Source organism: Acidovorax sp. MR-S7 (assembly GCF_000400995.2).
In the GTDB taxonomy this organism is placed as follows: Bacteria; Pseudomonadota; Gammaproteobacteria; order Burkholderiales; family Burkholderiaceae_C; genus MR-S7.
In genome coordinates, this window is record NZ_DF238911.1 from 54601 (window position 1) to 110682 (window position 56082).

The following is a 56082-nucleotide window of genomic DNA, read 5'->3' on the forward strand; positions in this document are numbered from 1 at the left end:
AAGCGCTGGCAGCTATCAATGAAGGAGTCTTTGCGCCGCGGCGCCTTGCGGCAGCTTGAAGCCCGCGACCACCTCGGCCAGGTCGTGGGCCTGCTGCTGCAGCGATTGCGCGGCGGCGGTGGCTTGCTCCACCAGCGCGGCGTTCTGCTGGGTGCCCTGGTCCATCTGGGCGACGGCGCCGCCGATCTCGGTGATGCCGTTGCTCTGCTCGCGGCTCGCGTTGCTGATCTCGGCCACGATGGCCGTGACGCGGCGGATGCTCTCCACCACCTCCTGCATGGTGGTGCCCGCGTCCTGCACCAGGCGGCTGCCCGCGCCGACCTGCTGCACCGAGTCGTCGATCAGCGCCTTGATCTCCTTGGCCGCCGTGGCGCTGCGCTGCGCCAGGGTGCGCACCTCGCCGGCCACCACGGCGAAGCCCCGGCCCTGTTCGCCCGCGCGCGCGGCTTCCACGGCCGCGTTCAGGGCCAGGATGTTGGTCTGGAACGCAATGCCGTCGATCACCTGGATGATGTCCACGATCTTGCGCGAGGCCGCGTCGATGCCGCCCATGGTCTGCACCACCTGCTGCACGACGCCCCCGCCGTGGCCGGCCACCTGCGAGGCGCTGGCGGCGAGCTGGTTGGCCTGCGCGGCGTTCTCGGCGTTCTGCTGCACGGTGGCGGTGAGCTGCTCCATGGCGGCGGCGGTCTGCTCCAGCGAGCTGGCCTGCTGCTCGGTGCGGGCCGACAGGTCCTGGTTGCCGCTGGCGATCTCGCTGGAGGCCAGGCGCACGGATTCGGACGATTCGCGGATGCGCAGCAGCACGGCGGCGATCTTGTCGGCGAAGCGGTTGAAGGCGCTGGCGATCTGCGTGAGCTCGTCGCGGCCCGTGGCGTCCATGCGGCGCGTCAGGTCGCCCTCGCCGGAGGCGATGTCCTCCAGCGCATCGCGCACCACGACCAGGCGGCGCAGCTGGCGGCTGACGAACACCGTCACCAGTGCCCCTGCGGCCAGCACGCACAGCGCGGCGATGGCGGCGGCCGTGCGCATCAGCGCGCCCAGGGCGGCGGTGGCCTCGGCCTTGTCGGCCGCGACGGCCAGGACCCACGGCGTGCCTTCGACCTTGGCGGCATAGACCATCTGCACGGCGCCGTCGATCTCCACCTCGGCATGGCCGCCTTGCGCGGCCAGGCGGGCGACCAGCGCGGCGTCGAGGCCGGGCGCCAGGTCGGTCACGGGTTTGAGCGCCAGCTCCGGCCGCGCGTGCGCGAGGATGGTGGCGTTCGTGCCGTCGAGCAGCACGGCGAAGCTCTTGTCCGTGGGGTGGATGCTGTTGACCTTCTGGATCACCGACTCCAGCAGCATGTCGGCCCCGACCACGGCGGCGACCTGCCCGCCCTGGAGCACCGGCTCGACGAAGCTCACCGTGAGCTTGCCCGTGGCCGAGTCGGGCTAGACCGGCGTGATGGCCGGCCCGCCCGCCGCCACGGCCTGCTTGTACCAGGCGCGCGTCGTGCCGTCGTAGCCCGGCGGGCGCGGCGTGGTGAAGACGTTGCGTTTGTCGGCCAGCACGAAGAAGGCCTCGTCCAGACCGGCCTGCTGGGCTGCCTGCAGGAAGGGCAGGGGCTCGGCCTGCGGCACCGCCAGCTTGAGGGAGCTGGTCAGGCGCTGCTTGTCGCGGGCCCATTGCGCCAGCTCCTGCGCATACAGGCGCGTGAAGCGGCCCATGCGGTCGTCCAGCGTCGAGAGGGTGTCGCTGCGCACGGCCAGGAAAGTCACGGCCGACAAGGCGACGAGGGAGAGCGTGGCAATGGCGATGCAGGCGCCGATCAGCCGTGCGCGCAGGGTGTGGAACATGGGAGGAGCCTTGGGAAATGGAGCATGGATTGTGATCCAGAGGCCCGGCCCGCTTATCCTTGGCGCATCTTATGAATTCCCTGCAACTTTTTTTGCCCTGCGCCGCCGGCGTCGAGGGCTTCCTGGCCGACGAGGTGCACACCCTCACGGGCCTGACCGGGCACGACCTGCTGGTCGGGCGCGGCGGCGTGCTGCTCCAGGCCTCGTGGCGCGATGCGCTGCGGCTCAACCTGCACAGCCGCCTCGCGCAGCGCGTGCTGGTGCAGCTCGCCCAGCGGCCCTACCGGGGCGAGAACGACCTCTACGCCCTCGCGGGCGACGTGGCCTGGGAGATCTGGTTCACCGCACGCCAGAGCTTCAAGGTGGAGGTGACGGCCCAGCACAGCCCGCTCAAGAGCCTGAACTTCGCCGCGCTGCGCGTGAAGGATGCCGTGGCCGACCGCTTCCGCACCAAGGGCGGCAGCCGCCCCGACGTGGACACGCAGCGGCCCGACGTGCGCATCCACCTGCACCTGACCAGCGACCAGGCCACGCTCTACATCGACACCAGCGGCGAGCCCCTGTTCAAACGCGGCTGGCGCGAGGACAAGGGCGACGCCCCGCTCAAGGAAACCCTGGCCGCCGCCATGATCGCCGCCACCGGCTGGCAGGCCGACGCGCCGCTCTACGACCCCTGCTGCGGCAGCGGCACCATCGCCATCGAGGCCGCGCAGATCGCCTGCCGCATCCCGCCGGGCGGCAGGCGCCGCTTCGCGTTCGAGCGGCTGCTGCCCTACCAGGCGCATGTCTGGTCCGCTATCAAAGAAGAAGCGGCCAGCGAAATCCAGGCAAGCGCTGCGCCCATTTTTGGCAGTGACGTGTCGCACCGCATGGTGGACTTCGCCCAGCGCAACGCCGAGCGCGCGGGCGTTGCGCACGCCGTGCAGCTGCGCGGCGGCGACGCGCTGCAGCGCATGCCGCCCTGCGAGCAGCCGGGCGTGATGCTGCTCAACCCGCCGTATGGCGAGCGCATCGCCGCCGCCGGCACGGCCGGGCGCAGCGCACGCGAGCGCATGGGCGTGGTGGAGCGCGCGGGCCGCGAAACCGCGCAGACCGAGGACGGCGTGGACTTCTTCGCCCAGCTCGCCGCGCACTGGAAGAAGCACTACGCGGGCTGGCAGGCCTGGATGCTCACGCCCGACCTCAAGCTGCCCGGCAAGATGCGCCTGAAGGAATCGCGCCGCGTGCCGATGTGGAACGGCCCCATCGAGTGCCGTCTGTTCCGCTTCGACATGGTCAAGGGGGCCGTGCGCCAGCGTCCGGAAGGCGCGGCGTGACGCGCCCCGTGCTGCGCTGGAACGCGCAGGAGGCGGGCGATGCGCCGCGCACCGTGGTGCTCGACACCAACATCGTGCTCGACCTGTTCATCTTCGCGGACCCGCAGGTGGCCGCCATCCGCACGCTGCTCGCCGGGGGGCGGCTGCGCTGGATCGCCACGCAGGTCATGCGCGACGAGCTGGAGCGCGTGCTCGACTACGCCCACCTGCAGCCGCGCATGCAGTTCTATGGCGTGACCGCGCAGGACGTGCTCGCCGCGTTCGATGCGGGCGCGCAGCGCGCGGACGTGGCCCCGCGCGCGCCCTGGGCCTGCAAGGATACCGATGACCAGAAGTTCATCGACCTGGCCGTGGCGCACCGCGCCATCCTCGTGTCCAAGGACAAGGCGGTGCTTTGCATGCGAAAACGGCTGCTGGCGCAGGATACGCAAGCGGTGACAGCGATCGTTTTGGAAGCGGACGCACTCACTCCGCAGGCGGCGTGACCACCGTGGTGGCGCCCGCCGCCGCGTGCACCGCGCGCTGCGGCGCGGTATTGACGGCGAGCTGGAACACGTCCGGCCGCGCGTAGTGGCCCACGGGGTCGAAGTCGAACTGGCCTTGCGCGATCTCGTCCAGGTCCAGCTCGGCGGTGAGCAGTGCGTCCTCGTCGTAGACCGGCCCGGCCAGCACCTTGCCCAGCGGGCTCACGATGCAGCTGCCGCCGCGCATCAGCACCGTGTCGGGCGCCTCGGGCAGGCGGTTGTGCATCGCGTCCATGGGGAACTGCGCGCGGCGCAGGTGCTGGCAGGCCGACAGCACGAAGCAGCGCCCCTCCATGGCGATGTGCTGCATGCTGCTGATCCATGTGGCGCGGTCGTCGGCCGTGGGCGCGCAGTAGAGCGCCACGCGCTGCTGGTACATGGCCATGCGCATCGCGGGCATGTAGTTCTCCCAGCAGATCACCGCGCCCAGCTTGCCCCATGGCGTGTCCACCGCCTGCAGCGTGGAGCCGTCGCCGTAGCCCCACATGATGCGCTCCAGCGCCGTGGGCATGAGCTTGCGGTGGTGGCCCAGCACCTGGCCTTGAGGCCCCAGGTAGACGGCGGTGCAGTACAGCGTGCCGCCGTCGCGTTCGATGATGCCCACGCACACGTACAGCTGGTGCGCGGCCGCGGCCTGGGCGAGCTGCGCGATCTCGGGGCCGTCCAGCGTGACGGCCGCGCTCCAGTACTTCTGGAACTCGCGCCGGCCCTCGGGCGTGCGCGCGCCCACGAAGATGTGGAAGTCCGCGCCCTTGGGGTAGCCGCCGATGAAGGCCTCGGGGAACACGATCACCTGCGCGCCGCGCCGGGCGGCCTCGGCCATCAGGCCCTCGGCGCGCGCCAGCGTGGCGGGGGTGTCGAACAGGACGGTGGCGGTCTGTGCCACGGCGGCGGTGAGCTTCATGCGCTTGTCTCCTTGTGTATCGGGAACGGCCATTGTGCCGGGGAGGGCAGCCGGTTGGCGCTACAGTGCCGGCCTGCCTTTTTCCGAATCCAGGCCATGTCCAACCTCATCGTCCACGGCGGCACGCCGCTGCGCGGCCGCATCACGCCGTCGGCCAACAAGAACGCGGTGCTGCCCATCCTTTGCGCCACGCTGCTTACGCGCGCGCCGCTGCGCCTCGTCGGCGTGCCCGACATCACCGACGTGCGCAAGATCCTCGACATCTTCCGCACCCTGGGCAGCCAGGTCCGCATGGACCACGCCAGCGGCGTGCTGGAGCTGCACCACCAGGACACGCACTTCGACGCCGCCACGCACCGCCTGCCCGAGGAGATGCGCTCGTCCATCATGCTGGTGCCGCCGCTGCTGGCGCGCTTCGGCGTGGCGCGGCTGGAGGACAACGTGAAGGGCTGCACGCTGGGCGTGCGCGAGATCGACCCGCACGTGGAGGTGCTGCGCCACTTCGGCGCGCAGGTGGAGCGCACGCAGGGCTCGCTGCTCGTGCGGCGCGGTGCGTCGCTCACGCCCGTGCACCACTGGCTGGACTACGCCTCGGTCACCACCACCGAGAACTTCGTGCTCTGCGCCGTGGCCGCGCCGGGCGCGTCCACGCTCACCAACGCGGCGTCGGAGCCGCACGTGCAGGAGTTCTGCCGCTTCATGCAGATGCTGGGCGCGCGCATCGAGGGCGTGGGCACCTCGCGGCTCACGGTGCACGGCGGGGCGGCGCTGGGCGGCGGCGAATTCCGCTTCGACGAGGACTTCCACGAGATCACCACCTTCCTCGCGCTGGGCGCCATCACCGGCGGCGACGTGCAGGTCAGGAACAGCGCGCCGGAGAACTTCCCGCTGATCGACCGCACCTTCGCCAAGTTCGGCGTGCGCGTGGAGCACGCGGACGGCTGGTCGCGCGCGCACGTGGACGGCCCGCTGGCCGTGCAGACGCCCTTCACCGCCAACGTGCTCACCAAGGTGGAGGCCGCGCCCTGGCCCTATTTCCCCGTGGACCTGCTGCCCATCTTCATCGCCCTGGGCGTGCGCGCGCAGGGCAACGCCATGTTCTGGAACAAGGTGTACGACGGCGCGCTGGGCTGGACGGGCGAGCTGTCGAAGTTCGGCGCGCACGTCTACCAGTCCGACCCGCACCGCATCGTCACCTTCGGCGGGGGGCAGCTCACGCCGGCCGTGGTGGAGAGCCCCTACATCATCCGCGTGGCCATCGCCCTGTTCATGGTGGCGGCCAGCATCGAGGGGCGCTCGGAGATCCGCAACGCCGTGCCCATCCGCCGCGCCCACCCGCACTTCGTGGAAAACCTGCGCAGCCTGGGCGCGCGCGTGGAGTGGACCAGCGACGAGTGAGGTTATTGCTGCGGTGCAGCAACGACGCACATTGTGGTTTATACTTACGCCAAGGGTTAACCCTTAGATGTTAACCCTGTGTCATGCGGCGCTTGAGATGCGTGCCGCAGCACCGGATGAGCATCTCTGACAGGAGTCCACCATGCGCGAAGCCATCCTTTCCCTCATCGAGTTCATCCAGGAAGCCCGTGCGGCCCATCTGGAGATCGCAAGCCAGTAAACGGCTTTCTCCCAGTGGCAACGCCCCTTGGCCTTTCGTGCCACGGGGCGTTTTGCTTTTCAGGCCAAAAATGACTCTGAGGCCCGCCAATAAAGCGCAAGAAGCTATCGATTCAGGAGTGATCGGCGCTTGCCAGCAGGTCGTAGGCCGCGCGCAGGCGCTGCGCGTCGCGCCCCCAGCTGCGGTCCTGCGGCAGGCGGCGCAGCCAGCCCAGGCGGGCCACCGTCTGGCGCAGCGTGGCGTGGAATGCCTCGCCGTAGACCGGCCGGGCCAGCCAGGCGTCCCACACCGTGCGCGCTTCGGGCAGCGCCTGGGCGTGGGCCAGGTAGATGGCCGTGGAGTGCAGGTAGCACAGCACGTCGCGCACCTGGCACTCGTCCAGCGGCAGGGCCGCGGCCGGATCGTCCTCGAAATCCACGCAGGCCAGCGCGCCGTCGGCGCAGATCACCATGTTGCGCGCGAAGGCCTGGCTCAGGCACAGGCCCTGGCCATGCACCTCCTGCAGCAGCTCCAGCCCCTGCGTCCACAGCGGCAGCACGGCGGGCGCGCCTTGCGCCACGGCGGCGCGGATCGCGTTGGCCAGCGACGGCGCCTCCTGCCCCGGCACGCCCAGGTGGCTCATCAGGAAGCCCCCGGGCTCGGCCGCCAGCACGGCGGGCACGCGCACGCCCTGGGCGGCCAGCGCGCGCAGGCGGCGCACCTCGGTGGCGATGGCCGCCTGCCCGCCGGGGTTGGGCACCGGGCGCAGCACGGGCAGGCGCAGCAGCACGGCGGCCACGCTGAGCACGCGGTAGCGCCATGCGCTGTTGCCCGGGCCTGCGCGCTTGAGCCACACCTGGTCGCCGCCCAGCAGGTAGTGGTCGATGGGCTTGGGCTGCAGCGGCAACTGCCGCGCGAGGAACGCGGCCGGGCCGGCAGGGGTTTCGTGGGGTAGGGAGGCGGGCACTACACTCATTGATTGATCTTAGAACACGCATTGCCATGACCGAACCCACCCCCGCCCTGGGCCCCGATGAGCTCGACGAACTCGACACCCTGCTGGACGACCTGCGCTCGCGCGAGGAGGACGTGCCCCAGTGGGAGTTCTGCGACGGCTTCCTGACGGCCCTGGTCTGCACCCGCCGGCCGATTGCCGCCGCCGAATGGCTGCCCATGCTGCTGGGCGACGGCCTGGCGCTCGAAGAAGGGGCCGAGGGCCACGCGCTGCCCCTGATCGCGCCGTTCAAGGACGCGGCCCAGCAGCAGCGCTTCCTCGCGCTGTGCGAGCTGCGCCTGGCCGAGGCGGCGGCGCAGCTGGACGAGCAGGCCGAATCGCTGGACGCCGACAACGCCTTCCAGCCCGAGGTGATGGACATGCGCGGCGCCATCGCCAGCCTGCCCGAGGAAGAGCGCCGCGAGATGGAGGGCCAGGACATCCCCTCGTTCGGCCAGGTGTGGGCGCTGGGCTTCATGTTCGCCGTGGAGAACTGGCCCGACGACTGGGCCGCTCCGCGCGACAAGGAGGCCGCCCAGTGGCTGGACGGCGCGCTGGAGTCCATCGTCGCCCTCACCGAGGACGACACCGGCAAGCCCGAGGTCTGCATGTACGACGAGAACGGCCCGCCCAGCACCAGCCAGGACCGGCTGGAGGTGTTCGGCGAGGCGATCTGGGGCGTCTACGACCTGCGCCAGCTCTGGAAGAGCCTGGGCCCGCGCCAGGAAACCATCGTCAAGGGCGCCCAGCCCGGCCGCAACGACCCGTGCCCGTGCGGCAGCGGCAAGAAATACAAGAAGTGCCACGGCGCCTGACGGGGCCGGTTCAGCACCGAATTTGCCTCCAGCGCTTACTGGATAAGCGCAGCCAGCTCTTTTTTCGGTAGCGGAGGCTGCCCCTCCCACTGCGCCAGCACCTCGGTGCCGTGCGCGTAGCCCTGCTGCACGATCTGCTCGAAGCGGTTCCATTCGAGCATGCCCACGCGGTCCAGCGGCGGGTTGAAGTACAGGTCCGTGAGCTGGCGCGACTGGCGCTGGCGCGACATGCTGTAGAGGATGGTCACCTGCATCAGGTAGCTGGCCAGCGAGGGCAGCTTGTAGCGCCGCCGCCCGCGCGGGCGCAGGCGGTCGCGCAGCAGCGCCCAGTGCGTGGGCACCTCCTCCAGGTCGATGCGCCGGGGCTTGCGGAAGTTCAGGTCCACGCCGATCACCGTGCCCACGCCGCGCATGCCGCGCATCACGTCCACGGGAAAGTTGTTGAACGTGCCGCCGTCGCACAGCAGGTCGCCCTCGTGCAGCACGGGCGGCAGCGCGCCGGGAATGGAGATGCTGGCCAGCAGCGACTTCACCAGGCTGCCGCGCCGCACCACGTGCTCGCTGGCCTTGGAGTAGTTGGTGGCCACGCAGTAGTAGTTCTTCCACAGGTCTTCCACCTGCGCGGGAAAGCCCACCAGCCGGTCCACCGCGCCGTGCAGGATGCGGCGCAGCCGCTCGCCCTTGATGAGCGAGAGCAGCGGCAGCAGGCTCCAGTCGCCCGTGGGGTTGGTGCGGAAGGCGTCGCGCGCGTTCGCCATCACGTCTTCCAGGGGCTGGTCCGAGGCCACGTAGGCCGCCATCACCGAGCCGATGCTGGTGCCGCCCACGCAGTCGATCTCCACCCCGCGCTCGCGCAGCGCCCGGTACACGCCCAGGTGGGCGAAGCCGCGCGCGCCGCCGCCGGCCAGCACCAGGCCCACGGCGGTGCGGCTCTGGATGCGCGCCAGCCGCGCCATGTCGCGCTCCAGCGCGGGGCGGATGTGCACGTGGTCGGCCACCGGCCGGCGCGCCAGCCAGGCGTGCGTGCCCTGCGGGCACTGCAGGCCGGACGGGTGCAGCAGCACCAGGATCTCTGCCGCCTCGGTCAGCGGGCTGCGGCGCATCAGGCACTGCTCCTCGATGGGGTGCAGCGCCGGCTCGGCCTGGCCGTCGGCCAGCAGCAGCAGTTCGTCGCAGTGGCGGCTCACTCGGTGCGTCCACGGCGTGGGGTCGGGGTCGGCCAGCAGCAGCACGAAGTCGTGGCGCGCCTCGATCTCGTCGAGCAGCATGGCGATGCGCCGGTTGGCCGTGGCGTCGCCGCCCTCGCGGTGCGAGATGCCGGGCGCCTGCAGCTCGGCGTCCACGGTGGCCGAATCCACCACGCGCACGCTCCCGATGGCCGCGAGCTGGCGCGCCAGCGCGTCGCCGAAGCCGCGCAGGTCCACGCCCGCGCTGATGGGCAGCAGGCCCAGCGCCACGGGGCGCTCCATCGGCGCGGGGCTGGCCTGCAGCCGCTCGATGATCTGGCGCGTGAGCGCGATGGACACCTGCGCGCTGCGCGCCAGCAGGTGCTTGAACATGTCCTTGGTCAGCCGCACCAGCACCGAGTCGCGCACGGCCACTACCGTGGCGGCGCGCGGCGCGCCGGTGAACAGGCTGATCTCGCCGATGATCTGCCCGCGCCCCATGTCGGCCACGCGGCGCTGCTGGCCATCGGCATCGCGCACGTAGGCGCGCAGCCGCCCGCTGACGGCGATGTACATGGACTCGCCGGGCTCGCCCTGGCTGATCAGCGTGCCGCCGCCGGGCACCTCCACCCACTCCAGGTGGCTGCACAGCAGCTCCAGCGCCTCGGGCTCGATGCCGGGCAGGAAGGTGCGCAGGTGTTCGGTGAGCAGTTCGCTCTGGTGGGCGTGGTGGGATGTGGCGGACATGGCGCGGGGGCTGGGGGCGAAGCCGCGCATTCTGGCGATGGCGGGCGGGGCTGGCAATGGTGGCGGCGACGGGCTTTGTGAAGAAATGCACCCGCGGGGTGCTTTGGTGTGCCCGTCTTCCGGCTAGCCCAGCAACTCCCGCAGCCGTCCCAGCGCATGGCACACCGTCGCCGCACGCACGGCAGCACGGTCCCCATCGAAGCAGCGCGCCTCGCTGTGCGTGCGCCCTCCCACCTGCCAGCCGAACCACACCGTCCCCACCGGCTTGTCCACGCTGCCCCCCGTGGGCCCGGCAATACCGGTGACCGCCACGGCCACCTGCGCGGCGCTGTGCGCCACGGCGCCTTCGGCCATGGCGCGGGCCACGGGCTCGCTCACCGCGCCGTGCGTGTCGATCAGCGCGGCGGGCACGCCCAGCAGCTCGGCCTTGGCGGCGTTGGAATAGGTGACGAAGCCGCGCTCGAACCACGCGCTGGAGCCGGCCAGGTCGGTGCAGGCGGCGGCGATCATGCCGCCGGTGCAGCTCTCGGCCGTGGCCAGCATCCAGCCGCGTGCGGGCAGCGTGGTGGAGATATAAGCCAGATCGGCCTCCAGCGCTTGTGCGGAAAGCGCAGGCAGCTCATTTTTATATAGCGAATCAGGGAGTGTCATCGGGAGCTCCGTGGGCAGTTGGGTGGACAAGGGCGCGCGCGTGTTTCATGGTGTTGTCACGTCCGGTTCATATCCTCTATGTTGCCTTTCTATCCGTTCCATCACCATGAAACTTTCTGCACCCTTTGTCTTGGCTCTCACCGTGAGCCTGACCGCCTGCGGCGGCTCCGGCGACGACGGCTTCCAGTTCCCCGGCGCCACCGGGGCGGCCCTTCCCTATGCGCTGATGGGCCGGGTGGACAACACGGAGAAGACGGAGATCCGCAACGGCAGCTATGGCTCCGCCATGGCACCGCATCCCACCCGCGAGGGCTATTTCTACGGATTGAGCGACCGCGGCCCGAATGCGGCCACCGAGGCGGGACGCACGCCCTCGGGCATCATTTTCCTCACGCCCGACTACACGCCGCGCATCGGGCTGTTCAGGCTCACCGGCGAGGGCAAGCCCGAACTGGTGGAGACCATCCTTCTCAAGGACCCCAAGGGTCGCCCCATCACCGGCCTGCCCAACAAGCGCTTCGGCGGCACGGGCGAAACGCCCTACAACCTGGACGGCAGCGTCGTCTCGCTGGACCCCGACGGCGACGGCATCGAGGGCTTCGACGAGAGCGGGCTCGACTCGGAGGGTCTGGTGGCGCTCAAGGACGGTACGTTCTGGATCAGCGACGAATACGGCCCGCACATCGTGCACTTCGACGCCACGGGCAAGGAGATCGAACGCATCAACCCGTTCGCCGCCGATCCGCGCAACAAGGCCGGCCGCGTGCTGCCCGCCGAGCTGTCCACGCGCTGGCCCAACCGGGGCATGGAGGGGCTGACGATCACGCCCGACGGCACGACGCTGGTGGGCATCATGCAGTCCAACCTGCACAACCCCACCAGCGCCGTGGGCAGCATCAACCTGACGCGCATCGTCACGGTGAACATCGGCACCGGGGCCGTCGCGCAGTACCTGTACAAACAGGACGCGGCGGGCCTGGCCAATTCCGAAATCGTGGCCCTGAGCGCCACGAGCTTCCTGGTGATCGAGCGCGATACCAAGTTCTACGGCATCGATACCGGCACCATCCGCAAGAACGTCTACAAGGTCGACCTGAGCCGCGCCACCAACATCGACGTGTCCCACACCGCGCTGCGCGCAGGCCAGGCGGCGTTCACGGCCAGCGCGGCCAACGGGCTGCTGGTGGACGGTAAGACACTGGAACTGGTGGTCAAGGAGGGAGGCGCGGAGGGCAACTTCGCCGCGGGCTGGGCCCGCCTGGCCGCGCTGGGCATCCAGCCCGCCGCGAAGACGCTGGCCTACGACGGCATTGCCTCGCAGAAGTACCCGCACGACAAGATGGAAGGCCTGTGGGTGATCGACGCCAACCGCCTGGGCATTCTCAACGACGCGGACTTCATGATCGCCCCCGACGGGAAGGGCGGCGTCAAGCAGAAGTACCTGTACGACGGCAAGGTCGAGAGCAACATGCTCTACGTGGTCAAGCCCATCGCCCCGATTTTCTGAGGAAAATTGGCATCCAGCGCTTGTCCATCAAGCGCTGGAAGCTCTCTTTTTGATAGTTTTGCGGCCACTCATCCCAGGACGTGCCGCCACAGCGCGATGACCAGCAGCGTGCAGAACGCCGCCACCAGGTCGTCCAGCATGATGCCCAGCCCGCCGCGCCAGCCGAAGCCCTTGAACAGCCGGTCGGCCCAGGCCACGGGGCCGGGCTTGGCAGCGTCGAAATAGCGGAACAGGCCGAACGCGGCGAGCTGGCCCCAGAAGCCCATGGGCATGGCCAGCCACAGCACGATCCAGATGGCGACGATCTCGTCCCACACGATGTGGCCGGGGTCGGCCACGCCCATGTGCCGCGCCGCCACCGTGCAGGCCCACCAGCCCAGCGGCAGCGAGAGTGCGATGACCAGGCCCATGCCCAGCGGCGTGAGCCACAGCTGCAGCACCAGGAACGCCAGCCAGCCCCACAGCGTGCCCACGGTGCCCGGCGCCACGCGCGACAGGCCGCTGCCGCAGCCCAGGGCGATGAAGTGCGCGGGGTGCGTGAGCAGGAAGCGGCGCAGCACGTGCGGCGCAGGCAGGGTGGCGGGCATCAGCGCCGCTCCCGGATGCGCAGCTCCTTGGCGTAGCGCAGCGTGTGGGCCGCGGTGAAGCGCGCCGTGGCGCCTGCGCCCAGTTCCTGGCTCCAGAGGATGCTGCCCGGCTGGCCGTTCCAGGCCGTGTCCTGCGGGGCGGGCTCGTAGTGCGATTCCACGGTGATCTGTTCGTTCTGCGACACCGGCGCCGCGTCCAGCACCTGCAGCGCCACGGGGCGGGCGTGGCGGTTCTCCACGCGGTAGCTGCGGGAGAGCTGGCGCTCGGTGCGCGCACCCGTCAGCCCGCTGCTGCCCGTGTGCTCGCGCACGGGCTCGGCGGTGACGGTGATGCGCTCGTCGCGCCCGAACGACAAGCCCGTGCGCGCCATCGCGGCGCTGGCAGGGTCGAACTGCCCCTGGCCCACCGACGCGCCGTCGCGCTGCAGCGCCACCGGGCCGGCCGGCCACACGCCCTCCAGCGCGGGCAGCTGCGCCACCAGGTAGGCGGCCGGCTCCACGGCCGGCGCGGTGCGCGTGAACAACTGCGCGTGCACCGTCTGCGCGCCCAGCGACAGCGTGACGCGCTGGCCGCCCGAGGGCACGGTGATGCGCTGGGGCACGGTGAATTCGGTGGCGTAGGCGCCATCGGCGATGGCCACGTCGAACGTGGGCTGCGCCTCCTGCGCCACCTCCGCGGCGCGGCCCAGCGCCGTAGGCGCGGGGGCGGGCGCGGCGGCCATGCCGATGGCGACGGGCCTGGCGGGCGGCTCGGGCTGCACGTCCACCGTCCAGGGGCGCGGCAGGCTGCCTTGCGTCTGGCCCAGCGGCTGGCCCGTGGAGAGCACGAGCGGCACGCCGCTCCAGTCCTCGCCCGTGCTCTGCGCCACCAGCGCCAGGCGCTCCAGGCGCACGGTGGCGGCGCTGCTGTCCAGTGTGGCGCGGTAGCTGGGCGACCAGCTCGGGCCGCGCACCTGGTAGGCCAGGCGGACGTCGCCCTCGCGCTCGGCCGCCAGCGCGACGGTGACGGTCGCCACGCGCGCGCGCGGGCCGGCGATGCGGTCGCGCTCGGCCGTCAGGGCGCGCACGTCCAGCTCCAGCGCCTCCTGGCGGCGCTTGGCCTGGTGCAGGCGCATGAGCGTGTCCTGGGCGGAGCGGCGCAGGGCATCGGTGGTCACGCTGATGTTGCCCGCGCCCGGCGTGCCCGGCCCGCTGGTCTGCGTGGTGGGCGCCGTGCCGGCCACGGTCTTGAGGTAGGTGTGCGCGAGTTCCAGCGCATCCGTTTCGGCCTGCGCGGCGGCCAGTTGGTCCTGCGCGGCGCGCACGCGCTCGTCGAGCGGGCTGGCGCAGCCGCCGGCCAGGGCGCGCTCCTGCACCTGCACGCCGATGTCGCCCACGCGCACGGGCGCATCCGCCGCCACCTGCAGGCTGCGCGCGTCCAGCCCCTGCGGCAGGCAGCGGAAGGTGACGCTGCGGCTGCCCGCGGGCACGCGCGCCGTGCGCTCCACAGTGGCGCTGCCGGGGTAAAGCTTGACGCTGGTGATGCGCGAAGGGGCGTCGGCCTGGGCGTGCGCGAACGCCGGGAGGAACAGCAGGGCGGCAAGGCCGCCGGCCTGGAGCGGGGAGGGGAATGCGGGCATGCGGGGGATGCTAGCAGGCACGCCCCGCCGCGAAGCGGCTACGGCAGCTCTCTCCACGACACCCGCCGCGCGCGCTTGATCGTCGTGCCGCCGCCCAGGCCCGTGCCGTCCTTCACCTGGGTCTCGTTGCCGCTGGTGCGCACGAGGATCTTGGGCTGGCCCTCGTCGTTGGTCACCACGCTGAAACCGACGATCAGCGTGTCCTCGCTGAACTGCTCGGCGTCGGTCTTGCCGCCCGCCAGGCCGAACGAATACAGCCACGACGCGCCGCCCGACTTGCACTGGTCGCCGCTGGGCAGGGTGGTGGCTGCCAGCAGCCGCGCGCCGTCCCATTCCATGGGCATGGCCACACGTTCGCCCGCGGTGGGGAAGTCCGCCCACCAGCCGCCGTCCGTGGCCCAGTCCACCGTCACCGCCGCGCCGCTGGCGGTGGTGCCGCTCTTGGTGATGGTCACCTTCTTGAACTTGGCGGTGTTGGTGCGCACCGCGCCCCAGCCCGTGGCCGTCAGCGGGTCGCGGATGGCTGCAACCGACTGCACCTGCGTGTCGTCGATGTCGTCGCGCCCCAGGTAGCGCCCCGTGGCTACCACGATCACGGGCTGCTTGTCGTACTCGCGCAGCTTGGGTTCGGTGGTGATGGGCTGCGGGGTGCCGCTGGCGTCCTGCATCTGTGCCAACTGCATCGCGGCCTTGTGGGGCAGCACCTTGTCATCCACGTCGAAGCGCCACACGTTGCCCAGCAGGTCGCCCGCGTAGAAGCGCTGCGCCGTGTTGTCGTTCAGGGCTTTCACCCACACGTTGATTTTGGACAGGCCGCTTGGTGTGGTGGTGCCGCCCGCGGTGGTGGCGATGTTGCGCAGGATGGCGCCCGTGGCGGCGTTCACCACGAACAGGCGGCCCTTGCCATCGCCCGGCGAGACGTTGTTGTAGCCCGAGCCGAAGGCCACCGTCCAGGTGCCGTCGTCCAGCTTGCTGATGACCGGGTCGCTGTATGTCAGGCCCAGGTTGTTATGGACGGTGCTGTCGTCATGGGCGAATTCCCACAGCGCCTGGGGATTCTCCGGGTCGGTGATGTCCAGCGCGTAGTAGGCCCGGCCGCCCTTGTTCAGCCCGCCGACCAGGATCGTCTTCCAAGCGCCGCCGATCTTCACATCGCCCTGCACCGTCTTGCCGTCCACGAAGTAGGTGTGCGGCTGGCTGGTGTTGCTGCCGTACTTCACGTCGGCCAGCTTGTGCAGGTTAGGCATCACCGCGGTGGGAATGTAGGCCCACAGCTCCTCGCCCGTGGCTGCGTCCAGCGCGTGCAGCATGCCGTCGTTGGCGCCCACGTAGACCACTTTCTTGCGGGTGAGATGACTGGTCTTGAACGTGGCATAGCCGGCGTCGGCGTAATCGAACGGCGGCTTGCCCACGTGGATGGGCTTGCTGTTGATGATGTCGCCCAGCACGGATTTGCGTTCGCGGAACAGCGGCGCCGTGGTGTTGGTGGACTTGGCTTCCTTGGTGCGGTCTCCGCGCAGGTAGCTGACCAGCTCGGCACCGCCGTTCACCGTGGTCTGGTGCGTCGTGCTCAGGGTGGCGCACTGGGTCAGCTTGGCGGGGCTGGCGCACAAGTCCTTGAAATGCGCCTGCAGCGCCGAGGGCAGGTTGCCCCAGGTGAACTCCCCGAGTGCCGAGCCGTTCTTGAAGTAGATCTTGCGGCTGGCTGCGCTCTTGGCATCCAGCCTCTCGCGGGCCGACCACTGCGGGTCGCCCGGCTTCACCTCGGCCGTGCGCGAATCCAGCTCGCGCGCCAGCAGGTCGCCATACCACGCGCCCGTGGTGTAGCTGGCCTCGAAGGCGATGTTGCCGTCGCCCTGTACCAGATCGAGCGTGCTGGTGGCCGTGGCCGAGCCGGCGCCGGTCACGTCCTGGATCGCCGTGACGATGCTCTGGATGGCCGTGGTCAATTGTTCGGCATTCTGCGCCGAGTAATACTGGCCCCGGCCCTTGATCGCGGCGTGCCAGAGGTCGTCCACTGCGGTGGGTTTGTCAGCCTCGGGCGTGGGCCAGGCGATGTTTTTGATGACCTCCTCGTCATTCGTCAGCGGCACGCTGCCCGAGACCCCCATGCCGATGGAGAAAGTGGTCAGGTGCTGGTGCTTGGCATCATCCTTACCGACGGGGGAAAGGATATTGGTGCATACGTCCTTGCCGGTGTCCCAACTGGTGCAAGTGTTCGGATCATCCGTGCGCAGATCGCTTTGGTAGTAATGATCTGCAACACTGGCCAATTCTGCAATGTCGGCGTTCTCCAGGCTCTTGCCACTGGCTCCATTCCAATAGCCGTCGGTGGTCAGGAGCGCGAAATTGCGCTGGCAGGCATATTGCATCGGATCGTTCTTCTGGTTCTTGGCTGTATCGGTGAATCTTCGGGCATAGTATTTCCCCGCGTCGCTCAATGCTCTGCGCAAAGGAGTTCCCCCCGGAAGGCCGGCAGTATGAAGGGCACGATAGAAAGCGATTTTCTGGGTGCTGTCGAAATCTTTGACCGGCTCGTAGATGATGTGGTCTGTTGCCCCGCTGGGGCCTTGCCTGTTGAGGGTCATCAAGCCCACGCGGTAATTCGCATCCAGCGGATCGAATGCATTTCCCAGGGCCGTGCGCATCAGCAACTGGCGTGTCCGGTAATAGGAGGCCCAATTGGCGTAATTCTGCTTTGCTGCTGCTGAGGATTTGTCCGTGATGAGATGGAGTTCAAAGACGGCGTTCCCAGACCACTCTCTCTTGGTAATGTCGATCTTGCATTCGTTGCTGAAATCGTTCTTGATCAGTTTGCCATCGCTCTCGTACTTCCATGTCAGCCGGGGTTGCTTGCCCGCATAGGTGTAGTAGTGCTGGCCGGTGGGTTTGATGGTCCAGTCAATTTTGGTGACGGTGCCATTGATGATGCCGGTGCCATTGCCATTGTCGCTTTTGCTCGTGATGTCCTTGAGTTGGAGCGTGCCTTCTTTCGTTGCGGCAGCGTAAACCCACGTATCGACCGTACCTGTAATGGCAAGGGTTTTGTTTTTATAGGTGGTCGATCCGACTTTATGGTCGTATTTGGCTTCGAGCACCACTTTGGTGTTAGGCGGGAAACTGTTCACGCCTACCAGCACGCCGCTGGTGCTGTTGCTGGAGATGGAGAAGGACGTGGCATTTTGTCCTTGCGCAGGCAGTTTGACCGCAATGGGAATCGTGGGCTGCGCATCCCTGAGATAGATTTCCCATTGGCTGTCGCTTTTCTTCAGCCATGATTTTTCCGCGAGGTTGATGGTCTTGTTGGTGACATCGCCGCCATGCCAGTCGCCTGGAATGAAGCCATCTGGATATGCCGCGTCGAACCTTGCAGCCGGATAAGAAGTGCCATCGGCTTTCAGCGGCGGGGTGTAGGTGTAGTTGGGGTCATAGGCCACGCCATTGCATTGGGAGGCGTAAAAGCCAAGCCAGTTGTATCTTGGAACCCACCAAGAGCCAGATTCCAATTCGTCTGGCATGTGGGCGTTTCGCATACTGCCCGAGTCATCCAGGACCACCAGCAGATTCGGCTTGGGTTTGAATTCCGCCTGCGTGATCAGCGGCTCGTCGGCAATGTCTGTCTTTGCCGCCTGGGCGAAAGGGGTGGCCGCCACGGCCAAGGCGGCCAGCAGGCGGGTGGGGCGGTGTGCGGTCATGGCGGGCCTCCGGCCGTTGTTCTCAAAAAAGATAGCTGCTCGCGCTTGACCAGAAAGCGCTGGAGCCGGTTTTGATGCTAGAAGTGCACGATGGTTTCGGTATAGCTCGCGGTGTTGCGCGGCCCCAGGGTGCGCACCAGCACGCGGTAGTACGGCGTAACGCCCGCGCCCGAGGGGCACTTGCCTTCGTTCTCGTAGTTGATGGCGCCCTGGCAGGTGTTGGAGACCGACGCGGCCGTGGTGGCGCAGCGGGTGGTGGACACGTCCACCGAGCCCGCCGCCGCGCACATGCGGAACACGATGAACGCGGCGCTGTTGCCCGCCGTCAGCTCCGCCGCGCTGGCCTTGGGCGTGTGGTCGCAGCTGGCATGGCCGCCGCTGGGGTAGGTGGCGCAGTAGCCGCCGTCCCACGCGATCAGGGCGCGGGTGTTGTCGCCCGCCCGGGCGTTGCCGGTGGGATCGAGCTTGCCGGGCTGGCTGGCGTAGTAGCCGTCGCCGGCCTGGTCGTTGTTGAGACTGTCGGGGTCCACCGTCAGCTTGCCGTAGAGCATGGCGATGGCTTCCTGCGCCACGCGGTCGGCGTTGGCGGTGGCGTCCTGGCGGAAGCTCAGGTTGCCCGCGATCTGCGCGCCGGTGTTCACCGAGCGCACCAGCGCCACGGCGCCGAGCGACATGGCGACGAGCACCAGCAAGGCGATGATCATGGCCATGCCGCGCTGGCGGCCGGGGGGCGTCAGCCGGCGTTCCATAGCAGGTTCCTCAGCGGGATCAGGGAGTCGTACATGCGGTAGCGGTAGTGCTTCCACTCGTCGCCGGTGGCGGTGTGGGTGAGGCCGAGGGTGATGCACTTGCTGCTGGCGTCGCCGGCGCAGGCGGCGCTGCCCGCCACGGTGGCGGCGCTGCCCAGGTTCCAGACCGGGGCGCTGGGGGTGATTTCTTCCTGGTTCCATTGCGGGCTGCGCACGACCAGGGCCAGGCGCACGCCGATGACCTGGTTCCAGGCGGCGCGGTCGGCGGGGGTAGTGGTGTCGTAGGTGTCCACGGCGCCGTCGGCGTCGGTGTCCTTGGCATAGAAGGCGCGCAGCAGCACGACCTCGGGGTAGGCGTCGTCGGCGGCGACGGGCGCGGGCGTGCCGCTGGCGGCCAGGTTGGTGATGCGCAGGTGGAAGGTGTCCGACACGCTCCAGCGACGCCGGATGGGCGCGGCGCCCAGGTTGGTCAGCAGGCTGCCTGCGGCGTAGGCGGGCACGCTGCCGGTGGGGGTGATGCTCCAGGGCGCGGCGGAGGTCAGCGAGAGCGCCTGGAACGCATGGCAGGTGGTGCCTGCGGGAGACGTGGCGATGATGAGCCAGTCGTTGGCTTCGATCCCTACGGTGGAGGGCACGATGAATGCGCCGTTGCCGTTGGCGCGGTCTTCCTCCAGCTTGATTTGCAGGGCGGCGTCCACCTTGCCGCTGGAGAGAATGTCGATGCTGTCCGAAGGTGCGGTGCCGCTGCCTGCTGCGATGGTGACGGGCGCGAGAGGCAGGCCGGACAGGCCGACGGCCTGCGCCTCGCTCGAAACGCCCGTGGTGCAGTTGCCCACCCAGGGGCCGCCGCCCAACCCGTAGCCCGCCTGGCGCACGTCGCGCTGGATGGCGTCGAGCGCCAGGATGCCGTTGACCTGCGCGTCGGCCCCCGTGGCGGGGATGCGCCGCTGCCGCTCGGATTCGAGGAACACCTGCGTGATGGCCAGCACGGTGAACATGCTGACGACGATGCCCACCAGCAGCTCCAGCAGGGAGATGCCGCGCTGGGCGCGGGCTGTGGGACAAGGGGGTGTCATGGCGTGTGGCTCAGGGCGATGGTGGAGCGGGTCATGTACCTGCGCGCCTCGCCGCCGGGCATGGTCCAGGTGACGGTGATGTCCACGTCGCTGCCGGTGGAACCGTCGGCGAGTGCCGCGATGGCGACGGTGGCGCTGCCACTGGGCAGGGCGGTCTTGGCCTTTTCCAGCCAGCGCTGGCAGGAGGTGGCGGTGCAGCTGCCGCTGGCGATGGCGAATCCCGTGAGGTTGGGAATGTCGGCCCACATCAGGCCGATCAGTTCCTGGGCGAGGTAGGCCGCTTCGGAGCGCAGGCTGCTTTCGGTCTGCGAGCGGGTCATGCTGGCCTGCAGGCCCAGGATGCCCATGACGCCCAGGACGAACAGCAGGATGGCGACCAGGGCTTCGAGCAGCACGAAGCCGCCTGCGCGGCGAGGCGCGCGGCGGAGGGTGCGGCGGGGGCGGTCGGGCATGGGAAGGGCTCCGGAGGGGGACTTACGTGCAGCGGCGCGTGTCGTTTGCGTCGCTGATGCGGGGGTCGCACAGGCGGATGACGCCCGTGCCCAGGATCTGCACGCGCAGGCTGCGGTAGGCATGGGTGGCGGCGCTGGCCTTGTCGGCGTCGGCCGGGTCGCGGACTTCGATGCGGGCGATGGGGGCGGTCCCCGCCAGGCGGCCGTAGCCGTCGAAACGCGCTTCGCTGGCGGCGCTGCCGTCCTTGTCGAGTGCCTTCACGTCCAGGCTGCCCTGGACGGCATAGGAGGTGACCAGCAGCGGGGCGGCCGTGGCCGATGGTGCGCTGTCGCACTGGCCTGCGGGCGAGTTGAGGCTGACCACCCAGGATCCGCTGGTGTTGGAGAGCGCGCAGCCGCTGGTGAGATTGCTCACCAGCCAGAAGCTGGCGGGCCGGTTGCGGCGGATGGCTTCCTCGCGCGCCGTCTGCAGACCGTTCAACAGAGCCTCGGCCGTGCCGCGGATGCGCTGGTTCTTCATCCACTCGGCCATGCTGGGTGTGGCCAGCAGCGCCAGGATGCCGACGAGGGTGAGCACCACCATCAGCTCCAGCAGCGAGAAACCGTATGCATGGCCGCGTTGCACCATGGCGCGCCCCGGTCTCAGCACGCGGCCGAGCGCTCGGCCCAGCAGGTGAGGGCAGGGCTTTGGACAGTGCCCTTGAACTTGGTGGTCTTGCGCGCGTTCGCCTGGTCGATGGTGTAGTCGTAGCCGGCGGTGTTGCCCTGGCCGGTGGCCGTGAGGGTGTAGCTCTGCCAGTCGGCTCCCTTGGCGCAGGAGAAGGTGAAGTATTTGCTGGTGAGGCTGGCCAGCAGCGCGGCGGGGCAGGTGTCAGCGCTGGTGTCTTTGTAGCTGCGGTTGTCCTGGTAATGCTGCTCGATCTTGAGCTGGAAGGCGGACATCTGCGAGAAGCCCTCCTGCAACTGCCCGCGCCGGATGTAGTCCTGGTAGGAGGGCAGCGCCACGGAGGCCAGGATCGCCACGATGGCCACGACGATCATCACCTCGATGAGCGTGAAGCCGCAACTGGCCATTCGGCCGGAGTAGCCCGGAGAGCGCCTTGCCCGGGCCGGGTGTGCGTAGGTCATGGGAAGCGGTTGGCGGTGCGAAGTAAATGACTTTTACGCAATGTAAACGAAATTTAAGAAGCGCTGCAAGGCCTCCCCTACCGTCGCCGCCATGGCAAAAGGTGTTCATGCGGAGGAGGCAAAGGCCTTTTCTGTGCGGTTGAAGCAGGCGTTGGAAGATGCAGGTGTACGACCGTCCCCTACGGTGGTGGCGAACGAGTTCAACACGCGTTATTGGGGCAAGAGCATCACGCCGCATACCGCGCGGGCTTGGCTGGCAGGCGTGGCTATCCCTATGCAGGACAAGGTCCGCACCTTGAGCGAGTGGCTGCAGGTAGCCCCCGACGAGTTGCGCTTCGGTCCCAGTCCTGGGGCTGCGGTGATGGCACGGGAGCCGAGTCCGCTGGAGCGGCGGCTCAATCTGCAGGACCGGGAAATGCTGGCGCAGTACCTGACCCTGACGCCCGCGCGCCGCAAGACGGTGCAGGAGGTCGTGGCCGCGATAGCGATCGCGGCACAGCGCGATCAGCCACCGAAGTGATCGAAAGAGGCGTAGCGCCCGGCCAGCGGGCGGCCCTGCGCATCGGCGAGGCGCAGCCCCGGCTCGGCGCTGATGCGCCCGATGCGCGCCACTGGCGTGGCTGCCGTGGCGGCGGCACAGGCCACGGCTTCGCGCAGCGCGGGCGGGGCGGTGAAGGCGAGTTCGTAGTCGTCGCCGCCCGCCAGCGTGCACTGGCGTAGAAGTTCCACATCAAAACGGGCTGTAGCGCCCGTGAATAAAGCGCGAGCAGCTATCAATTTCGATGTTTCGTCCGCATCGATGTCGGCACCCACGCCCGAGGCGCGCAGGATGTGGCCCAGGTCGCCCAGCAGGCCGTCGCTCAGGTCCAGCGCGCTGGTGGCGATGCCGCGCAGGGCCTGGCCCAGGGCCACGCGCGGCGTGGGTGTTTCTAGCCGCGCGCGCGCGGCGGCCAGCGTGCCGGCGGGCAGGCCGATGCGCCCTTGCAGCGCTTCCAGCGCCAGTCGCGCATCGCCCAGCGTGCCGCTGACCCAGATGTCGTCGCCTGCGCGCGCGCCGCTGCGCAGCAGGGCCTGGCCGGCGGGCACTTCGCCGAAGACGGTGATGCAGATGTTGAGCGGGCCTTGCGTGGTGTCGCCGCCGATCAGCTCGCAGCCGTGCGCGTCGGCCAAGCGCAGCAGGCCTTCGGAGAAGCGCTGGAGCCAGGGTTCGTGGACGCGCGGCAGGGCCAGCGCCAGCGTGAACGCCAGCGGCCGCGCGCCGCTGGCGGCGAGGTCGCTCAGGTTGACGGCCAGCGCCTTGTGGCCGAGGGTGAGCGGGTCCACGTCGGCGAAGAAATGCCGGCCTTCGACCAGCATGTCGCTGGAGATGGCCAGCTGCATGCCGGGGCGCGGGGCGAGCAGGGCGCAGTCGTCGCCCACGCCCAGCGCCACGGCGCCATCGGCGCGCGCGGGGCGCGTGAAGTAGCGCGCGATGAGGTCGAACTCACCCATCGGCACACGCCGCTTCAGGCGGGCTGCCCGCGAAAGCGCAGGGCGGCCTGGCGGCTGATTTCGGCGAGCAGCTGCTCTTCGCGCTGGCGCTCGCGCAGCCAGCGCGCGTCGTTCTGGCCGGCGGCCGTTTCGCCGCGCAGCATGTGCAGCGCGCCCGATGCGCCGTGCGCGCCCGCGTGGCGCGCGACGTGGTCGATGGTCTGCAGGATGTGGTCGCGCAGCGGCATGTGGCCGCCGGTGGCCGGGTCCACGTAGACCGCGTCCATGCCGAAGCGGCAGGCCTGGAAGCGGTTGTAGGTGTAGACGAGGTAGTCGTCTTCGCAGGGCATGAAGGGCTGCTCGGCCAGGAACCACGCGGCCAGCGACTGCACGTAGCCGGCCAGCGCAGCGGCGCGCTCGACGGTGAGCGGCGTGTCGAACACGCGGATCTCGATGGTGCCGAACTCGGGCTTGGGGCGGATGTCCCAGTAGAAGTCCTTCATGCTCTTGACGACGCCGGTGTGGGTCATCTTGTCGAAGTACTGCTCGAACTCGTCCCAGGTGAGCACGCAGGGCGCGCGGCCCGACAGGGGAAAGGCGAACACCGAGTTGAGCCGCGCGGAGTCGAACTGCGTGTCCTGCCCCTGCACGTAGGGGCTGGAGGCCGACAGCGCGATGAAGTGCGGGATGTAGCGGCTCATGCGGTGCAGCATGAGCAGGGCGGCGTCGGCGTCGGGGCAGCCGATGTGCACGTGCTGGCCGAAGATGGTGAACTGCTTGGAGAGGTAGCCGTAGAGCTGCGACAGTTCCTGGAAGCGCGGCTTGTCGTAGATGCGCCGCTCGTGCCACTGCTGGAACGGGTGCGTGCCGCCGCCGACCACGGCGATGTTGAGCTTGTCGGCGCTCTTGACCAGCGCGTCGCGGATCTGCGTGAGCTGGCCCAGCACCTCGCTGCTGCTGTGGCACACGCCGGTGGAGACCTCGATCATGCTGTTGGTCATCTCGGGCACCACGCTGCCGGGCAGTGGCGTCTTGTGCATGAGGCGCAGCATGTCCTCGGCGTAGGGCGCGAGGTCGTAGTCGTGCGTGCTGACGAGCTGCAGCTCCAGCTCCACGCCGAGAGTCAGTGGTTCGGAATGTTGGAAGGCTTCAAGGCTCACGGCTGCTCTTTCTCCGGATGGGCGGCGCGGCCGGCCAGGCCGGTGAGGGGCGCCCAGGGCTTGGAACTCTCGCCCGCGCGGTAGATGGCCACGGTGGCGATCACGGCGCCCAGCACTTCCATGAGCAGGATGGCCGGCAGGGCGATGCGTGCAATCAGGTGGCCGGTGGAGGCCGACGCCATGACGAACTGCGAGGCGACGAGCAGCGCGATGGCAGACATGGGCGTCATCGCGCAGCTCACCCACAGGGCCTGGCGCCAGCTCGCGCCGCTGCCCACGTTGCCCACGCCCACGCCCACGGCCTTGGCCAGCAGGCGCACGACGATGAGCGCCAGCACGGCACCGGCCACGGGGGCGGTCCAGTCGGCCTGCGCGGCCACGGTGGAGACGAGCACGAACATCAGCATGGTCAGCAGCGACGAGGCCGTGCCGAACTGCCGCGGCCAGGCCCACGGGCGCGGGTGCAGTTGCTTGAGCAGCATGCCGCCGAGCAGCGCGGCCAGCGGCGCGGAGCCGCCCATGTGCGCGGTGATGGCGGTGCCCGCGGCGATGAGCACGAGCAGCAGAATGGAGGTGTTCTCGCTCGTGGGGCTCATCACGCGCAGCGCCAGGCGCATCGCCAGCGACAGCAGCGCGCCCACGGCGATGGACACGCCCAGCACCACCAGTACGGGATAGACCTTGCCGGCCCAGTCGGCGGCGGGGCGGTTGATCAGCTCGGCGTGCGCGCTGCCCAGCGTGAGCGCGTACAGCGACGACAGCGTGGCCAGCACGATGGCGCGGTCCGTCACCGGGCCGGCGGCGCGGGTGTCGGCCACCACGCGGGTGAGCACGGCGGGCGAGGCGGCCATGGCCACCAGCGCCAGCGGGCCGGCGGCGCGCGGCGGCACGTCCAGCCAGAGCATGACCCAGTACACGGCGAAATAGGTGAACGCGGATTCGGCGATGCTTTGCACCAGCACCATGGGGTTGTGGCGGAACCAGCGCAGCGGGATGCGCCCGCCCGCCTCGAACAGCACCACGGCCACGCCCAGCTCCACCAGGTACAGGCCGATGCCCTGCAGGGGCCACACGGCCCCGGAAAAGCCGAGCAGGCCGACGATGGTGCCCACCAGGGTGTAGCCCACCACCTTGGGCAGGCCGCTGTAGCGCTGCACCAGGTAGCCGGCCACGGTGGCGGCGGCCAGCAGCAGGGCCCATTGCACGGTGGGCAGTCCGGCCGATGGGCGCAGCCACTGCGCCCAAAAGCTCATCAGTTCGTTCATGTACCGGGTGTCCTGTATCTCGCGCGGGCCAGGCCCGCTGGGTGCGCAGGCCGCGGCGGGCGCCAGGGCGCCAGGGCGCCGGGGCCGCGCCTGCGGGCGTGCGGTTTTTTTACCGAATGTATCTGCAGGTGCTGCGCGCCCCGTGTAGGACGGCAGGCAGCGCATGGGCGCACCTTATCAGACGGCGCGGCGCGGGGGCAGGAAAAAGCCCAGAGGGGCGTGGCGCAAGCGCGCGCGCAGCGCGCGGTAGATGCGCGCTCGGTCCACGCTGCCCACGTTGTGGGCGCGCAGGGCGAGGCGGAAGGCGAGGTAGAAGCTCACGATGACGTTGAGCGCGCCGTTGAAAGGGATCATGGCCGCGGCCCACCAGAACGCGCTCTGGTGCACCGCATCCCAGCCCAGCGTGGCGGAGGCCACGCCCATCTGGCCCGTGGACAGGGTGACGTGGCGCACGTCCAGCCCCAGGCCGAAGAAGCCAGCGATGGCCGGTGTGAGCCCGAGCATGAAGCCCAGCGAGATGTTGGCCGCCAGGCCCGAGATGTTCTTGCGCAGGAAGTGCGCCCAGCGCGCGGCGCGGCGCGTGCCCAGCAGGCGGGTGATGCGCGGGTTGTATTCGATGGCGGAGTCCAGCCGGCGCAGCACGAACCAGTTTTCCGTCCAGCCCGCGAAGATGCTCGATGCGAACAGCAGCACGCCCGTGAACGCCGCAAAGAACAGCGAGGGGCCGAGCAGGTGCAGCGACTCGAACACGTGCTCGGCCTGCCCCGCGCTGATGGCCGGGCGGTCGAAGGCCTGGGCGAACAGCAGCGCCAGGCCCAGTGCGGCGGGAAACACCAGCAGCACGTTGCCCAGCACTGCCGCGACCTGCGAGCGCACGAGGTGCGTGACCTCGTCCACGAAGGCCTCTACGCTGCGGTCGTCCCCCAGGTCCTTGAGCTTGGCGGCCATGGCGGGCGCGGTCATGGCCGGCTGCTTGGTGGCCACGGTGAAGTGCAGCAGCTGGATGAGCACGAAGCTCAGCGCGTAGTTCACGCCCGCCAGCAGCCCTCCCCAGAAGGCGGACAGTGCCAGCGCGTAGAGGCCGAACTTGGCCATGGTGGTGAAGGCCATCACCACGCCGCCGCCCGCGGCCTTGCGCACCATGGCGAGGTATTCGCCGCCCGTGCGGGTGATGTAGTGCTCGCCCGTCTCGGCGCTGCGCTCGGCCACCTTGGCGGCCAGCATGGAGGAGTTGGAGGCGACCAGCGCGCGCAGGCTGCGCCGGTCGCGCCCCACGTTCACCAGGCGCGCCATGAGCCGGGCGGCAGCCACGGCGGGGCGCGGCGACAGCAGGCATTCGAGCAGCTCGCGCACGCGCAGGATGCGCTCGCGCAACTGGCGCAGGCGGAACACCAGGCCCACGGAGATGCCGTTGTCCTCGAAGTGCGTATAGACGGTGTTGACGGCCCCGCGGCAGGCGTCCAGGCGCTCGCGCAGGCGCTGCACGCTTTCCTGCAGCCGGTCCTGCGTGCGCAGCGGGTGCAACACCTCCACGCGCAGGCTCTCCACGTCGCGGATCAGCGCGTGGAAGGGCTGCTCCTCGCGCGCGGCGTCGCTCATGCGCAGGCGCAGTTCGGGCGCGAAGCCGGTGGACAGGATCTGGCCCGCGCAATAGGTGATGGCGTCCACCAGCGCGTGCTGCCACAGCGTGGCGCCGCCGGGCTCCTGCGGCGGCGCCAGCACGGCGAGCAGGCGGTCCAGCAGGGGCTCGTCCAGCGCGGCCAGCCAGTGGGCGTCGAATTCATCGGGAAGGGCCAGCATGAACAACTCGGAGGCATCGAGCGTGTCGGGGCTGGCGGGCAGCAGCTTGTAGCGCAGCCGCTCCATCAGCTCGCTGGTCATCGCGGTGCGCTGGGCGAAGCCGAAGTCGGCCAGCAGCGTGGTGATGTCCACCGTGCTGGCGAGCACGGCCCACCAGGCCTGCAGGCGGGCCCGCGTCTCGGCGGAGCGCTCCGCCGCCTCCACCAGCAGCGCCACGTGGCCGGCTGCGCCCTCGACGCTCCGGCCGTCGCCGCGCACCCAGTCCAGCAGGGCGATGAGCTGCAGATGCCGCTGCGCCAAGGGCGCCGCGGGATCGACGGCGGCGAGCAGCTGCGCCAGGTCCGGGCCGCCGCGCTTCAATGCAGCACCCTGCCGCCGTGCGGCTGCTGGGGCGTGTGCGGCCCCATGGCCTCCAGCACGAACATGCCGATCGGGCAGGTGAACTGTTCGCCGTCCTCGGCCACGCAGAAATAGCTGCCGTGCATGCTGCCGCTGGCGGTGCGCAGGCGGCAGCCGCTGGTGTACTGGAAGGCTTCGCCCGGCCGCAGCAGCGGCTGCTGGCCCACGACGCCCAGGCCCTTGACCTCCTCCACGTGCCCATGGGCGTCGCAGATGATCCAGTGGCGCGCGATGAGCTGGGCCGTGGCTTCGCCCACGTTCGTGATGGTGATGGTGTAGGCGAAGCTGTACACCCCCGCTTCCGGGTCCGACTGGTCGGGCAGGAACTGGGGCCGCACCTCGGCCTGGAACTGGTATTTGGGCATCGCGCAATGGTAACGATGAAGCCGGGGGCGGGCAGGGCGCTGCTGCGACAATCGGGCGCATGAGCAGCCCCACCTACCGCATCGCCCCCTCCATCCTGTCCGCCGACTTCGCCCGCCTGGGCGAGGAGGTGCGCAACGTCATCGCCAGCGGCGCAGACTGGATCCATTTCGACGTGATGGACAACCACTACGTGCCCAACCTCACGTTCGGTCCCATGATCTGCCAGGCCCTCAAGCCCCACGCCGTCACGCCCGCCGGCCAGGCCGTGCCCATCGACGTGCACCTGATGGTGCAGCCCGTGGACGACCTGGCCACGGCATTCGCCAAGGCGGGCGCGGACTACATCAGCTTCCACCCCGACGCGTCGTCGCACGTGCACCGCAGCATCCAGAACATCAAGGCGCACGGCTGCAAGGCAGGCCTCACCTTCAACCCGGGGGCGCCGCTGGACGTGCTGGACTGGGTGATCGAGGACATCGACCTCATCCTCATCATGAGCGTGAACCCCGGCTTCGGCGGCCAGGGCTTCATCGATTCGGCGCTGCGCAAGATCGAGGCGGCGCGCAAGCGCATCGACGCCTGCGGCAAGGACATCCGCCTGGAGGTGGACGGCGGCATCAAGACGGAGAACATCCGCCGCGTGGCGGATGCGGGCGCCGACACCTTCGTGGCGGGCAGCGCCATCTTCGGCAAGCCGGACTACCGTGCCGTCATCGACGGCATGCGGGCGCAGCTGGGCTGATCAGCGCGGGGTCACGAGGGTTTCGGCCTCGCGCAGCACGCCGCCGCCTTCCACCGAGCCCGACACGGTGGAGCCGCTGCGGATGCGGGCCTCGCAGTCCGAGCGGTCGCCCGGCGTCTTGAACACTTCACAGCGCGCCATGGCGTTGCGTTCGTAGGCGCCGCTGTCGCTCGTGAGCTGGCCGGCGCGTGCGGCCTGCTGGGCGGCTCCGGCTTCGCGCACGCAGGCGGCGCGGCTTTCGGCAGGCACGCTCGCGCAGGCGGCGCGCTCTTCGGAGTAGCGGCTGCGCGCATTGCTGTCGGGGGCGGCCTGGGCGGCGGCGCACAGCAGCAGCGCGGCGGGAGCGAGGGCAGTGAAACGGGAAAGGGCCATGGTGTTACCTCCTGGGTCTGGTTGCATTCCAGCTTAGGGCGCAGGGGTGGGGGCGTCTGTCCGCGCGCTGCCCCGCGCCCTGTCGGACGTGGCGCACACCCCGGCAGCGCCGCCAGTACACTGCGCGCCGCGTGCCCCGGGGCGGCACGAAAGGCGACTATTCGATGGGAACGGAACAACACACTGCGCCGGCCGCGCTGCTGGCGCGCGTGGACGCGGCGATCGTGGACCTGGACGGCACGATGGTGGACACGCTGGGGGACTTCGCGCAGGCGCTGGGCCGCATGCTGCAGGATCTGGGACTGCCGGGCATCGCCCCCGCGCTGATCGAGCGCATGGTGGGCAAGGGCTCGGAGCACCTGCTGCGTTCGGTGCTGAAACACGTGCTGGCGCAGGGCAGTCAAGCGCTGCCAGCTATCGAAATTGAAGCAAAGGCGGAGGCGCTCTATCCCCGCGCCTGGGAGCGCTACCAGCACCACTACCTGGCCATCAACGGCCAATACGCCCAGGCCTACCCGGGCGTGGCCGAGGGCCTGCAGGCGCTGCGCGCGGCCGGCCTGCGCCTGGCCTGCCTGACCAACAAGCCGACCGACTTCGCGCGGCCCCTGCTGCGCGCCAAGGGGCTGGACGGCTTCTTCGACCATGTGTTCGGCGGCGACGCGTTCGAGCGCAAGAAGCCCGACCCGCTGCCCCTGCGCAAGACCTGCGAGGCGCTGGGGACGGCGCCCGCCCGCACGCTGATGGTGGGCGACTCCAGCAACGATGCCCAGGCCGCGCGCGCCGCCGGCTGTCCCGTGGTGCTGGTGACCTATGGCTACAACCATGGCCAGCCGGTGCGGGGAGTCGATGCCGATGGCTACGTGGACGCGCTGACCGAACTCGCGCCCGCGTCCTGACGGTTAGAAGGTTTCCCAGTCGTCATCGGTCCCCGGGCCGGCCGCCGCGGGCTTGGCGGCCGCAGGTGGGGCGGACAGGGCAGCGGGCGCGGCAGGGGCGGGAGCCTTGCTGCGGGCCACCACGGGCTTGGCGGCCGGGGCCGCAGCGCGGGGCGCCGGTGCGGCACGCGCCACGGCGGGCGCAGGTGCCGCGGCTGCCGCGGTGCTGGCTGCGCCCTGGGCCAGGCGGAACACGGCCACGGCGTCCACCAGGCGGGTGGCCTGGCTCCTGAGGCTGCCGGCGGCCGCGGCCATTTCCTCCACCAGCGCCGCGTTCTGCTGCGTGGCCTGGTCCATCTGCGTGATGGCCTCGCCCACCTGGGCCACGCCGCTGCTCTGCTCGCTGCTGGCCGCGCTGATCTCGCCCATGATGTCCGTCACGCGGCGAATGGAGTTGACCACCTCGGTCATGGTCGTGCCCGCCTTGTCCACCAGCTGCGAGCCCTGCTCCACGCGCTCCACGCTGGCCGTGATCAGCTGCTTGATCTCCTTGGCGGCTTCCGCACTGCGCTGCGCCAGGCTGCGCACCTCGCCGGCCACCACCGCGAAGCCCCGGCCCTGCTCGCCCGCGCGCGCCGCTTCCACGGCGGCGTTGAGCGCCAGGATGTTGGTCTGGAACGCGATACCGTCGATCACGCCGATGATGTCGGCGATCTTGCGGCTGGAATCGTTGATGCCGCGCATGGTGTCCACCACCTGGCTGACCACCTCGCCGCCCTGCACGGCGACGGTGCTAGCGCTCATGGCGAGCTGGTTGGCCTGGCGGGCGTTGTCGGCGTTCTGGCGCACGGTGGCGCCCAGCTGCTCCATGGAGGCTGCGGTCTCTTCCAGGGCGCTGGCCTGGCTTTCGGTGCGGGCCGACAGGTCGTGGTTGCCCTGGGCAATCTCGGCGCTGGCGGAGGCCACGTTCTCGGCATTGCCGCGCACGCCGCCCACCACGCGCACCAGGTTGTTCTGCATGTTGCGCAGGGCGTTGAGCAGCTCCGCGGCTTCGTCGCGGCCCTGGCTCTCGATGGGCTGGGTCAGGTCGCCTTCGGCGATCTGGCCCGCGCGGTGCACCGCCAGCTGCAGCGGCCCGGTGACCGAGCGGCTCAGCAGGATGGCCGCGCCGATGCCGATGAGCAGGGCCACCACCGTGCCCGCGATCAGGATGATGCGGCTTTGCGCGGCCGTGGCGGCCGCTTCGGTGCGGGCGTCTTCGTACAGCTTGCGCTGGCGCTGCTCCAGCGCCAGGATGGTCTGGCTGTAGGCGTCTGCCAGGGGCTTGAGCTGGCTGTCCAGCAGGGCCGACACGTCTTCGCCCGCGGCCTTGCGCTTGAGGATGTTGGCGCGGGGCGTGCGGTAGGCCTCGCGCGCCTTGTCGATGTCGGCCAGCATCTTGCGGCCTTCGTCGGATTGCACCAGGCGCTCGACCACCTTGCGCGCGGCGACGGTGGTCTCGGAGGTCTTGTCCATCTCGGCCTGCCAGGCGGCGAGGCGGTTGGTGTCCGAGTCCAGCAAGGCGGCGCGCGTGCGGATCCAGTTCAGGTCGATGGTCTGGCGCCATTCCACGGCGGCTTGCAGGCGCTCGTTGTCGGTGCTGGTCAACTGCTCGGTGACACGCGAGAGGTCGTGCAGCCGCCATACGCCGATGGCGGCGATGACCACCGTGATGCAGAGCACCAGTCCGAAAGCCAGGCCAAGCCGGGTGCCGACCTTGAGATTGCTGAGATGCATGGGAGCCCCTTCGTTGTTTGCAAGAAGTGTATGCGGAGAATTCCAGCCGCAACGAAGAGGGGGCGTGCGCCTCCGGTGAATCCCGGGGCCTCAGGAGGGCTTGCCGAGCAGGGCTTCCTTGAGCTTCCAGTCGGCCGGCTGCGGGCCGAGCCAGATGCCCAGCAGGGCGTTGAAGAATTCCGGCTCCTTGAAGGGCTCGCCCTGCGGGACGCCCTTCACGGTGACCACCGTGCCCGTGCCCGGCAGCCAGTCCACGGTGAAGACCTCGCCGGTCAGCAGCTTCTTGTGGTCCGAGAAGATCTGGCTCATGCGCAGCACGCCGGGGATCAGCTTGGAGAAGGCAGCCTTGTCCATGTTGTCCTCCATGCCGCGGGAGAACAGCCTGCCCAGCTCGGTGGAGTCGATGTCGCGCAGCATGGTCACGCTGATGCGCTTGGGGCCGCGCAGGGCCTGCACCTCGGCGGCCGTCGCGGCCTTGCTCTCCAGATAGAGGCCGGCAGCGTACACCTTGAAGACAGCCTTGTAGCGCACGCCCGCGCCGTTGAGCTGCAGGGTGCGGCCCTGCACCTGCGCCGTGGGGTCGAACGGCACGCCGCCCGCGGTGACGGGCTCGGCCCCGGCGGCCGGCAGCGCCAGGAAGAGGGGAAGGGCCAGGGCGGCCCCATGCAGCAGGGCATGGCGGCGGTGCAGGGACATGCGCGACTCCTTTTTAAAAAAGAACGATCGTTCGTTTCTAAATGTTGCAGGAGGAGGCGCCCGAGGGCAATAGGGTTTTCGCGCGGTCAGCAGCGGCATGGCGTCGCCGGGGCGTCACCCAGGCTGGCTTTGCTACACTGCACAGCCATGTTCATTCACCGCACGTTCATCACAGGTCGCAGCGACCGGGGAGCCTGGCCCTGGCGCAAGCCAGCGCCGTCGAACTCCTGATGGCACCTGGGGCTCCGAGGCATCTCCCCAGCGTGCGCCCGTGGCCTCCCCGCGTGGGCAGGCCAACCCCCGAATGAACCCGCGGCACGCGCCCGTCCAGCGGCGCGCCGCACGAGCTGGGAACTCTCCTCGTGATCACTGAACTCGAATTCAAAAGCCTGGCCCTGGAAGGCTACAACCGCATCCCGCTGATCGCGGAAGCCTTCGCGGACCTGGAAACCCCCCTGTCCCTCTACCTCAAGCTGGCCCATGGCAGGGGCGACGGCAAGCACAGCTTCCTGCTGGAGTCGGTCGTCGGCGGCGAGCGCTTCGGGCGCTACAGCTTCATCGGCCTGCCCGCGCGCACGCTGCTGCGCGCCAGCGGGTTCGGCGATGCGGCCAAGACCGAAGTGGTGACCGACGGCCAAGTGGTCGAAACGGCCACCGGCAACCCGCTGGACTTCATCGCCGACTACCAGAAGCGCTTCAAGGTGGCGCTGCGCCCCGGCCTGCCGCGCTTTTGCGGGGGGCTGGCGGGCTACTTCGGCTACGACGCGGTGCGCTACATCGAGAAGAAGCTGGAGAACACCTGCCCGCCCGACGCGCTGGGCTGCCCCGACATCCTGCTGCTGCAGTGCGAGGAGCTGGCCGTCATCGACAACCTCTCGGGCAAGCTCTATCTGATCGTCTACGCCAACCCGGCCGAGCCCGAGGCCTATGCGCGCGGCAAGAAGCGCCTGCGCGAGCTGAAGGACCAGCTCAAGTATTCGGTGAGCGCTCCGCAGGTGAAGGCGAGCGAAAGCCACCCCGCGCAGCGCAGCTTCGCCAAGGCCGACTATCTCGACGCCGTGGAACGCGCCAAGGGGCTGATCGCCGCCGGCGACTTCATGCAGGTGCAGGTGGGCCAGCGCATCCACAAGCGCTACACCGAGTCGCCGCTGTCGCTGTACCGCGCGCTGCGTTCGCTGAACCCGTCGCCGTACATGTACTACTACCACTTCGGCGACTTCCACGTGGTGGGCGCGAGCCCCGAGATCCTGGTGCGCCAGGAAGCCACGCCCGAGGGCCAGAAGATCACCATCCGCCCGCTGGCCGGCACCCGCCCGCGCGGCGCCACGCCCGAGGCCGACAAGGCCACCGAGCACGAGCTGGTGAACGACCCCAAGGAGCGCGCCGAGCACGTGATGCTCATCGACCTCGCGCGCAACGACATCGGCCGCATCGCCAAGACCGGCACGGTGAAGGTGACGGAGGCCTTCGCCATCGAGCGCTACAGCCACGTGATGCACATCGTGAGCAACGTGGAGGGCATCCTGAATGACGGCATGACCAGCATGGACGTGCTGCGCGCCACCTTCCCCGCCGGCACGCTCACCGGCGCGCCCAAGGTACACGCGATGGAGCTGATCGACCAGCTCGAGCCCACCAAGCGCGGCCTCTACGGCGGCGCCTGCGGCTACCTGAGCTACGCGGGCGACATGGACGTGGCCATCGCCATCCGCACGGGCATCGTCAAGGACGGCACGCTCTACGTGCAGGCGGCGGCCGGCGTGGTGGCCGACTCGGTGCCCGAGCTGGAGTGGAGGGAGACCGAGCACAAGGCGCGCGCCCTGCTGCGCGCGGCCGAACTGGTCGAGGAGGGGCTGGAATGACCCGCGCCATCGATACCGTGAAGCACTGCGCCACCATGCGCGACGTGCGCGACGGCGTGAACGCGCTGGACGACGTGCTGGTGCCTCTGCTGGTGGCGCGCGGCGGCTACATGACCCAGGCCGCGCGCGTGAAGAACGACGAGTCGCTGGTGCGCGACGAGGCGCGCATCCAGGCCATCATAGACCGCGTGCGCCCCATGGCCGAGGCCGAAGGGGGCAACGCCGACCTGATCGAGCGCCTCTACCGCGCGATGATGGAGTGCTACATCGCCTACGAACACGACGAGCTGGCCCGGCTGCGCGCCGAGGGACTCCAACCGAAGGGAGAGCACGCATGAAACTCCTCATGATCGACAACTACGACAGCTTCACCTACAACATCGTGCAGTACCTGGGCGAGCTGGGCGCAGACGTGGAGGTGTTCCGCAACGACGAGATCACGCTGGAGGGCATCGCCGCGCGCGCGCCCGAGCGGCTGGTGATTTCGCCCGGCCCGTGCTCGCCGGCCGAAGCAGGCGTCTCCGTCGCGGCCATCCAGCACTTCGCGGGCAAGCTGCCGATCCTGGGCGTGTGCCTGGGGCACCAGAGCATCGGGGCGGCCTTCGGCGGCAAGATCATCCGCGCGCAGGAGCTGATGCACGGCAAGACCAGCGTCATCACCACGACGCAAAAGGGCGTGTTCGCGGGCCTGCCGGAGCAGTTCACGGTGAACCGCTACCACTCGCTGGCCATCGAGCGCGAGAGCTGCCCCGAGGTGCTGGAGGTCACGGCCTGGACGGATGACGGCGAGATCATGGGCGTGCGCCACCGCGAGCTGCCCATCGAGGGCGTGCAGTTCCACCCCGAAAGCATCCTGACCGAGCACGGCCACGCCATGCTGAAGAACTTCCTGGAGCAAGCGCGATGATCACCCCGCAAGAAGCGCTGCAGCGCACCATCGAGCACCGGGAAATCTTCCACGACGAGATGCTGCACCTGATGCGCCTCATCATGAGCGGAGAGCTGTCGCCCGTGATGACGGCGGCCATCGTCACCGGCCTGCGCGTGAAGAAGGAAACCATCGGCGAGATCACCGCCGCCGCGCAGGTGATGCGCGAGTTCTCCAACAAGGTGCACGTGGCCGACACGCGGCACCTCGTGGACATCGTGGGCACGGGCGGCGACGGGGCGAACACCTTCAACATCTCCACCTGCTCCACCTTCGTGATCGCCGCCGCGGGCGGCAAGGTCAGCAAGCACGGCGGGCGCGGCGTGTCGAGCAAGTCGGGCAGCGCGGACGCGATGGAGGCGCTGGGCATCCACATCAACCTGGCGCCTGAGCAGATCGCCCAGTGCATCCAGGAAGTCGGCATCGGCTTCATGTTCGCGCCCAACCACCATCCGGCCATGAAGAACGTGGCGCCCGTGCGCAAGGAACTGGGCGTGCGCACGATCTTCAACATCCTGGGCCCGCTCACCAACCCGGCCGGCGCGCCCAACATCCTCATGGGCGTGTTCCACGAAGACCTCGTGGGCATCCAGGTGCGCGCGCTGCAGCGTCTGGGCGCGGAGCATGCGCTGGTCGTCTACGGCCGCGACGGGCTCGACGAGATCAGCCTGGGCGCGGGCACGCTGGTGGGCGAACTGAAGGACGGCGTGGTGCGCGAATACGAAGTCCACCCCGAGGACTTCGGCCTGCGCATGGCCGGCACGCGCGCGCTGCGCGTGGACAGCCCCGAGGAATCCAAGGCCATGCTGCTCGAAGTGCTGAGCGGTGCCCAGGGCCCGGCGCGCGACATCGTCTGCCTGAACGCGGGTGCGGCGCTCTATGCGGCCAACGTGATGCCCAGCATCGCCGAGGGCCTCGCGCGCGCGCAGGCCGCCATCGACAGCGGCGCGGCGCGTGCCAGGCTCGACGCGCTGGCGGCCTATACCCATCAGCTCGCTGGCGCATGAGCCTGCTGGATGCGCCCATCTGGCACGACGCGGGCACGTGGATCGTACTGGGCGTGTCGCTGCTCTTCATCGTCGTGGGCATTGCCATGCACCACGTCATCCGCAAGGTGCTGCGCGCGCCGCCGCCTACCGACAAGCCTTCCGAAGACTGAAAACGCCATGTCCGACATCCTGCAAAAAATCTGCGACGTGAAGGCCGAGGAAGTGGCCGCCGCGAAGAAGCGCATGCCCTTCGCCGAGATGCGCCGCGACGCCGAAAGCCGCGTGCTCACGCGCGACTTCGTGGGCGCGCTGCGCGCAAAAATAGCCAAGGGCCAGGCCGGCGTGATCGCCGAGATCAAGAAGGCCAGCCCCAGCAAGGGCGTGATCCGCGAGGATTTCATCCCCGCCGATATCGCCCAGAGCTACGCCGAAGGCGATGGCAAAGTCAGCGCCGCCTGCCTCTCGGTGTTGACCGACCGCCAGTTCTTCCAGGGCCAGCCCGACTACCTCAAGCAGGCGCGCGCGAGCTGCCAATTGCCCGTGCTGCGCAAGGACTTCATGGTCGATCCGTACCAGATCTACGAGTCGCGCGCCATGGGGGCCGACTGCGTGCTGCTGATCGCCGCCTGCCTTCAGGATGGCCTGATGGCCGAGATGGAGCAGATCGCCCGCAGCCTGGACATGGCCGTGCTGGTCGAGGTGCACGACGGCGCGGAACTGGAGCGCGCGCTGAGGCTGAAGACCCCGCTCGTCGGCATCAACAACCGCAACCTGCGCACCTTCGAGGTGTCGATCCAGACCACGCTGGATCTGCAAAGGCACGTGCCGCAGGATCGCCTGCTGGTGGCCGAATCGGGCATCCTAGCGCCCGACGACGTGAAGACCCTGCGCGATGCGGGCATCGACGCCTTCCTCGTCGGCGAGGCGTTCATGCGCGCGCCGGAGCCGGGGCTCGCGCTCGCAAAGCTATTTTCTTGATAGCTGCTTGCGCTTGATGGATAAGCGCTGGAGGCACTTTTGACCATGAATTCGGAAGACACCCAGCTCGTCACCGCCGACCCGGCGGATTGGCCCGTCGCTCCCGGCTGGCAGCCGCTGGTCGATGGCTTCTTCGCCAGCGAACGCGGCCAGGCGCTGCTCGCCTTCCTGCAATCGCGGCTGGAGGCCGGCGCTACCATCTTTCCTCCCAAGCCCCTGCGCGCGCTGGAGCTGACGCCGCCCGAGCAGGTGCGCGTGGTCATCCTGGGGCAGGACCCGTACCACGGGCGCGGCCAGGCCGAAGGGCTGGCCTTCTCCGTCGCGCCCGGCGTGCGCCTGCCGCCCTCGCTGCAGAACATCTTCAAGGAAATGCAGCGCGACCTGGACGTGCCGTTCCCGCCATTCCCCAACCCGGGCGGCAGCCTCGTCAAGTGGGCCAAAAACGGCGTGCTGTTGCTCAACACCTGCCTCACGGTGGAGGAGGGCCAGGCCGCCAGCCATTCCGGCAAGGGCTGGGAGCTGCTGACCGACGCCGTGATCCGCCACGTGGCCGAAGCGGAGCGTCCCGTGGTCTTCATGCTCTGGGGCAGCCACGCGCAATCCAAGCGCGCTTTCATCCCGCAGGGCCGGGGGCATCTGGTGCTCACGGCCAACCACCCCTCGCCGCTGTCGGCGCTGCGCCCGCCCGTGCCGTTCATCGGCTGCGGGCACTTCGGCAAGGCGCGCGCCTTCCGCGAGCAGCACGGCTACTGAGCAGTCCTTATCCCGGCAGGCTCTCGCGCAGCAGCGCGAGGAAGGCCTGCGCCGCCACCGGCAGGCTGCGGCCCGCCAGCGTCTGCACCTCGATGTCGCGCAGGTCCATGCCCTGGTCGCCGATGGGCCGCGCCACCAGCTCGCCAGCCGCTACCAGGTGGCGCGCCGCCACCTCGCTGCCCACCGACAGGCCGCCGCCGCTGGCCACGAAGTGCAGCAGCGTGCGGGCATGGCCGCTCACCAGCACGGGGTCCAGCCGCAGGCCCTGGCGGCTGCAGGCCACATCGACCATCTGGCGCACCGTGGTCTCGGGCGGCGGCAGGGCCAGCGGGTAGCGCGCCATGCGCGCGAGGGTGAGGCAGCGCGCCCGCGCCAGCGCGTGGCCGGGGGGCAGCAGGGCCTGCACGGGAGCGCTCTGGCGGTAGGCCACCTCGATGTCCTTCTCGGGCGCGCGGCTGAAGCACAGGCCGATGTCGGCCGCCCCGCCGCGCACCGCGCCGGGCACCTCGGCCGTGGGCAGCACCTGCACGCCGAAGCGGATGCCCTGGTGCGCCTGCTGGAAGCGGGCGCACAGGCGCGGCACGAGTTCGTTGGCGAATGCGTCCGACGTGGCCAGCCGCACTTGGCCCGCGCGCAGGCCGCGCAGCGCGCCGATCTCGCCCAGCGCGCGCTCGGCGTCCAGGTGCGCGCGCCGCGCATGGCGCGCCAGGATCTCGCCGGCCTCAGTGAGCACCATGCCGCGCGGGTGCCGCTCGAACAGCGGCGCGCCGAGCTGCACCTCCAGCCCGGCGATCTGCCGGCTCAGCGCCGACGCGGCCACATGCAGGCGCGCCGACGCCTCGGTAATCGAGCCGCACTGCGCCACCTCGAGGAAGTAGCGCAGCGCGGTGTCCTGCAACTGGTGGGCACGCATGCGCGCGAGTATGCACTTTGCCGATCCGGCAACGCAGGATTGCAGAATCGGTGTTGGTCAGAACGCGGGCGCTTTTCTAAGATGCCGGCTTCCAACGGAGACGAAAGGAGCGGGCGATGCGCAAATGGGCATGGGGCGTGGCATTGTGGACGGCCGGGGTGGCACTGGCGCAGGCCCAGGACTGGCCCGCGCGGCCGGTGCGGGTGATCGTGCCCTTCCCGTCCAGCGGCGCGACCGACCTGGTGGCGCGCGTGGTCACGCAGCGCGTGTCGCAGGACCTGGGCCAGCAGTTCGTGGTGGACAACAAGCCCGGCGCGGGCGGCACCATCGGCGCGGGCGAGGCCGCCAAGGCGCAGCCCGACGGCTACACGCTGCTGCTCACCACGAGCAGCACGCACGCCATTTCGCCGCACCTCATGCCCCGCCTGGCCTACGACGCGCGCAAGGATTTCACGCCCGTGGCGCACCTGGCCGACGCGGCCAGCGTGCTGCTGGTCACGCCGTCGCTCCCCGCCAAGACGGTGCAGGAACTCGTGGCCTACGCCAAGGCCCACCCGCGCGCGCTCAACTATGCGTCCAGCGGAAACGGCACCATCGTGCATCTGAACGCTGCGGCGTTCAGCGCGCAGGCCGGCATCGAGATGACGCACGTGCCCTACAAGGGCACGGCCCAGTCCATCACCGACCTGGCCACGGGCCAGGTGCACGTGCTGTTCGACTCCATCCCCACCGGCATGCCGCACGTGAAAAGCGGCCGCCTGCGTGCGCTGGCCGTCACCAGCGAGAAGCGCAGCGCGCTCGCGCCCGAGCTGCCCACGCTGGCCGAATCGGGCCTGCCGGGCTATTCGTCCGTGACGTGGTTCGGCGTGTACCTGCCCGCCGGCGCGCCGCCCGCGCTGGTCGAGCGCATCCACAAGGCCTTCACCCAGGCCATGCAAACGCCCGAGGTGGCCGCCAGCCTCGCCAAGCTGGGCGTGGAGCCCGCCGCGCCCGGCTCGCCCGCACAGTTCGCCGCCATGGTGCAGGCCGACAGCGCACGCTGGGCGGGCGTGATCCGCCAGCACAAGATCACTCTGGAATGACCGCCATGCACGACGCACAGAACCTCGACTGGACCCTTCCCTACGCCTCGCACCGCAGCGCGGTGATGGGGCGCAACATCGTCTCCACCTCGCAGCCGCTGGCCGCCCAGGCCGGCCTGCGCATGCTGCTGGCCGGCGGCAACGCGGTGGATGCGGCGCTGGCCGCCGCCATGGCGCTCACCGTGGTCGAGCCCTCGGGCTGCGGCATCGGCAGCGACGGCTTCGCCATCGTCTGGGACGGCAAGGAACTGCACGGCCTCAACGCCTCGGGCCGCTCGCCTGCCGCGTGGACGCCCGACTACTTTGCCAAGCTCGGCGGCATTCCAGAGAAGGGTTGGAACGCCGTCACCGTGCCGGGCGCCGTCTCGGCCTGGGTGGCGCTGTCACAGCGCTTCGGCAAGCTGCCGTTCGCGCAGCTCGCGCAGCCTGCCATTGACTATGCGCGCAATGGTTTTCCAGTGTCTCCCGTCATCGCGCGGCTGTGGGAGCTGGGCTTTGCCAAGCTGGGCGATCAGCCCGGTTTCGCCGAATGCTTCGCGCCCGGCGGCCGCGTGCCGCGTGCCGGCGACGTCTTCCGCAGCGAGGCGCATGCGCGCACGCTGGAGCTGATCGCCGCGACCAACGGTGAAGCGTTCTACCGCGGCGAACTGGCCGAGAAGATGGCCGCGCATTCGCAGGCCAACGGTGGTGCGATGACGGTGGAAGACCTCGCCGCCCACCAGGCCGACTGGGTCGGTACGGTGTCGCAAAAATTTGGCGACTCGGTGATCCACGAGATCCCGCCCAACGGCCAGGGCATCGCGGCGCTGATGGCGCTGGGCATGCTCGACGCCCTGGGCGTCGGCAGCCAGCCGCTCGACGGCATCGACAGCGTGCACCTGCAGATCGAGGCCATGAAGCTCGCCTTCGCCGACCTGCACCAGTACAACGCCGACATCGACCACATGCGCGTCGATCCAGCCGACCTGCTGCGCTCCGAATACCTGCGCGAGCGCGCGGCGCTGATCGACCCCGCGCGCGCGGGCGATCCCGCGTACGGCGCGCCGCGTCCCGGCGGCACGGTGTACCTCGCAGCGGCGGATGCCAACGGCATGATGGTCTCGTTCATCCAGTCCAACTACATGGGCTTCGGCTCGGGCGTGGTCGTGCCAGGCACGGGCATCAGCCTGCAGAACCGGGGCCACGGCTTCACGCTGGAGCCCGGCCACGCCAACGAGGTCGGCCCGCGCAAGCGCCCCTCGCACACCATCATTCCCGCCTTCGCCATGCACGCCGACGGCACGCCGCAGATGGCCTTCGGCGTGATGGGCGGCCCCATGCAGAGCCAGGGCCACGCGCAGATGGCCTTGCGCGTGCTGCGCTACGGCCAGAACCCGCAGGCCGCTGCCGATGCGCCGCGCTGGCGCGTGACGGGTGGCAAGGGCGTGGCAGTGGAGCCGCACTTCGACGCGGCGGTGGTCGAGCAACTGCGCGCGCGCGGCCATGAGGTCACGGTGGAGGCGGGCAACGGCGTTTTCGCCTTCGGTGGCGCGCAACTGGTGCTGAAGCAGGGCGGCGTGTACGTCGCGGGCTCCGATCCGCGCAAGGACGGGTGCGCGGTGGCGTTCTAAGCCAAATTGGCTGCCAGCGCTTATTCAGAAAGCGCCAACAGCTCTCTTTTCGGGAGCATTAGCGTGTCTCGCGCACCGTCAACCACGCGCTCGCCACGCCGCTGGCCGCGATCAGCGCCATGCCCACGAGCGACCAGCCGTCGGGCATGTGCCCGTACACCGCCCAGCCCGCGAGCATGGCGAAGCCGATCTGCGTGTAGAGGAACGGCGCAATGGTTGCGGGCGTGGTACGTGCGTACGCGCGCAGCAGCATCAGGTGGCCCAGTGCGCTCGACAGGCCCATGACGAAGGTGCCCAGCCAGATCCACGGGTTGTCGATCTGCGTCCAGACAAAGGGCGCGCCCAGCGACGTGAGCGCCGTGGCGATCCAGCCTGTGTAGAACTGTGTGGTGGCCGGGTCTTCCTGGCCCGCCATCAGGCTGCTGAGGATCTGGTAGCCCGTGGCCAGGGCCAGCATGGCCAGCGGCAGCAGCAGGGCCCAGCCGAGGGTGTCGCCGCCGGGGCGCAGGATGAGCATCACGCTGGCCAGGCCCGTGGCGACCAGCAGCCAGCGCGGCAGGCTCACGTGCTGGCGCAGCCACAGCGCGGCCACGAGCGTCACGCACAGCGGCGTGGCCGCGACGATGGCGGTGAATTCGGGCAGCGGCATCACGCGGATGCTGAAGAAACCGAACAGGCTGGTGCCCGCGAACAGCACCGCGCGCAGCACCTGGAAACGCGGGTGCGCGGTGCGCGGCAGCCGCCAGCCGGAGCGCGGCAGCACCCAGGCCGAGGTGAGCAGCGACTGGAACAGGTAGCGCAGCCACAGCGCCATGAAGAGCGGCACCGTGGCGCTGACGAGCTTGGTGGCGGTGTCCAGCAGCGCGAAGCAGGCGCACGCGCCCACGGTGAGCGCGATGCCGGCCAGGGCGGAATGGCGTGTGCTGGTGTGTGCCATCAACGGGTGCGTTCGAGGAGCATCGAATCGCCATAGCTGAAGAAGCGGTAGCGCTGCGCGATGGCGTGCTGGTACAGCGCCATGACGTGTTCATACCCCGCGAAGGCGCTCACCAGCATCATCAGTGTGCTCTTGGGGAGGTGGAAGTTGGTGACGAGCAAATCGACCACCTGGAACGCGAAGCCAGGCGTGATGAAGATGTCCGTCTCGCCCGTGGTCTGGCCGCTGCGCGCCCACGATTCGAGCGTGCGCACGGTGGTCGTGCCCACGGCCACCACGCGCCCGCCGCGCGCGCGGCAGCGCTCCAGCGCGGCGAGGGTGGCCAGCGGCACCTCGTACCACTCGCTGTGCATGCGGTGCTCGGCCAGGCTTTCGGTCTTGACGGGCTGGAAGGTGCCGGCGCCCACGTGCAGGGTGACGCTGGCGCGCTCCACGCCGTGCGCGGCGAGCGCGGCGAGCACGGCGTCGTCGAAGTGCAGCGCCGCCGTGGGCGCGGCCACGGCGCCGGGGGTGCGGGCGAAGACGGTCTGGTAGCGCTCGGCGTCCTCGGATTCATGAGGGTCGTGTTCGGCGTTCTGCTGGCGCTCGATGTAGGGCGGCAGCGGCAGGTGGCCGTGGCGCTCCATCAGTTCCCAGGGCGTCTCGCCGGCCGGGCCGTGGAGCGCGAAGCGGAACAGCGGCCCGTCGGCGTCAGGCCAGCGCGCGAGCAGAGTGGCGTCGAAGCCGCCCGCCGCCTTGCCGCCGGCCATGTGGACGGTGGCGCCGGGCAGGGGCTTCTTGCTGACCTTCATGTGGGCCACGACCTCGTTGCCGGTGAGCACGCGCTCGATCAGCAGCTCCAGCCGGCCGCCGCTGGCTTTTTCGCCGAAGACGCGCGCCTTGACCACGCGCGTGTCGTTGAAGACGAGCAGGTCGCCCGGTGCCAGCTGCTGCGGCAGCTCGCGGAAGATGCGGTCGGTGGGCGGCAGGGCGCGGCCGTCGAGCAGGCGCGAGCCGCTGCGCTCGGGCGCGGGGTGCTGGGCGATGAGCAGCTCGGGCAGCTCGAAGTCGAAGTCGCTGAGGGTGTGCGTGCGGGGGCTGGGGGACATGCGGGATCCGTTGGGGCGGCCTGCCCGTGCGGGCAGGCGGAAGGCGCGATTGTCGCAACTCCGGCACGGGGCGGCGTGCGCGTGTAATCTTGAGAGAAGTCAACCCTTTGCGTGCGCACAGGCCTAGACTGCGGTCCATGTCATGACACGCTGCGGGCTCACATGGATACCTCTTTCGTTTGGGATGATGGCTTCGTCACGGGCCTGGACGTGGTGGACGTGCAGCACCGCGCGCTGGTGGACCTGTTCAACGAGCTGAGCCACGCGCTGTTCTCGCCGTCCAGCGGCGGCGAGGCGCTGCTGGCCGACGTCTACGGGCGCCTGCTGGCCTACACCGCCTACCACTTCCGCGAAGAGGAGGAGCTGATGGGGCGCTGCGGCCTGGACGCGCGCCACATCGAGGGCCACCGCCTGCTGCACCAGCAGTTCGAGGAGCAGGTGCGCATGCTGTGGATGCAGCGCGCCTCCATGGCGGATGCGGGCACCACGCTGGTGGACTTTCTCACCTCGTGGCTGGGCCTGCACATTCTGGGCATCGACCAGTCGATGGCGCGGCAGATCGCCTCGGTGCAGGCGGGGCTGAGCGCGGCCGAGGCGTTCGAGCGCGAACGCGAGGCGCACGACAACGGCATCCAGGCGCTGCTCAAGATGATCAGCAAGCTCTACTCCGCGCTGTCGGTGCAGAACGCGCAGCTCGCCGCCGCCAACCAGCACCTGGAGGAGCGCGTGGCCCAGCGCACGCACGAGCTGGAGGAGGCCAACGAGCGCCTGCGCACGCTCTCGCGCACCGACGCGCTGCTGGGCATCGCCAACCGCGCGCATTTCAACGAATGGCTGGAGCAGACCTGCGCCCTGGCGCGCCGCGCGCGGCGGCCCGTGGGGCTGGTGATGATCGACGTGGACTGCTTCAAGCGCTACAACGACCACTACGGCCACCAGCAGGGCGACGCCTGCCTGCAGGCCGTGGCCCGCGCCGTGGCCGGCTGCGTGCGCCGCGGCACCGACCTGGTGGCGCGCTACGGCGGCGAGGAGCTGGCCGTGGTGCTGCCCGAGACCGACGCGGCCGGCGCGCAGGCCATGGCCGGGCGCATGGTGCAGGCGGTGCGCGCGCTGGGCATGCCGCACGCCGATTCGCTGGCCGGGCCTAGCGTCAGCATCAGCGCGGGCGTGTGCAGCCAGGTGCCGCTGCCGGCCGCCGGCGGCGCCAGCGGCTCGGCGGCGCTGATCGCGCGGGCCGATGCGGCGCTCTACGAGGCCAAGCACCAGGGGCGCAACCGCTGCGTGGCGGCGGAGGCTGTCGGCGCAGTGCTCTGAAAACAGGAGCTGCTGGCGCTGGCTGTTTCTAGATTTTCATATGAAATGCGCTGGAACTCCAATCAGGCAAAGCGCGACTAGCTCCTGATTACATAGCGGACGAATCGCACGCCGCCAGCCCCTGCGCGAAGCGCGCGGGGTTCAGCAGTGCCACCAGGCCGCAGCCCAGCGCGCCCTGCCAGTGGAGATAGTCGTGGCCCGTGGCGTGCTCGCGCTGGGTCACCGCGTAGCCCTTGGCGCGCAGCACGTCGCCCAGGTGGCGGTTGGTCTCCAGGATGCCGTCCTGCCCGCCGCGGGCGCTCTCGTAGCGCCCGGCGTCCAGGTAAAAGCGCACGGCGCGCGGCGGCGCCTCGGCGTAGGCGCGCATCATGGCGCCGGGCATCTCGCCCGGCGGCGCCCACCAGTACGAGCCCGACAGGCTCAGCACGCGGCCGAACCAGTGCGGCAGCACCAGCCCGGCATAGGCCGAGGCCAGGCCGCCGTAGCTGGAGCCGGCCACCACGGTGGCCTCGGGCGGCTGCGCCAGGCCTCGCGCGCGCACCCAGGGCATCAGCTCCTCGCCGAGGAAGCGCGCGAACGCCGGGTTGGGTGGCAGTTCGGCGCCGCGCGCCTCGGGGCTGGGGTTGGCGACGAGCACCACGGCGGTGGGCGGGATCAGGCCGTCGGCCAGCAGGTTGTCCACGATGCGCGGCGTGGGCACGTCGTCGCGGTAGGCATGGGCGTCGAACAGCACCAGCAGTGCCTGCGGCGGCGCGCCGGCCGGGCGGTAGAGCCAGACGGTGCGCTGGTTGCCCAGGATGCGGCTGTCCACCACGTGGCGCGTGAGCGTGCCCCGGGCCACGCCCGGGCGCGGGGCCACCCAGGGCTGCGCGGGCGCGCCGGGCAGCTCCAGCACGGAAAAGCCCTGGAAGGCGTCCAGCGCGGTGTCGGTGCGCGCGGGGAAGGCGCGCGGGTTCAGCGGATCGCGCTGCGCGGTGGCCAGGATCATGCGGCGGTTGTCCGTCGCCGTGCCCTGGACCTGCGGCACGTCGGGCGCGAGGCGGTAGGACAGGCGCGCGCCCAGCGGCATGCGAAAGCTCGTCCACCACACGTCGCTGCCGCCCAGGCGCTGCAGCGGGTCGTGGTCGCCCGAGGGGCTGCCGAACAGGCGCACGCCGCGCGTGTCCGGCGCGCCGCGCCACAGGAAGGTGACCAGCGCCTCGCGGGCGGAGAGCGGCTCCACCAGCGGCGTGCCCTCGCGCGCGCGCTCGGCCCAGAAGGCGGCGGTGCCGCCGCCCTCGGCCAGGGTCTGCACCAGCGCGCGCAGGCGCGGGCTCTGCGGCGCGGGCGCGGCGGCGGCCATGTCCGCCGGGGCGAACGCGCGGCGCAGCACCAGGGAGTAGGCGCCGGCCTGCGCGCCCCCGCGCACCTGCAGCTGCTGCCCCGGCTGCACCTGCCAGGTGAAGCCCTGGGGGCTGCCGTCCTCGGCGACCAGGCGGCGCAGGTGGCGGCCCTCGGCGGCCAGCAGGTCGAGCACGGCGCCGGGACCGTCGAAGCTGCCCTGCACTACATGGCCCGGCGGCACGGCGGGCTGCCAGCGCAGGACCTGGCCCGCGCCCAGCGCGCCCGCCTGGGCGGCACCCACGGCAAGCTGCTGACCGGCCGCCGCGGTGGCTGGCAGGTGGCCCCCCAGCAGCGCGGCCGCCAGCAGCGCGACCAGGCACCAGCCCAGCGGGCGGGTGATGCGGCGAGCGGCGCGCTCCGGGGCGAAGACCAGGGCGAGGCTGGCGAGCACCAGCGCCAGCGGGACGAGGAGAAGGGCGAGCATGGAATGCAAGAGCGGGGGAATAGGCGAACGAATATTATCAAGAATCATTCGCATTATTGGCATTTCACCCGCTGCTTGCGGGATGCCGGCGCTACCGGCTCACCAGGGCTGCGGCGGCAGGTCCGACCACAGCTGGGCGAGGTCGGGGAACTGCCACGCGTCGGGGTCTTCGCGCGCGGCGATGCGTTCGGCGCAGCCCGGGGCGGACAGGTCCACCAGTTCGGGCACGATGCGCATGCCGGACTTGGTGGAGAAGAACACCTTCACGCGCGGCGCCACCAGGGTGCCGGGCGACTGCTCCACCACCACGCCCAGGCGCCCCGAGGCCAGGCGCACCAGCGAGCCCACGGGGTAGATGCCGATGGTCTTCACGAAGGCCTGGAACAGCCGGCCGTCGAGGTGGCCGCGCGTCCACTCGGCCATGCGGCGCAGGGCCTCGGACGGGTCCCAGCCGCGCTTGTACGGGCGGTCGGAGGTGATGGCGTCGTACACGTCGCAGATGGCCGCCATGCGCGCGAGCTGGCCGATGCGCTCGCCCGGCAGGCGGTGGGGGTAGCCTGTGCCGTCCATCTTCTCGTGGTGGTGCAGGCAGGCGTCGAGCACCCCCGCGGGCTGGCCGCTGCCCTGCAGCATGGCGTGGCCGGCCACGGGGTGGCTTTGCACCGTGGTGAATTCCTCGGCGGTGAGCTTGCCCGGCTTGTTGAGCACGGCCAGCGGCACGGCGGCCTTGCCCAGGTCGTGCAGCAGGCCCGCCTGGCCGGCCTGGTGCGTGGCCGCGTCGTCCATGCCGAGCTGGCGCGCCAGCGCCACCATGAGCGCGCACACGGCCACGGAGTGCATGTAGGTGTATTCGTCTGCCGTCTTGAGCCGCGCCAGGCTGATGAGCGCGCCGGGGTTGCGCGTGACCGAGTGCGAGATCGCGTGCACCAGCCCCTCGGTGCCGGCCACGTCCACCGCGCGGCCCATGCGCGCCTCGCTGAACATCGAGGCCATGGCCTGCTTGGCGTTGCCGCAGATGGTGGCGGCGCGGCGCAGCTCCTGTTCCATGGGGGCGGACTCGGGCGCGGGCGTGCGGGGCGGCTCCTGCGGGGCCGGGGGCGCGCCGGGCACGGGGTGCCGTGGCACCGCGGCCGCTGCGCCCGCGGGCACGTCCAGGCCCCGGGCGATGTCGATCCAGACCTCCTGGATGCGCGTGGCGCGGATGCGCGCCAGGTCCTCGGGGTCTTCGAGCAGGAAGCGCTTGCGCCAGAAGGGGTGCTCGATCCACGCCCCGCAGAACTCGTGCAGGTACATGCCCAGGGTGAGGTGCCGTACGGGGATGCGCTTGAGCATGGCGGGAAACGGAGTCTCCAGAGAGTTGGCGGTAACCGGACATGGTAGCCTTTTCGCGTGCCCCGTCCGAACCCTTCTTCCTCCGGCCCTGCCGCTTCGCCCGCCCGGCAAGCCCTCGTCAAGCTGGGCCTCACGCGCGACATCGACCTGGCCCTGCACCTGCCGCTGCGCTACGAGGACGAGACGCGCATCACCCCCATCAAGAGCGCCCGCGACGGCAGCACGGTGCAGATCGAGGGCGAGGTGACCGCCAGCGAAATCCAGATGCGCCCGCGCCGCCAGCTCGTGGTGACGCTGGACGACGGCTCGGGCACCTGCGAGCTGCGCTTCTTCAGCTTCTACCCCTCGCACCAGAAGACCCTGGCCGTGGGCACGCGCGTGCGCGCGCGCGGCGAGATCAAGGGCGGCTTCTGGGGCCGGCAGATGCTGCACCCGGCGTTCCGCAAGGCCGAGGGAGAGCTGCCCGCCGCGCTCACGCCCGTCTACCCCACGGTGGCGCAGCTGCCGCAGGCCTACCTGCGCCGCGCCATTGCCAGCGCGCTCACACGCGTGGACCTGCCCGAGACGCTGCCGCCGGGCCTGGAGCCGCCCCTGGCGCGCTTCGATCGCCAAAATGGCCTCCAGCGCCCATGGAGCCTGCGCGAGGCGCTCTTCTTTTTGCACCACCCCGCGCCCGACGTGGCCCTGGCAACGCTGGAGGACCACAGCCACCCCGCCTGGCAGCGCCTTAAGGCCGAGGAGCTGCTGGCGCAGCAGCTCTCGCAGCTGACCGCGAAGCGCGCGCGCGACCGGCTGCGCGCGCCGCAACTGCGTGCTGCGGGCGAAACCGCACTGCATGAACAGCTGCTCGCCGCACTGCCCTTCCAGCTCACCGCCGCGCAGCGCAGCGTGGGCGAGGAGATCGCGCGCGACATCGCCGCCAGCCGCCCCATGCACCGGCTGCTGCAGGGCGACGTGGGCTCGGGCAAGACGGTGGTCGCCGCGCTGGCCGCCGCCGTCTGCATGGATGCCGGCTGGCAGTGCGCGCTCATGGCGCCCACGGAAATATTGGCCGAGCAGCACTTCGCCAAGCTCATCGGCTGGCTGGAGCCGTTGCTGGCCGCGCGTGACAAGCGCGTCGCGTGGCTCGCGGGCGGGCAGAAGAAGAAGGAGCGCGCCGCCATGCTGGAGGCCGTGGCCAGCGGCGAAGCCGCGCTGGTCGTCGGCACGCACGCCGTCATCCAGGAGCAGGTGCGCTTCCACAACCTCGCGCTCGCGGTGGTGGACGAGCAGCACCGCTTCGGCGTCGCGCAGCGGCTGGAGCTGCGCAAGAAGCTCGCCCACCTGGGCCTGGAGCCGCACATGCTGATGATGAGCGCCACGCCCATCCCGCGCACGCTGGCGATGACCTACTACGCCGACCTCGACGTCTCCACCATCGACGAGCTGCCGCCGGGCCGCACGCCCATCGTCACCAAGCTCATCGCCGACAGCCGCAAGGACGAGGTGGTCGAGCGCATCGGCGCCCAGGTGGCGGCGGGGCGGCAGGTCTATTGGGTGTGCCCGCTGATCGAGGAGAGCGCGGCGCTGGACCTGTCCAACGCCACGGCCACACACGTGGAGTTGAGCGAGGCGTTACCGGGCGTGTCCGTCGGCCTGCTGCATTCGCGCATGCCTGCGGCCGAGAAGAAGGCGGTGATGGAGGAATTCAAGAGCGGGCGCATGGGCGTGCTGGTCAGCACCACGGTGATCGAGGTGGGCGTGGACGTGCCCAACGCCTCGCTCATGGTCATCGAGCACGCCGAGCGCTTCGGCCTCTCGCAGCTGCACCAGCTGCGCGGGCGCGTGGGGCGCGGCGCGGCCGCGTCGGCCTGCGTGCTTCTCTATTCCACGGGCGACAGCGGCCGCCTGGGCGAGACCGCGCGCGACCGGCTCAAGGCCATGGCCGAGACGACGGACGGCTTCGAGATCGCCCGGCGCGACCTGGAGATCCGCGGGCCGGGCGAATTCCTGGGCGCGCGCCAGTCGGGCGACGCGCTGCTGCGCTTCGCCGACCTGGCCACCGACACGCTGCTCCTCGCCTGGGCGCGCGAGACGGCGCCGCGCATGCTCGACGGCCACCCGCAGCTCGCCGCGCGCCACGTGGAGCGCTGGCTGGGCGGCAAGGCCGACTATCTCAAGGCATGACCGGGCGCGGCACACGGCGCGCGCGGCGGTGGGACAATGGGCCGGCTGCACAAAAATGCACGAACTGCACACCCTGCATGAGCGCGGCGGCTTTTCAGAATGCCTGCAGTGCACTATGGTGTCGCCTTGCGCCATAGCCGGCTCCTCTTGCACACATGACACTTACCGAACTCAAATACATCGTCGCCGTCGCGCGTGAGAAGCACTTCGGCCGTGCCGCGGACGCGTGCTACGTCTCGCAGCCCACGCTGTCCGTGGCCGTGAAGAAGCTGGAGGACGAGCTGGAGGTCAAGCTCTTCGAGCGCAGCGCGAGCGATGTCTCCGTCACCCCGCTGGGCGAGGAGATCGTGCGCCAGGCGCAGAGCGTGCTGGAGCAGGCCGCTGCCATCAAGGAGATCGCCAAGCGCGGCAAGGACCCGCTGGCCGGTGCGCTCACGCTGGGCGTGATCTACACCGTGGGCCCCTACCTGCTGCCCGAGCTGGTGCGCCACGCCATCGCGCGCACGCCGCAGATGCCGCTGATGCTGCAGGAGAACTTCACCGCGCGCCTGCTGGAGATGCTGCGCACCGGCGAGATCGACTGCGCCATCATGGCCGAGCCCTTCCCCGACACCGGCCTGGCCGTGGCGCCGCTGTACGACGAGCCCTTCATGGCCGCCGTGCCCAGCAGCCACCCGCTGGCCGCGCGCGCCTCCGTCTCCGCCACCGAACTCAAGAACGAGACCATGCTGCTGCTCGGCGCGGGCCACTGCTTCCGCGACCACGTGCTCGAGGTCTGCCCCGAGTTCGCGCGCTACGCGAGCAACGCCGAGGGCATCCGCCGCACCTTCGAGGGCTCGTCGCTGGAGACCATCAAGCACATGGTCTCGGCCGGCATGGGCGTCACGCTGGTGCCGCGCCTGTCGGTGCCGCGCGACGCGCTGCACGCCGGCGCGCGCCGGCGCAAGAGCGACGACGCCCCCATCCGCTACCTTCCCATCGTCGAGGACGACGGCAGCGCCCCCCCGAAGCGCCGCGTGGTGCTGGCCTGGCGGCGCAGCTTCACGCGCTACGAAGCCATCGCAGCGCTGCGCAATGCGGTCTATGCTTGCGAGCTGCCGGGCGTCACGCGCCTGTCGTAAGCTTTCGCCGTTGTTCAACAGGAGGAAACACCATGGCCAAATCCCCGAGCAAATCCGCCACCGCCAAGACCGGCGTGCCGCGCATCAACATTGGCATCAGCGAAAAGGACCGCGCCGCCATCGCGCAGGGCCTGTCGCGCCTGCTGGCCGACACCTACACGCTGTACCTGACCACGCACAACTTCCACTGGAACGTGACGGGCCCGATGTTCAACTCGCTGCACGCCATGTTCATGGAGCAGTACACCGAGCTGTGGAACGCCGTGGACCCGGTGGCCGAGCGCATCCGCTCGCTGGGCCACCACGCGCCCGGCTCCTACGCCGAATTCGGCAAGCTCACCTCGCTGGCCGACGTGCCCACCACGCCGCCCGCGGCGCTGGAGATGGTGCGCATCCTCGTCGAAGGCCACGAGGCCGTGGCCCGCACTGCGCGCGAGCTCTTCCCCCTGGCAGACAAGGCCAGCGACGAGCCCACGGCCGACCTGCTCACCCAGCGCCTCACGGTGCACGAGCAGACGGCATGGATGCTGCGCTCGCTGCTTGAAGCGTGATGGGAGCGCCCGCTCCGCATGTCCTGGATTGAAGCGCATGCGGCCCCCGCGGGGCTGCTGCTCGTGATGGCCGCCCTGGGCGGCCTTTTTTTCTACCTGCGCCGCGCGCCCGCGCAGGCCGCACCCTCCGATGCCGCCCTGCCGCCCGCCGCGTGGCACGCGCTGGCGCTGGCCGGACTGCTGGCCGCGCTGGGCCTGGCGGTGCTCGCGTGCGACATGCTCTGCCTCACCGCACCCGGCTGCGCCGAGGGCGCGCACTGGCACGCGATGGACCTGGCCGTGCAGCAGTGGTTCGCGCACCACCGGCCGCCCGCGTGGCTCGGGCCCGTCGCGGCCTTCACGCACCTGGGCCACGTGGGCTGGACGGCGGCGCTCTCGGTGGCCGTGCTGCTGTGGCTCCTGTGGCGCCGCGAGGGCCTGCGCGCGGGCGCGTGGCTGCTGGGCACGGCGGGCGTGGGGCTGTGGATCCGCGCCATCAAGGGCTTCGTCGCCCGCCCGCGGCCCGAGGCCGGCTGGGTGTCCGAAGGCGACTACAGCTTCCCGAGCGGCCACAGCGCGGGCACGCTGGTGCTCTACGGCATGCTGGCCTGGCTGCTCGCGGGCGGCCTGCCCCGGCACTGGCGCGCGGCGGTCTGGGGCGTGGCGCTGGCCCTGGGCCTGGCCATCGGCGCCAGCCGCGTGATGCTGCGCGTGCATTTCGCGAGCGACGTGCTCGCGGGCTGGCTGCTCGGGCTGGCGTGGCTGGCGCTCGTCGTCTGCACGGCGGAATGGGCCAGGGCGCGGCGGTAGGATCCGGCCATGTCTTCTTCGCGCAGCCGCCTGTCCCTGTACCTCGACCTGATCCGCTTCGACCGCCCCGCAGGCTGGCTGGTGCTGGTGTGGCCCACGCTGGTGGCGCTGTGGGTGGCGGCGGACGGCTTTCCGGGCTGGCATTTGCTCGCGGTGTTCGTGGCGGGCACGGTGCTCATGAGGAGCGCGGGCTGCTGCATCAACGACATCGCCGACCGCGACTTCGACCGCCACGTCAAGCGCACCGCGCACCGCCCCATCACGAGCGGCCAGGTCGGCGTGAAGGAGGCGGCGCTGCTCGGCGCGGCGCTGGCGCTGGTCTCCTTCGGCCTGGTGCTCACCACGCGCTGGCAGGCCGTGGCCTGGTCGGTGCCCGCGGTGCTGTTCACCATCCTCTACCCGTTCACCAAGCGCTTCTTCGCCATGCCGCAGGCCTTCCTGGGGCTGGCGTTCAACTTCGGCATCGTCATCGCCTTCGCGGCCGTGCGCGGCGAGGTGACCGCCACCGCCTGGGTGCTGTGGCTGGCCAACCTGTTCCTGGTGCTGGCCTACGACACCGAATACGCCATGGTGGACCGCGACGACGACCTGAAGATCGGCATGAAGACCTCGGCCATCACGCTGGGGCGCTTCGACGTGGCGGGCGTCATGCTGTGCTTCGTGCTCTGCCTGGCGCTCACGGCCTGGGTGCTGTGGCCGCGCGTGGGCGGCTGGCCCTTCGCGCTGGGGCTGGCCGCTGCCGCCGCGCAAGTGGCGTGGCACTACACGCTGATCCGGGGGCGCACGCGCGAAGGCTGCTTCACCGCCTTCAGCAAGAGCCACTGGATCGGCGCGGCGCTGTTCGCGGGCGTGGCGCTCGGGTATTTGCTGCGCTATTGATAGCTGCCAGCGCTTGTCTGGCAAGCGCTGGAGCCTGATTTAATCGAGATCGTGGGTGCTTCAGGGCGCGGCCTTTGCGACTGACGTGCCCTGCGAGGGCCGCCGCGCAAGGGCCGCCCCGCCGCGCCGGCTGCGTCCCTCTTCCCGTAGCGCGAAGCGCGTAGAGAGAAGGGGGAAGGCGCGAAGCGCCACAGGGGGATGTTCCCCTTCAAGCGCCGAACTCGGCCGCCAGTTCCTGCGCGCGCTTCTCGGCGGCGCGGATGGCGGCGATGAAGTGCTCGGGCACCTGCGCGGCCTGCAGGTGGGTGATGGCCGCGTGCGTGGTGCCGCCCTTGCTGGTCACGCGCTGGCGCAGCACCTCGGGTGCCTCATCGGAGCGAGCTGCCAGCTCCGAGGCGCCCTGGAAGGTGGCCACGGCCAACTGGTGCGCCTGTGCGGCAGACAGGCCCATGTCCACGCCGGCCTGGGTCATGGCCTCGAGGAACAGGAACACGTAGGCCGGGCCGGAGCCGGAGAGCGCCGTCACCGCGTCCAGCAGGTCTTCGCGCTCCACCCACACATGTTGACCCGTGGTGCCTACCACCTGTTCCACCTGCGCCTTGCCGGCGGCGTCCACGCCGGAGCGGGCGAACAGCCCGGTGATGCCCATGCCGACCAGCGCCGGCGTGTTGGGCATGGCGCGCACGACCTGCTGCGTACCCAGCCATTGGGCGATGCTCTGCGAGGGAATGCCCGCCGCCACGCTCAGGTGCAGCGCCTGCGCGGTGTGCGCGGCTGTGGCCTGGGCGGCCTCCTTGAAGGTCTGCGGCTTGACGGCCCACACCACCAGGCCGGCGCGGGCCAGCGCCGCCGTGGGTGCCGGTTGCGCGGCGATGCCGAAGTTCTGGCGCAGTGCCTCGCGCGCGGGCTCGAACGGCTCGACCACGTCGATCTGGCCGGCCGGCAGGCCTTGGCGGATCAGCCCGCCGATGATGGCGCTGGCCATGTTGCCGCCGCCGATGAAGGCGATGGGAGGAGTGGAGGTATTGTCGGTCATGGGCGCTGATGCTTTCAAAATGATAGCTGTTTGCGCTTGATTCATAAGCGCTGGAGGCCGATTTTATCTAAAGCGTGGCCTGCGCCACCGCATGCTCCCAGCGCGCCATGAGCACCTCGGCCTGCCCGCGCGGCAGGGTGGGAACGAAGCGGCGCTCGGCGCGCCACAGCCGCGACAGCTCGGCCGTGCCGCCGTACACGCCGCACGACAGGCCCGCGAGGTAGGCCGCGCCGAGGGCGGTGGTCTCCACCACGGCGGGGCGCACCACGGGAATGCCCAGCAGGTCGGCCTGGAACTGCATCAGCAGATCGTTCACGCAGGCGCCGCCGTCCACGCGCAGCTCGCTCACCGGCGCGCCGCCGGCGGCCACGGCGTCGCGGCTCATGGCGGTGAGCAGGGCGGCGCTCTGGTAGGCGATGGATTCGAGCGCTGCGCGCGCGATGTGCGCCAGCGTGGTGCCGCGCGTCAGGCCCGTGATGGTGCCGCGCGCGTCGGGCTTCCAGTAGGGCGCGCCCAGGCCGGTGAAGGCGGGCACCATCATCACGCCGCCCGAGTCGGGCACGCTCTCGGCGAGCGACTGCACCTCGCTGCTGGCCGAAATCGCGCGCAGCCCGTCGCGCAGCCACTGCACCACGGCGCCGCCGACGAAGACGCTGCCTTCCATGGCGTATTCGGGCGCGGCGCCCGTCTGCGCCGCGCTGGTGGTGAGCAGGCCGTTCTCGCTCTTCTGGAAGTTGCCGCCCGTGTGCATGAGCATGAAGCATCCCGTGCCGTAGGTGTTCTTGGCCATGCCGGCGGAAAAGCACGCTTGGCCGAACAGCGCGCTCTGCTGGTCGCCCGCCACGCCGCCGATGGCGATGGATGCGCCCAGCACCTCGGCGTCCGTGCGGCCGAAGTCGCCGCTGGAGGGCAGCACCTCGGGCATCAGCGCGCGCGGGATGCGCAGCAGCGCTAGCAACTCGTCGTCCCACTGGTTGGTGTGCACGTTGAACAGCATGGTGCGGCTGGCGTTGCTCACGTCGGTGACGTGGCGCTTGCCGTTCGTGAGCTGCCAGATGAGCCAGCTGTCGACCGTGCCGAAGGCCAGCTCGCCGCGCTCGGCCGCCGCGCGCGCGCCGGGCACGTGGTCGAGCAGCCATTGCAGCTTGGTGCCCGAGAAATAGGCGTCGATCAGCAGCCCCGTCTTCTGCTGGATGAGCGCGGCGTGGCCCTGTTCGCGCAGCTGCGCGCAGGCGGGCTCGGCGCGCCGGTCCTGCCAGACGATGGCGTGGTGCACGGGCTGGCCCGTCTTGCGGTTCCACAGCACCGTGGTCTCGCGCTGGTTGGTGATGCCCAGCGCGCGGATGTCCCCGGCGGACAGCCCGGCCTTGGCCAGCGCCTCGCGCGCCGTGGCGAGCTGGGTGCGCCAGATCTCCAGCGGGTCATGCTCCACCCAGCCGGGCTGGGGGTAGATCTGCGGCAGCTCCTGCTGGGCTTGGGCGACGATGTGGCCGTGGGCATCGAACACGATGCTGCGAGAGCTGGAGGTGCCTTGGTCGAGTGCGAGCAGGTAGGTCATGGTGCGGAAGGTATCAGGCGACGGTGCAGAGCACTTCTGCTTCCTGCAGCAGCGCGGGGAAGGGCTCGGGCGGCGGCGCGTCGGTGAACAGGCGGTCGATCT

At 70.1% G+C, this 56082-nt stretch carries 51 protein-coding genes and 1 pseudogene (1 of these 52 only partly in view); 23 read left to right on the forward strand and 29 right to left on the reverse strand.

Going from position 1 to position 56082, the window contains the following annotated elements:
- Positions 1 to 15 precede the first annotated feature (15 nt).
- Positions 16 to 1839, reverse strand: a pseudogene (locus AVS7_RS25380) (methyl-accepting chemotaxis protein).
- 71 nt (positions 1840 to 1910) lie between these two features.
- On the opposite strand from AVS7_RS25380, the gene AVS7_RS07855 reads away from it, so the two are divergent.
- Positions 1911 to 3155: a class I SAM-dependent RNA methyltransferase gene (locus tag AVS7_RS07855; RefSeq protein ID WP_020227892.1), complete on the forward strand. Its 1245-nt coding sequence runs from the start codon at positions 1911 to 1913 to the stop codon at positions 3153 to 3155.
- Positions 3152 to 3640: a putative toxin-antitoxin system toxin component, PIN family gene (locus tag AVS7_RS07860; protein ID WP_020227893.1), complete on the forward strand. Its 489-nt coding sequence runs from the start codon at positions 3152 to 3154 to the stop codon at positions 3638 to 3640. The genes AVS7_RS07855 and AVS7_RS07860 overlap by 4 nt, the downstream gene beginning before the upstream one ends.
- Here the strand turns inward: AVS7_RS07860 and AVS7_RS07865 are convergent.
- The gene (locus AVS7_RS07865; protein ID WP_020227894.1) at positions 3621 to 4583 is read right to left on the reverse strand and encodes a carbon-nitrogen hydrolase family protein; all 963 of its coding nucleotides are present in this window, start codon (positions 4581 to 4583) and stop codon (positions 3621 to 3623) included. The genes AVS7_RS07860 and AVS7_RS07865 overlap by 20 nt on opposite strands.
- Before the next feature lie 96 nt (positions 4584 to 4679).
- Between AVS7_RS07865 and AVS7_RS07870 the strand changes: the two genes are divergently transcribed.
- Positions 4680 to 5981: a UDP-N-acetylglucosamine 1-carboxyvinyltransferase gene (locus AVS7_RS07870; protein ID WP_020227895.1), complete on the forward strand. Its 1302-nt coding sequence runs from the start codon at positions 4680 to 4682 to the stop codon at positions 5979 to 5981.
- A gap of 332 nt (positions 5982 to 6313) precedes the next feature.
- Here the strand turns inward: AVS7_RS07870 and AVS7_RS07875 are convergent, their stop codons facing one another.
- Positions 6314 to 7156 (reverse strand): hypothetical protein, encoded by an 843-nt coding sequence (locus AVS7_RS07875; RefSeq protein WP_034690313.1) that lies wholly within the window; start codon positions 7154 to 7156, stop codon positions 6314 to 6316.
- Between the two features lie 26 nt (positions 7157 to 7182).
- Here AVS7_RS07875 and AVS7_RS07880 point away from each other — a divergent pair, with 26 nt between their 5' ends.
- Positions 7183 to 7989 (forward strand): UPF0149 family protein, encoded by an 807-nt coding sequence (locus tag AVS7_RS07880; RefSeq protein WP_020227898.1) that lies wholly within the window; start codon positions 7183 to 7185, stop codon positions 7987 to 7989.
- A 35-nt stretch (positions 7990 to 8024) separates the two neighbouring features.
- Here AVS7_RS07880 and AVS7_RS07885 read toward each other — a convergent pair whose 3' ends face one another.
- On the reverse strand, positions 8025 to 9902 hold the full coding sequence (locus AVS7_RS07885; protein WP_034690331.1) for a patatin-like phospholipase family protein: 1878 nt from the start codon (positions 9900 to 9902) through the stop codon (positions 8025 to 8027).
- Between the two features lie 123 nt (positions 9903 to 10025).
- A complete protein-coding gene (locus AVS7_RS07890) occupies positions 10026 to 10553 on the reverse strand; it encodes a CinA family protein (protein ID WP_020227900.1) in 528 nt (175 codons plus the stop codon).
- Between the two features lie 106 nt (positions 10554 to 10659).
- Between AVS7_RS07890 and AVS7_RS07895 the strand changes: the two genes are divergently transcribed.
- On the forward strand, positions 10660 to 12060 hold the full coding sequence (locus AVS7_RS07895; protein WP_024001150.1) for an esterase-like activity of phytase family protein: 1401 nt from the start codon (positions 10660 to 10662) through the stop codon (positions 12058 to 12060).
- Positions 12061 to 12128: 68 nt separating this feature from the next.
- Here the strand turns inward: AVS7_RS07895 and AVS7_RS07900 are convergent, their stop codons facing one another.
- The 8 genes from AVS7_RS07900 to AVS7_RS07935 all read right to left on the reverse strand — a co-directional run bounded on the left by AVS7_RS07900 (position 12129) and on the right by AVS7_RS07935 (position 21366).
- A complete protein-coding gene (locus AVS7_RS07900) occupies positions 12129 to 12647 on the reverse strand; it encodes a phosphatidylglycerophosphatase A (RefSeq protein ID WP_020227902.1) in 519 nt (172 codons plus the stop codon).
- Positions 12647 to 14266 (reverse strand): DUF4139 domain-containing protein, encoded by a 1620-nt coding sequence (locus AVS7_RS07905; protein WP_020227903.1) that lies wholly within the window; start codon positions 14264 to 14266, stop codon positions 12647 to 12649. Before AVS7_RS07905 ends, AVS7_RS07900 begins: the two co-directional genes overlap by 1 nt.
- 38 nt (positions 14267 to 14304) lie before the next feature.
- The gene (locus AVS7_RS07910; RefSeq protein ID WP_020227904.1) at positions 14305 to 17961 is read right to left on the reverse strand and encodes a pilus assembly protein; all 3657 of its coding nucleotides are present in this window, start codon (positions 17959 to 17961) and stop codon (positions 14305 to 14307) included.
- A gap of 77 nt (positions 17962 to 18038) precedes the next feature.
- Complete coding sequence (locus AVS7_RS07915) at positions 18039 to 18710, reverse strand: hypothetical protein (RefSeq protein ID WP_020227905.1); 672 nt, start codon at positions 18708 to 18710, stop codon at positions 18039 to 18041.
- On the reverse strand, positions 18695 to 19786 hold the full coding sequence (locus AVS7_RS07920) for a PilW family protein (protein ID WP_020227906.1): 1092 nt from the start codon (positions 19784 to 19786) through the stop codon (positions 18695 to 18697). Before AVS7_RS07920 ends, AVS7_RS07915 begins: the two co-directional genes overlap by 16 nt.
- Positions 19783 to 20238, reverse strand: a complete 456-nt coding sequence (locus AVS7_RS07925) for a hypothetical protein (protein ID WP_020227907.1) — start codon at positions 20236 to 20238, stop codon at positions 19783 to 19785. Before AVS7_RS07925 ends, AVS7_RS07920 begins: the two co-directional genes overlap by 4 nt.
- 22 nt (positions 20239 to 20260) lie before the next feature.
- Positions 20261 to 20887, reverse strand: coding sequence for a GspH/FimT family pseudopilin (locus AVS7_RS07930; RefSeq protein ID WP_024001152.1), 627 nt, complete (start codon positions 20885 to 20887; stop codon positions 20261 to 20263).
- Positions 20881 to 21366, reverse strand: coding sequence for a type IV pilin protein (locus AVS7_RS07935; RefSeq protein WP_024001153.1), 486 nt, complete (start codon positions 21364 to 21366; stop codon positions 20881 to 20883). The genes AVS7_RS07930 and AVS7_RS07935 overlap by 7 nt, the downstream gene beginning before the upstream one ends.
- Before the next feature lie 91 nt (positions 21367 to 21457).
- Between AVS7_RS07935 and AVS7_RS07940 the strand changes: the two genes are divergently transcribed.
- Positions 21458 to 21886 (forward strand): hypothetical protein, encoded by a 429-nt coding sequence (locus AVS7_RS07940; protein ID WP_024001154.1) that lies wholly within the window; start codon positions 21458 to 21460, stop codon positions 21884 to 21886.
- Here AVS7_RS07940 and thiL read toward each other — a convergent pair.
- The 5 genes from thiL to apaG all read right to left on the reverse strand — a co-directional run bounded on the left by thiL (position 21871) and on the right by apaG (position 27825).
- The gene (thiL, locus tag AVS7_RS07945; protein WP_020227911.1) at positions 21871 to 22857 is read right to left on the reverse strand and encodes a thiamine-phosphate kinase; all 987 of its coding nucleotides are present in this window, start codon (positions 22855 to 22857) and stop codon (positions 21871 to 21873) included. The genes AVS7_RS07940 and thiL overlap by 16 nt on opposite strands.
- Positions 22858 to 22871: 14 nt before the next feature.
- Positions 22872 to 23996, reverse strand: coding sequence for a YbdK family carboxylate-amine ligase (locus AVS7_RS07950; protein WP_024001155.1), 1125 nt, complete (start codon positions 23994 to 23996; stop codon positions 22872 to 22874).
- Entirely contained in the window at positions 23993 to 25261 is a 1269-nt protein-coding gene (locus AVS7_RS07955) for a cation:proton antiporter (RefSeq protein WP_020227913.1), read from the reverse strand. The genes AVS7_RS07950 and AVS7_RS07955 overlap by 4 nt, the downstream gene beginning before the upstream one ends.
- A 177-nt stretch (positions 25262 to 25438) precedes the next feature.
- Positions 25439 to 27421 (reverse strand): site-specific recombinase, encoded by a 1983-nt coding sequence (locus tag AVS7_RS07960; protein ID WP_020227914.1) that lies wholly within the window; start codon positions 27419 to 27421, stop codon positions 25439 to 25441.
- Positions 27418 to 27825, reverse strand: a complete 408-nt coding sequence (apaG, locus tag AVS7_RS07965) for a Co2+/Mg2+ efflux protein ApaG (protein WP_020227915.1) — start codon at positions 27823 to 27825, stop codon at positions 27418 to 27420. Before apaG ends, AVS7_RS07960 begins: the two co-directional genes overlap by 4 nt.
- A 59-nt stretch (positions 27826 to 27884) precedes the next feature.
- Between apaG and rpe the strand changes: the two genes are divergently transcribed.
- Positions 27885 to 28568: a ribulose-phosphate 3-epimerase gene (gene rpe, locus AVS7_RS07970; RefSeq protein WP_020227916.1), complete on the forward strand. Its 684-nt coding sequence runs from the start codon at positions 27885 to 27887 to the stop codon at positions 28566 to 28568.
- Here the strand turns inward: rpe and AVS7_RS07975 are convergent, their stop codons facing one another.
- Positions 28569 to 28940: a hypothetical protein gene (locus tag AVS7_RS07975; protein WP_020227917.1), complete on the reverse strand. Its 372-nt coding sequence runs from the start codon at positions 28938 to 28940 to the stop codon at positions 28569 to 28571.
- Positions 28941 to 29104: 164 nt separating this feature from the next.
- On the opposite strand from AVS7_RS07975, the gene gph reads away from it, so the two are divergent.
- Positions 29105 to 29836: a phosphoglycolate phosphatase gene (gph, locus tag AVS7_RS07980; protein ID WP_020227918.1), complete on the forward strand. Its 732-nt coding sequence runs from the start codon at positions 29105 to 29107 to the stop codon at positions 29834 to 29836.
- A gap of 3 nt (positions 29837 to 29839) precedes the next feature.
- Here the strand turns inward: gph and AVS7_RS07985 are convergent, their stop codons facing one another.
- On the reverse strand, positions 29840 to 31591 hold the full coding sequence (locus tag AVS7_RS07985) for a methyl-accepting chemotaxis protein (protein ID WP_020227919.1): 1752 nt from the start codon (positions 31589 to 31591) through the stop codon (positions 29840 to 29842).
- Between the two features lie 90 nt (positions 31592 to 31681).
- Complete coding sequence (locus AVS7_RS07990; protein ID WP_020227920.1) at positions 31682 to 32287, reverse strand: chalcone isomerase family protein; 606 nt, start codon at positions 32285 to 32287, stop codon at positions 31682 to 31684.
- Between the two features lie 362 nt (positions 32288 to 32649).
- Between AVS7_RS07990 and trpE the strand changes: the two genes are divergently transcribed.
- Genes trpE through AVS7_RS08020 form a run of 7 tightly spaced genes read left to right on the forward strand, consistent with a single transcriptional unit; the run spans position 32650 to position 37797 of the window.
- Positions 32650 to 34149: an anthranilate synthase component I gene (gene trpE, locus AVS7_RS07995; protein ID WP_020227921.1), complete on the forward strand. Its 1500-nt coding sequence runs from the start codon at positions 32650 to 32652 to the stop codon at positions 34147 to 34149.
- On the forward strand, positions 34146 to 34487 hold the full coding sequence (locus AVS7_RS08000) for a chorismate mutase (RefSeq protein WP_020227922.1): 342 nt from the start codon (positions 34146 to 34148) through the stop codon (positions 34485 to 34487). The genes trpE and AVS7_RS08000 overlap by 4 nt, the downstream gene beginning before the upstream one ends.
- A complete protein-coding gene (locus AVS7_RS08005) occupies positions 34484 to 35056 on the forward strand; it encodes an aminodeoxychorismate/anthranilate synthase component II (RefSeq protein WP_024001156.1) in 573 nt (190 codons plus the stop codon). The genes AVS7_RS08000 and AVS7_RS08005 overlap by 4 nt, the downstream gene beginning before the upstream one ends.
- Positions 35053 to 36084 carry an anthranilate phosphoribosyltransferase gene (gene trpD, locus AVS7_RS08010; RefSeq protein ID WP_020227924.1) on the forward strand — a complete coding sequence of 344 codons (1032 nt, stop codon included), beginning with the start codon at positions 35053 to 35055 and terminating at the stop codon, positions 36082 to 36084. The genes AVS7_RS08005 and trpD overlap by 4 nt, the downstream gene beginning before the upstream one ends.
- Positions 36081 to 36236, forward strand: coding sequence for a hypothetical protein (locus tag AVS7_RS24845; protein ID WP_020227925.1), 156 nt, complete (start codon positions 36081 to 36083; stop codon positions 36234 to 36236). Before trpD ends, AVS7_RS24845 begins: the two co-directional genes overlap by 4 nt.
- A 7-nt stretch (positions 36237 to 36243) precedes the next feature.
- Positions 36244 to 37044 carry an indole-3-glycerol phosphate synthase TrpC gene (gene trpC / locus AVS7_RS08015; protein WP_020227926.1) on the forward strand — a complete coding sequence of 267 codons (801 nt, stop codon included), beginning with the start codon at positions 36244 to 36246 and terminating at the stop codon, positions 37042 to 37044.
- 45 nt (positions 37045 to 37089) lie between these two features.
- A complete protein-coding gene (locus AVS7_RS08020; protein ID WP_024001157.1) occupies positions 37090 to 37797 on the forward strand; it encodes a uracil-DNA glycosylase in 708 nt (235 codons plus the stop codon).
- 7 nt (positions 37798 to 37804) lie between these two features.
- On the opposite strand, the gene AVS7_RS08025 is transcribed toward AVS7_RS08020, so the two are convergent.
- Positions 37805 to 38710: a LysR family transcriptional regulator gene (locus AVS7_RS08025; RefSeq protein WP_024001158.1), complete on the reverse strand. Its 906-nt coding sequence runs from the start codon at positions 38708 to 38710 to the stop codon at positions 37805 to 37807.
- A gap of 116 nt (positions 38711 to 38826) precedes the next feature.
- On the opposite strand from AVS7_RS08025, the gene AVS7_RS08030 reads away from it, so the two are divergent.
- Positions 38827 to 39792 (forward strand): tripartite tricarboxylate transporter substrate binding protein, encoded by a 966-nt coding sequence (locus AVS7_RS08030; protein WP_020227929.1) that lies wholly within the window; start codon positions 38827 to 38829, stop codon positions 39790 to 39792.
- Positions 39789 to 41402: a gamma-glutamyltransferase family protein gene (locus AVS7_RS08035; RefSeq protein WP_020227930.1), complete on the forward strand. Its 1614-nt coding sequence runs from the start codon at positions 39789 to 39791 to the stop codon at positions 41400 to 41402. Before AVS7_RS08030 ends, AVS7_RS08035 begins: the two co-directional genes overlap by 4 nt.
- A 58-nt stretch (positions 41403 to 41460) precedes the next feature.
- Here AVS7_RS08035 and AVS7_RS08040 read toward each other — a convergent pair whose 3' ends face one another.
- Positions 41461 to 42339, reverse strand: a complete 879-nt coding sequence (locus AVS7_RS08040; RefSeq protein ID WP_020227931.1) for a DMT family transporter — start codon at positions 42337 to 42339, stop codon at positions 41461 to 41463.
- Positions 42339 to 43427, reverse strand: coding sequence for a tRNA preQ1(34) S-adenosylmethionine ribosyltransferase-isomerase QueA (gene queA / locus AVS7_RS08045; RefSeq protein WP_020227932.1), 1089 nt, complete (start codon positions 43425 to 43427; stop codon positions 42339 to 42341). The genes AVS7_RS08040 and queA overlap by 1 nt, the downstream gene beginning before the upstream one ends.
- Before the next feature lie 162 nt (positions 43428 to 43589).
- Between queA and AVS7_RS08050 the strand changes: the two genes are divergently transcribed.
- Entirely contained in the window at positions 43590 to 44741 is a 1152-nt protein-coding gene (locus tag AVS7_RS08050) for a diguanylate cyclase (RefSeq protein ID WP_020227933.1), read from the forward strand.
- Positions 44742 to 44829: 88 nt separating this feature from the next.
- Here the strand turns inward: AVS7_RS08050 and AVS7_RS08055 are convergent, their stop codons facing one another.
- Positions 44830 to 46548 carry an enterochelin esterase domain-containing protein gene (locus AVS7_RS08055; RefSeq protein ID WP_020227934.1) on the reverse strand — a complete coding sequence of 573 codons (1719 nt, stop codon included), beginning with the start codon at positions 46546 to 46548 and terminating at the stop codon, positions 44830 to 44832.
- Positions 46549 to 46647: 99 nt separating this feature from the next.
- Positions 46648 to 47880 (reverse strand): HD-GYP domain-containing protein, encoded by a 1233-nt coding sequence (locus tag AVS7_RS08060; protein WP_020227935.1) that lies wholly within the window; start codon positions 47878 to 47880, stop codon positions 46648 to 46650.
- Between the two features lie 57 nt (positions 47881 to 47937).
- Between AVS7_RS08060 and recG the strand changes: the two genes are divergently transcribed.
- From recG to ubiA, 5 genes are all read left to right on the forward strand, one after another.
- Positions 47938 to 50046 (forward strand): ATP-dependent DNA helicase RecG, encoded by a 2109-nt coding sequence (recG, locus tag AVS7_RS08065; RefSeq protein WP_020227936.1) that lies wholly within the window; start codon positions 47938 to 47940, stop codon positions 50044 to 50046.
- A gap of 155 nt (positions 50047 to 50201) precedes the next feature.
- Positions 50202 to 51167 (forward strand): LysR substrate-binding domain-containing protein, encoded by a 966-nt coding sequence (locus AVS7_RS08070; RefSeq protein ID WP_020227937.1) that lies wholly within the window; start codon positions 50202 to 50204, stop codon positions 51165 to 51167.
- 32 nt (positions 51168 to 51199) lie between these two features.
- Complete coding sequence (locus tag AVS7_RS08075; protein ID WP_020227938.1) at positions 51200 to 51718, forward strand: Dps family protein; 519 nt, start codon at positions 51200 to 51202, stop codon at positions 51716 to 51718.
- Between the two features lie 18 nt (positions 51719 to 51736).
- The gene (locus AVS7_RS08080) at positions 51737 to 52507 is read left to right on the forward strand and encodes a phosphatase PAP2 family protein (protein ID WP_020227939.1); all 771 of its coding nucleotides are present in this window, start codon (positions 51737 to 51739) and stop codon (positions 52505 to 52507) included.
- Between the two features lie 9 nt (positions 52508 to 52516).
- Positions 52517 to 53386, forward strand: a complete 870-nt coding sequence (gene ubiA / locus AVS7_RS08085; RefSeq protein WP_020227940.1) for a 4-hydroxybenzoate octaprenyltransferase — start codon at positions 52517 to 52519, stop codon at positions 53384 to 53386.
- A gap of 208 nt (positions 53387 to 53594) precedes the next feature.
- On the opposite strand, the gene proC is transcribed toward ubiA, so the two are convergent.
- From proC to AVS7_RS08100, 3 genes are all read right to left on the reverse strand, one after another.
- Entirely contained in the window at positions 53595 to 54422 is an 828-nt protein-coding gene (gene proC / locus AVS7_RS08090; protein WP_020227941.1) for a pyrroline-5-carboxylate reductase, read from the reverse strand.
- 67 nt (positions 54423 to 54489) lie between these two features.
- Entirely contained in the window at positions 54490 to 55980 is a 1491-nt protein-coding gene (glpK, locus tag AVS7_RS08095) for a glycerol kinase GlpK (protein WP_020227942.1), read from the reverse strand.
- A gap of 13 nt (positions 55981 to 55993) precedes the next feature.
- Positions 55994 to 56082, reverse strand: partial view of a DeoR/GlpR family DNA-binding transcription regulator gene (locus tag AVS7_RS08100; RefSeq protein WP_024001160.1) — the end only. The gene runs 673 nt beyond the window's last position; only the last 89 of its 762 coding nucleotides appear in the window; the start codon falls outside the window, past its right edge; its stop codon occupies positions 55994 to 55996.

Coding starts and splice junctions, on each gene's coding strand:
- AVS7_RS08005 (WP_024001156.1), top strand. CDS start 34,484: ATGAAACTCCTCATGATCGACAACTACGACAGCTTCACCTACAACATC.
- AVS7_RS08055 (WP_020227934.1), bottom strand. CDS start 46,548: ATGCTCGCCCTTCTCCTCGTCCCGCTGGCGCTGGTGCTCGCCAGCCTC.
- AVS7_RS07905 (WP_020227903.1), bottom strand. CDS start 14,266: ATGCCCGCATTCCCCTCCCCGCTCCAGGCCGGCGGCCTTGCCGCCCTG.
- gph (WP_020227918.1), top strand. CDS start 29,105: ATGGGAACGGAACAACACACTGCGCCGGCCGCGCTGCTGGCGCGCGTG.
- AVS7_RS07910 (WP_020227904.1), bottom strand. CDS start 17,961: ATGACCGCACACCGCCCCACCCGCCTGCTGGCCGCCTTGGCCGTGGCG.
- AVS7_RS07870 (WP_020227895.1), top strand. CDS start 4,680: ATGTCCAACCTCATCGTCCACGGCGGCACGCCGCTGCGCGGCCGCATC.
- AVS7_RS07890 (WP_020227900.1), bottom strand. CDS start 10,553: ATGACACTCCCTGATTCGCTATATAAAAATGAGCTGCCTGCGCTTTCC.
- apaG (WP_020227915.1), bottom strand. CDS start 27,825: ATGCCCAAATACCAGTTCCAGGCCGAGGTGCGGCCCCAGTTCCTGCCC.
- AVS7_RS07885 (WP_034690331.1), bottom strand. CDS start 9,902: ATGTCCGCCACATCCCACCACGCCCACCAGAGCGAACTGCTCACCGAA.
- ubiA (WP_020227940.1), top strand. CDS start 52,517: ATGTCTTCTTCGCGCAGCCGCCTGTCCCTGTACCTCGACCTGATCCGC.
- proC (WP_020227941.1), bottom strand. CDS start 54,422: ATGACCGACAATACCTCCACTCCTCCCATCGCCTTCATCGGCGGCGGC.
- AVS7_RS07955 (WP_020227913.1), bottom strand. CDS start 25,261: ATGAACGAACTGATGAGCTTTTGGGCGCAGTGGCTGCGCCCATCGGCC.
- AVS7_RS08080 (WP_020227939.1), top strand. CDS start 51,737: ATGTCCTGGATTGAAGCGCATGCGGCCCCCGCGGGGCTGCTGCTCGTG.
- AVS7_RS08050 (WP_020227933.1), top strand. CDS start 43,590: ATGGATACCTCTTTCGTTTGGGATGATGGCTTCGTCACGGGCCTGGAC.
- thiL (WP_020227911.1), bottom strand. CDS start 22,857: ATGGGTGAGTTCGACCTCATCGCGCGCTACTTCACGCGCCCCGCGCGC.
- AVS7_RS07940 (WP_024001154.1), top strand. CDS start 21,458: ATGGCAAAAGGTGTTCATGCGGAGGAGGCAAAGGCCTTTTCTGTGCGG.
- AVS7_RS07915 (WP_020227905.1), bottom strand. CDS start 18,710: ATGGAACGCCGGCTGACGCCCCCCGGCCGCCAGCGCGGCATGGCCATG.
- AVS7_RS07925 (WP_020227907.1), bottom strand. CDS start 20,238: ATGCCCGACCGCCCCCGCCGCACCCTCCGCCGCGCGCCTCGCCGCGCA.
- AVS7_RS08060 (WP_020227935.1), bottom strand. CDS start 47,880: ATGCTCAAGCGCATCCCCGTACGGCACCTCACCCTGGGCATGTACCTG.
- AVS7_RS07875 (WP_034690313.1), bottom strand. CDS start 7,156: ATGAGTGTAGTGCCCGCCTCCCTACCCCACGAAACCCCTGCCGGCCCG.
- AVS7_RS07895 (WP_024001150.1), top strand. CDS start 10,660: ATGAAACTTTCTGCACCCTTTGTCTTGGCTCTCACCGTGAGCCTGACC.
- AVS7_RS07975 (WP_020227917.1), bottom strand. CDS start 28,940: ATGGCCCTTTCCCGTTTCACTGCCCTCGCTCCCGCCGCGCTGCTGCTG.
- AVS7_RS07865 (WP_020227894.1), bottom strand. CDS start 4,583: ATGAAGCTCACCGCCGCCGTGGCACAGACCGCCACCGTCCTGTTCGAC.
- AVS7_RS07990 (WP_020227920.1), bottom strand. CDS start 32,287: ATGTCCCTGCACCGCCGCCATGCCCTGCTGCATGGGGCCGCCCTGGCC.
- rpe (WP_020227916.1), top strand. CDS start 27,885: ATGAGCAGCCCCACCTACCGCATCGCCCCCTCCATCCTGTCCGCCGAC.
- AVS7_RS07920 (WP_020227906.1), bottom strand. CDS start 19,786: ATGACACCCCCTTGTCCCACAGCCCGCGCCCAGCGCGGCATCTCCCTG.
- queA (WP_020227932.1), bottom strand. CDS start 43,427: ATGTCCCCCAGCCCCCGCACGCACACCCTCAGCGACTTCGACTTCGAG.
- AVS7_RS08020 (WP_024001157.1), top strand. CDS start 37,090: ATGAATTCGGAAGACACCCAGCTCGTCACCGCCGACCCGGCGGATTGG.
- AVS7_RS07985 (WP_020227919.1), bottom strand. CDS start 31,591: ATGCATCTCAGCAATCTCAAGGTCGGCACCCGGCTTGGCCTGGCTTTC.
- AVS7_RS07855 (WP_020227892.1), top strand. CDS start 1,911: ATGAATTCCCTGCAACTTTTTTTGCCCTGCGCCGCCGGCGTCGAGGGC.
- AVS7_RS08000 (WP_020227922.1), top strand. CDS start 34,146: ATGACCCGCGCCATCGATACCGTGAAGCACTGCGCCACCATGCGCGAC.
- glpK (WP_020227942.1), bottom strand. CDS start 55,980: ATGACCTACCTGCTCGCACTCGACCAAGGCACCTCCAGCTCTCGCAGC.
- AVS7_RS08075 (WP_020227938.1), top strand. CDS start 51,200: ATGGCCAAATCCCCGAGCAAATCCGCCACCGCCAAGACCGGCGTGCCG.
- AVS7_RS24845 (WP_020227925.1), top strand. CDS start 36,081: ATGAGCCTGCTGGATGCGCCCATCTGGCACGACGCGGGCACGTGGATC.
- AVS7_RS08025 (WP_024001158.1), bottom strand. CDS start 38,710: ATGCGTGCCCACCAGTTGCAGGACACCGCGCTGCGCTACTTCCTCGAG.
- AVS7_RS07880 (WP_020227898.1), top strand. CDS start 7,183: ATGACCGAACCCACCCCCGCCCTGGGCCCCGATGAGCTCGACGAACTC.
- trpC (WP_020227926.1), top strand. CDS start 36,244: ATGTCCGACATCCTGCAAAAAATCTGCGACGTGAAGGCCGAGGAAGTG.
- AVS7_RS07935 (WP_024001153.1), bottom strand. CDS start 21,366: ATGACCTACGCACACCCGGCCCGGGCAAGGCGCTCTCCGGGCTACTCC.
- AVS7_RS08070 (WP_020227937.1), top strand. CDS start 50,202: ATGACACTTACCGAACTCAAATACATCGTCGCCGTCGCGCGTGAGAAG.
- AVS7_RS08040 (WP_020227931.1), bottom strand. CDS start 42,339: ATGGCACACACCAGCACACGCCATTCCGCCCTGGCCGGCATCGCGCTC.
- trpD (WP_020227924.1), top strand. CDS start 35,053: ATGATCACCCCGCAAGAAGCGCTGCAGCGCACCATCGAGCACCGGGAA.
- AVS7_RS08035 (WP_020227930.1), top strand. CDS start 39,789: ATGACCGCCATGCACGACGCACAGAACCTCGACTGGACCCTTCCCTAC.
- AVS7_RS07900 (WP_020227902.1), bottom strand. CDS start 12,647: ATGCCCGCCACCCTGCCTGCGCCGCACGTGCTGCGCCGCTTCCTGCTC.
- AVS7_RS08030 (WP_020227929.1), top strand. CDS start 38,827: ATGCGCAAATGGGCATGGGGCGTGGCATTGTGGACGGCCGGGGTGGCA.